Genomic DNA, 51930 nt, shown 5'->3' on the forward strand with positions numbered 1-51930 from the left:
AACGCGCTCGTCCACACGCCGCCCGGCACTCCGGTCGACGTACGCGTGGGTACGGCCCGCGCGGGGGCCGCGACAGGAGGTACCGACCGCCCCGGCCGGGCCGGTGGCTCACCGCCGCTGAGCCCGGGCACGCCGATCTGCGTGATCGAAGTCGCCGACCAGGGGCCGGGACTGCCACCGGGGGAGGCCGAGCGGGTCTTCGAGCGCTTCTACCGCGTCGACCCCTCCCGCTCCCGAGACCACGGCGGCAGCGGCCTCGGCCTCGCCATCGCCACGGCGATCGCCCAGGGCCACGGCGGCCGCCTCGAACTCGACACCGGAGCGGGTCCCGGGTGCACGTTCCGCCTGGTGCTCGCCTCCCGCGTGTAGCGTTCCGCGGGCTCGCACTGCAGTCAGCAGCGAAGGCAAGCTCTGCGCGTCCACCACGGCCGCGGTGGGCTCCGCACGGGGGCCGTGAGCCCGGCGGGCCTGTCGGGCAACAGGCCGTGGAGCTGCCGGGTGATGCCGTCCGCTTCCTTGGCGTAGCAGTCGTAGCCGGTCTTGTACGGCGGGAAGTCTGCCGGCGATCCTCGCAGGTGGACTCCGACCGGACGCGTCGAGTGATCACCACTCCGGGACCCCACCATGTGCTGCCCGGTCTCTCGGTACCTGTGCACTCGCGTATCCGGAGGGAGCGACCTCGAATCTGATCAACCCTCGGTCGCGTAGATCGCTCCAGAGTTCCTCGGGACGGGCTGACGGTGGAGTCGCACGTTCCTCGTGACCTGCTCGGGATCCGCCATGCCCAGGGTGACGTTGACGACCGCCGGGTGCGCGAACGGGAAGGCGATCGCTGCGGCGGAAAGACTCGTGCCGTGCCGTCGGGAGATCCCGGCGATGGCCTCGCCCTGGCGACCAGCTCGCGAGGGCGTCCTGGTAGTGGTATGGCACCCCCCGGTCGGCCGATCGTGGGCCGGCAGGCCCGAGTTGAACACACCGACGGCCACGATGCCCTTACCGGTCACCACCGCGGCGGCCAGTGCGTCGTCCAGGGCTGACCGGTCGAGGAGGGTGTAGCGCCCGGCCGGCATCACCACGTCGGCAGCTGTCTCGCGGAGAAACCTGGCGAGCATGGCGCACTGGTCGAGGACTGGTCGATGCTCAGGGAGGAGATTCCCGGCAGCTCCTCGGGCAGGGCCAGGGCGAAACCGTGCAGGAGGGCCTGGGCGGGGGAGGGCTGAGACGTCACCGCAGCCCGTGCTGTACGCGTTCTCCGTGACCAACAGCAAGCGGGTGGGGACCCTGTCGAGCACCGGTAGCACCTCGCGCAGAGCGCGGACGGCGGCGCCGGTGTCCGGCTCCGGCCCCGTGGCGTCACCGGCGAACCACAGCACGGCCTCCGGAGCGGCCGTCTTCTGCCGCACAACGGACCGACCAGAGGGAAAGGCCACGTGGAGGTAGGCAGTGCTCGGGCGTACTCATGTTGAACTGAGTACGTTCCCTCATGTCCGGCGCACCCTCGTCACGCGAGTATCGGTGCATGCAGCGGCGCAGACCACAAGCGCCGGTCCGATCCAGCTGAGACAGTTGCGGAGAATCTCATGTCCCGTCGTTTCGCCCTGTGCGTGGCCGCCGGTGTCGTCGTGCTCGGAGGTGCTGGTGCCTACGCTCTGGCCTACGCCGGGGAGCAGCCTCCGGCGCTGACGCAGAGCACCGCCCGCTACATCGCTCCTGACGGCGGCCGCGCCGGCTCGTTGACCTTTGCCACGTACGTCACGGCATCCTCCGGAGTCAAGAGTGTGAAGGTGCTGGCATGGCCGCAGAACTCGTCCTTCGCCAAGAACCGGCTGACCGCCGAGGACCTGGCCACCGCGGAGCCGGCCGTTTGCAAGCCCTACAGGAAGCACACTGTGAGCTGCACCTACACCACCAAGGCCACCGCTTCGGACATCGAGTCCTCGCCGCGAGGCGTCTGGCACATCGCCGTCCTGGCCACCGCGCAGAACGGCACCACGACCCTGAACACCGAGGCGGCCGACTACACCGTCGGGTGACCCGAACGCCCCCGCCTTCGCCGCCTGGATGACGAGGTATCGGGAGATCGAGTCGCCGGTGTGTCGGCATGGAGACGCCGAGCTGTGCGATGCGCGGCCCCGGCCTGCCGCCGCCCCGGCCCGTGCGCCGGAGGGTGAGCCGGTCCGGTGCCCCTGCCCCGAAGCGCGATCGTCCAGCAGCCCGCGGGCGCCGGAACGCCCCGGAGGTGGGCCATGGCCAGAACCGGCTGACCGCAAGCCTCCGCCTACCGCCCGCGGGTGTCCGTCCAGGGGGCGGTTCCATGTCCCCTGACGACGCCCCAGGGCCCGGACACAGTGAACGTGGACAGCGGTTGGGAGCGCTCCCGAGACAGAACACCTACCGCGCCGGTGCCGCCCGCACGGCAGCCTGCGCTCAGGCGCTCAGGCGCTCAGGCAGTAGGTCATCGGCGGGCGGTCACTTCGGGCCTCGTCAGGCCGATTCTCGGACCGCCAGCTCCGTCCGGAGGATGACGTGGCGGTAGGCCACTGACGGCTCCTCCATGTCCTCCAGCAGGAGTCGGATCATGGCCCGGCCCATCTCCTCCAGCGGCTGACGCACTGTGGTCAGGCGTGGCTCGGTGCGCTGAGCCAGCGGAAAGTCGTCGAAACCGATCACGGCCACGTCCTTGGGCACATGCCGTCCTGCGGCACGCAGCGCTTCCAGAGCCCCCGCTGCCGTGGTGTCCGACGCGGCGAGGACGCCGTCGATCTCCGGGTGCCGCTCGAGCAGTTCCGTCATGGCGCGGCGCCCGCTGTCCTGCGTGAAGTCGCTTTCGGCGACCAGGGACGGCTCGCCATCGAGGCCCGCCAGCGCCAGAGCGTCCTGGTAGCCGCGCAGCCTGCACTGCGCGACGTGCATGTCCAGCGGTCCGGTGATGGTGGCGATCGCAGTGCGGCCTCGGGACAGCAGGTGGGAGACGGCGCTGCGCGCGCCGCCGACGTTGTCGGCGTCCACGTAGCTGACGTACTCGTCGCCCGAGCGGCGCCCCAGCATCACGGTCGGTACGCGCGCCTCGGCGAGCATGTCCGGCAGCCGGTCCGCCGCGTGCACGGACATCAGCAGGACCCCGTCGACCCGGCCGCCGCGCGCGTACTCCAGGAAGCGCCGGCGCTCGGCGTCCGAGCGGACCAGGGTGAGCATCAGCTGCATCCCGGTATCCGTCAGCACGTCGCCGAGCGTGCCGACGATCTCGGAGAAGAACGGCTCCGCGAACACTCTCCAGTCGGGCTCCGTCAGCACGAGAGCGACGGCATCGGTGCGCCGCCCGGCCAGGGAGCGGGCCGCGAGATTGGGCACGTACCCCAGTTCCTCGATGGCTCGCTGCACGGCTCGGCGCGTCGAGTCCTTCACGCCGGCCGCGTTGTTGATGACGCGGGAGACCGTGCCCCGCCCCACCCCGGCGTGAGCGGCCACCTCTTCCAGCGTAGGCGTGCCGGGGCGTCGACTGCCCATGACCACCTCCCCCAAGAGATCACCGATCTTACGGGCCGACGGAACCGGGCACACGGCTTCCGCATGTGCCCCGCGCATTGTCGGCCAAGAGGGCGTCTGGTTCGCGTGGTTCATGAGCGATTGCGCATTACGCTCGTCGCCGGGTTCGGGCCTTGGGCCGTTCGACCTCCAACGTCTGCTGTCCGGCGTCCAGAGGAAAGACGGCGGGACCCGCCCTGTCGGCACTGAGGCCGGTGGGCGGGTCCCTGGTGGGCGGACACGCTACGACTTGAGTCCGTGGTGTGCTCGGCGATTGACCGGCAGCCGGCGTCTCGGGTCGGGCGAGCCGTGGCGAACGCGTCAGGCGGTGGTGCAGGAAGTGCCGTTCAGGCTGAAAGCGGATGGTTTGGAGAAACTGCCGCCGTAGGAGGCCTGGAACCCGAAGGTGACCTGGCCGCCCGGCGCGATGTACGCGTTGTGCGCCGCGTTGGCCGCCGTCACCGCACCCGACGTCGGCGAGATGCCGGCGTTCCACGCGTTGTCGATCCGTTGCCCGGAGGGCAGCGTGAAGGCGAGGTTCCAGCCGTTGACCGGGGAGGAACCCGTATTGGTCACGGTGACGTCGGCCGTGAAACCGCCCTGCCACACACTCGTGCCGTAGGCCACCTTGCACGCCGCGGGACCACTGGGTCCGCTGGGACCGCCGGGGGTGCTGCCGCCGAGGTCAACGGTGGAGGAGAACGAGGTCACCGCCAGTCCCGCGCCGTTCTGCCACGGCTCGAAGCCCGCCTGAACGCTCGTCAGGTACCAGTCGTTCTGAGCGAGTCCGCGGGAGACGGCGTTCCGGGCGAAGTCCATCACGTCGAAGCTCCAGCTGTCGATCGCCGACGGCGCCACGAAGGACAGGACGTCGTTGGAGCCGTTGTTGCCGGACCACACCTGCCACTGGCGTCCGGCGACGGTGGCGGAGCCGACCGGCGAGCCCACCGGCTGCACAGCCCCCACGCGGTTGAACCAGATCATGATCTCGGTGCGGTTCACGCCGTCGGTGCGGGGCGTCGGGTCCAGCCAGATGTCGTAGGCGGCGTCGTAGGCCGCACCGCTCACGTAGCTGTAGGAGATGCTCGTGGGGGCGTCGGAGACGGTGTTGAGCCGGGCGGGGAGGTTCGTGCCGGGTGAACAGTTGGTGTAGTGGCAGCCGTTGTACACGGACGGGTAGGACTTCGGGGCGCCGTTCGTGGGGACCGAGCCGTCGGCCTGGGCGATCCTGAAGCCCGAGTCCGTGACGGTGATGCACTGGGGCGCACTGGTGCCCCAGCGGTTGTTCTGCACGACGTAACGGCCCTTGATCGTGGTGGAGCCGAACTCCTGGCAGATCGTCGTGTCGGCGTGCGACGTCGAAGCGCCGGTGAGAAGTGCCGCCAGCGCGACGAGTGAGGTGAGCAGCGCACCGAACAGGGCACGCACCCTGCGGGCTCGGGGATGTGACGGTTGCATGCGGGTCCTCCGCGATGGTGTGGGGGGCCAGGAGAGCACCACCTATGGATGGGAGCGCTCCCATTCCGTTCTCCGCTGGGACTGTAGGAGAAGATCATGCCCCTGACAAGATGAGGGTCGTCAGTGTCTCGGGCGACGGGACAAGGGTGTTCACCGGGCGGCCCCCCTGGGGGAGCCGCCCGGTGGGGTGACCCCGTCTCCCTGCGACGGGATCGCGCACACGGAGCCTCAGCGGGGGACTACTCGAGGAGTTCCGCGTACGAGCCCATGGCCAGGGCGATGTCCGCCTGGGCCCAGAACCGGTGGTAGGTGAAGACGGGCGCGGCGCCGCCCTTGAGGTAGGTCTCGATCTTCGACCAGGCCGGGTCGTTCTTGTAGAAGGACCGGATGGAGTCGAACGTCGACGACGAGTTGATCGCGTCACCGTTGGGCATCTTGCCGCTGAAGCCGCTCGGGACGTACACGCTGTCTGCGAACCGGTTGTAGTCGCTTCGGGTCTCCGGGACCGCGATGCCCAGGCTGTCCTGGTAGTTGTTCCACATGCCGTCCAGGAGCGCCTTCGCGGTGGACGCGGCCTGGGCGTCACCGGACTTGGCGGCGTAGTACGTCAGGGTCTTGGCGTATGCGGCGGCCACGCCGACGTCGTTGGTGTAGTCGGCGACGGTGACGTGAAGTCCGTTGTTGGCGCCTGGACTTGATGCGTTCCAGGTGTCGGGCCGGCCCGACCACTGGAGCGTGGAGGGGATCCGGTAGGTGCCGTCCGGGTTGATGGTGGTCTTGGACAGCGCCCAGGTGACCCACTTGTCGAGGACCGCCTTGGCCTGCGTGTTCCCCGTCTGCTGGTACAGCTCGGCGACCCGCTCCATCGACCACGCCTGGAAGCCGAACCACTGGTTGGACGGCGGGTCGTGGTAGACGGGCTGCTGGTCGTAGTACATGCCGTAGAAGGTCGACGTGCCGGCCGGGGGAGTCGCGTAGCGGCCCGCCCAGCTGTTCGTCGCCCCGCCCGCGATGGCGCCCTCGCTGGACTGCAGCCAGCGGTAGAACTCGAGCTGCCGACCGAGGGATTTGGCCCAGTCCGCCTGTCCGGTCGCCGACTTGGGCTTCAGGTCGGCGTAACTGCTCAGCGCGTAGGCGGCCAGGGGGTTCTGGTAGCCGCCGTGGGTGTGGCTGGATCCGATGCGCCAGGCCCAGCCGGCGCTGGTGTCCGTGGCGCCGCCCCAGGCGTAGTACCAGGACAGCAGGTAGTGCGAGGCGTCCTTGCCGGTGCCGGCCGGGCAGGCGGTCGGTCCGACGCAGTTGCCGATCTTCTTGAAGTACTTGTCGTACATCGCGTAGCGCAGGTAGTCGCCCATCTTGGCGGCCTTGCCGACCGTCGTGGAGACGTCGCTGCCCTTGCCCTGCTGCTTGGCCCAGATGTCCGCCCAGTACGCGGCCTGCACGGCCCGCGCGTCGGCGTCCGGGGCGTCGGTGAACTTCCACTGCTTGGCGTAGGAGGAGTCACCCGTGAACAGGTCCAGGTAACCGTTCTTCCCGCCGTACTTGAAGGCGTCGCAGGTCGGCTGCGGCACCGTCTCCCACACCGACTCCTGCACGCCGCGCTGGAAGGTGTTGATGTACGACGGACCGGTGGCCGACGGGCCCGCCTCGCACGTGCCGGGCGAGTTGCCGAAGCCGTAGACGTTGTCGACGTCCTGCAGCCAGTGCATGCCGTAGATGTCATCTGTGCCGTAGGCGCTCTTCAGCTCACCGGCGATCGGGTCCGAACCGGCCGCGGCCGAGGGATCCAGCTTCGCCGGATACTCGTTCGGGGTGTCCAGCTCGGGCGCGTACGTCGCCGGCTTCGACGCGTTGTAGAACGAGTTCGTCGGCTGGTCGGCGTGGGTGGGGATCATGTACTTCTCCATGATCCCCCAGGCCCCGTTGAACTTCGACCAGTCACCCGTGACCTTGCCGTACATGGCCTGCAGCCAGAGTAGGTAGCTGTAGGCCTCGGACGTCGTCTCGTGCCCCTGGTCCGGAGCCTCGACGATGAGCGTCTCGACCGAGTGGTACGGGATGCCCTCGGGGGAGAAGTAGCCGTTCGCCGGGTTGGTGATCTTGCCGTAGAGGTCGAGGAACCGGGCGTCGTACGCCTTCGTCGCTCCCAGCTCCGTCACGGTGACCGCGGCCTTGGCGTGACCCGGGGCCGTCGACTCGAAGACGGCGGGACCGGTGCCGGAGGCGTTGGCGGTGACGGTCACCTTCTGGGCGGTGCTCCAGTTCGACGGCGTGAAGGTGAGGCTCGCGCCGCCTGTGACCGACAGGCCCGAGTTGCCGCTCGCGCGAGCCGTTGTCACCGTGACGTCAGCGCTCGGCTGCTTCGACAGCTTCACCTCGTAGGTGCCCGTCCTGCCCTGCTGGACGCCCAGTTGGGTGGGTGTGCTGACCACGCTGGGGCCCGACGCGACGGTGACGCCGACGGGAGTGGACTCCGCGGAGGCGCCCAGACTGTCGTACGCCTTCGCGATCAGCGAATGACTGCCCACGGACAACCCGGAGGAGGGCAGGGAGTACGGCGCACTCGTATCCGTGCCCAGCAGCTTGGTGTCGTCGTAGAACTCCACCTTGCTGATCGTCGCGTTGTCCGCGGCCACCGCCGTGGCCGCCAGCGGCACGGCTTCGCCCTGCGTGTAGACGGCGCCCGCGGTCGGGCTGGTCAGCACGGTGATCGGCGGCTGGTGGGCGCCGTTGCAGGGGGCGCCGTTGACCGAGAAGGAGGCGGGTGCGGCATTGGTGCCGCTGTAGGTGAACTGCGCGCCCGCGGTGACCGCCGCGCCGGCGGCGATGGTCCCGTTGTACGAGGCGTTGTTCACCGTGATCTGCTGACCTGACTGTGCCCAGCTGCCGTTCCAGCCGTTCGTCAGCTTCTGGTTGCCGGCGTAGGAGTACGTCAGCCTCCAGCCGTCGATGGCGTCCGTGCCGCGGTTGGTGAGGGTCAGGTCCGCGGTGAAGCCGGAGCCCCAGTCGTTCGTCCTGTAGTCGACGCTGCACTGAACGCCCGCCGCACGCGCGGTCGTCGCGCCGGTGGCCAGCATCGACAGGGGCAGGGCTAACGCGGCTGCGGCGGCGGTCCACACCCGCCGAACGGTTCTGGTTTTACGTCCGGGATCCATGAACTGGTTCCTCCTAGCGGCTTGCGGCTCGGGGAAGGACAAGTCTTGGCCAGTGGGAGCGCTCCCATAATGGGGATGCCGGTGGTGGCGGTCAAGAAGCTTGAAGAGTCGAAAGCTCAGAGCGGTTCGGTTCGGGGAAAGTTGAGCGCCCCCTCTGTGCAACCGCGGCACTTGGCGCTAACTTCCTTCGCACCAGTGGGAGCGGTTCCAACCAGTCGACGCACCGGTCACGGCGCGCCAAGCTGCAAGGAGACGCTCATGCGACACCCCCCACCCTCACACCACTCAGCCGCCGCAGGCGCAGACGCGCTCGTCGCCACGTCGGCCGTCCCGATGGTCCCGCCGCAGGGAGCGACCCGCCCCTGCGCGGTGGAGCACACCGTCGCCGGCCGGTGGGACAACGGCTTCCAAAGATCGGTGAGAATCACCAACCACCCTGCGCAACCGGGCAGTCGGAAGCCCGCTTCCGGGTCTCGCCGGCGGCCGGAAGGCCACCCGGGACGGGGACGCGGACCGTCCCGTCTCTGAGAGGGCGCCGGCCGCCCTTTGAGAGAGCCGTACCCGGACCCGGGACCTCACGCGCCGTGGAACCGCGCACCTGCCGGCGGGACAGCGGCGCGTGCACGGGGATCCCGACGAGGCCAGCCGTCTCACGGACGTCCGGGTCGCGGCCGGGACGTGCCGCTGACGGTCGGCGGGATTCGGCGAGAACACCCGTTCGCGACGCTGTGCGGATCAGGTCGTGAAGTGGTCCGACGACCGCGAGCGCCCCCGCACGGGCCGTCCCTGGAACGCCGGACTGCTCCCGTGAGCCGTTCCCGGTCTCCGACCACGACGCTGCACCGGCGTCGAGGGGCACCGGGCTGCGCGATCACTTGCGCGTGCTCAACCAGTGGACAAATCCCCGAAGCAGAAGGAACCCATTCTCATGAGTCGCACCAACATCTCGTTGCTCGCAGCGCTGGCGTTGCTGACCGGAGCCTCAGGGGCCGCGCTCCTCACGGCGCCGGCCGGGGCCGCCGCCTCCATGCCCTGCACGGTGGACTACAAGGTGCAGAACCAGTGGGACACCGGCTTCACCGCCGCCGTGACGATCACCAACAACAGCGCGGCCAAGTCGGGTTGGTCGGTGAAGTGGTCGTACGCCGGCAACCAGAGGATCGCCAACGGCTGGAACGCGAAGGTCACCCAGAGCGGGGCCGCCGTCACGGCCGCCAACGAGAGCTACAACGGCACGCTCGCCACCGGCGGTTCCGTCAGCTTCGGCTTCCAGGCCGCCTACAGCGGCACCAACACCACCCCGGCCACCTTCAGCCTCGACGGCGTGACCTGCAACGTCGACGACGGAAGCGGATCGGGCGGCGGCACGGGCGGAGGTACCGGCGGTGGCACGGGCGGTGGCACGGGCGGTGGCACCGGCGGAGGCACGGACGGCCGGGTCGCCAACCCCTACGTCGGAGCCAAGGGCTATGTGAACCCCGAGTGGTCGGCCAAGGCCGCCGCCGAGCCGGGCGGCAGCCGCATCGCCGACCAGCCCACCGCAGTCTGGCTCGACCGGATGGCCGCCATCAACGGTGTCGCCGGCGGCATGGGCCTGCGCGCCCACCTGGACGAGGCACTGAAGCAGAAGGGCTCCGCCGAGCTCGTCGTCCAGCTGGTCATCTACGACCTGCCGGGCCGTGACTGTGCCGCCCTGGCCTCCAACGGCGAACTCGGTCCGAACGATCTCGACAAGTACAAGTCCCAGTACATCGACCCGATCGCCTCGATCCTGTCCGACCCGAAGTACGCGGGCCTGCGGATCGCCACGGTCATCGAGCCCGACTCACTGCCCAACCTGGTCACCAACGCCGGCGGCACCAACACCACCACCGACGCGTGTGTGGCCATGAAGAGCAACGGCAACTACGAGAAGGGCGTCTCCTACGCCCTCGACAAGCTCGGCGCCCTCACAAACGTCTACAACTACATCGACGCCGGCCACCACGGGTGGCTCGGCTGGGACAGCAACCTCGCCCCGGCAGTGCAGGAGTTCGCCAAGGTGGCCACGACCAACGGCGCGAGCGTGAACGACGTGGCCGGGTTCATCGTCAACACCGCCAACTACAGCCCCGTCAAGGAGCCCAACCTCAAGGTCACCGACACGGTGAACGGCCAGACCGTGCGCCAGTCGAAATGGGTCGACTGGAACCAGTACGTGGACGAGCAGTCGTTCGCGCTCGGGCTGCGGGACAAGCTCGTCGCCGCCGGGTTCGACTCCGGCCTCGGCATGCTGATCGACACCTCCCGCAACGGCTGGGGCGGCTCCGCCCGGCCCACCGGCCCCGGCCCGATGACCTCCGTCGACGACTACGTCAACGGCAGCCGAATCGACCGGCGCACCCACGCCGGCAACTGGTGCAACCAGAGCGGCGCCGGACTCGGTCAGCGGCCCACCGCGGCCCCGGCCGCCGGCGTCGACGCCTACGTGTGGGTGAAGCCGCCGGGGGAGTCGGACGGCAACAGCGCCGCCGTCCCCAACGACGAGGGCAAGGGCTTCGACCGCATGTGCGACCCCACCTACGGCGGCAACGCCCGCAACGGCAACAACCCCACGGGCGCACTGCCGAACTCGCCGCTCGCCGGACACTGGTTCTCCGCCCAGTTCCAGCAGCTGATGCAGAACGCCTATCCGCCGCTGCCGTAAACCCCTGACGCGGCGAGCGTCCGCCGGAGCCGGCCCTCCCTGAGAGGCAGGCCCCGGCGGAATCGCGTCCTGTGACCGGTCGACGGAAAGGCGTCGGGCAGAACACGGCACAACGCTGGACCGGCGCGGCCAGGCCGATCCGCAGGTCAAGGACACATGTGGTGGGACACCATAGTTCGCGTACGGAAGTGCGGGCGACCACCATGACGGAGTCGCCGGGGTCGCTGCGTCCTGGTCGGCCGGCGCACCCATGCATGTGCCATGGGGGTGCCGGCCTCTCACCTGGAGCGGTTGTGCTGCCTTACTTGAGTGGCCGCGCCGTATCGCCGGATCCGGCCGAGCCGTCGTCCGGTGGTGTGGCCGGTGCCTTGCGGGCCACGTAGACGGTGTTGGTCGAGGTACCGCCTTGCAGGGGGTTGTCGAAGTCGACGACCTGGGCCGCCGTCTGTGCGAAGACCTCGGTGAGCGCGGAGGTGAACTGCTCGTCGGGCGGGTCGTTCGACCACAGGGCGAATACCCCGCCGGGGTGGAGGTGTTCGGCGAGGGCACGCAGCCCGGCGGGTCGGTAGAGGGCCGCGTGGCGTGGGTGGAGCACATGGCGTGGTGAGTGGTCGACGTCCAGCAGGACGGCGTGGAAGCGACGGCCCGGGGCCTCGGGGTCCAGGCCGCGCGGGTCGGCGGCCAGCGCGAAGAAGTCGCCGTGCGCCAGGCGGCAGCGGACGTCCGAGGTCAGCTGGGCTCCGAGGGGCACCAGGTGCCGCTCGTGCCAGTCGATGACTTCGGCGAGCGCTTCGATCACGGTCAGGGAGCGCACCCGGGGGTCGTCCAGGGCTGTCCGGGCGGTGTAGCCGAGCCCGAGTCCGCCGACGACCACGTCCAGTTCGGGCCGTTCGGCGTGCGGCAGCTCGGCCAGTCCGAGTTCCGTGAGCGCGATCTCGCCGGCGGTGAAGAGGCTGGACATCAGGAACTCGTCGCCGAGCTTCACCTCGTACACGTCGTCTCCCGAGACCGGGTGGCGGCGCCGCCGCAGACTGATCTCGCCGATGGGTGTCGGCTGCCAGTCGATCTCCTCGAAGCGCAGGCCCATCCGTTCACCTTTCCTACGTTCGTGGATGCGGGGGCGCCGTTGCCGGCGTGGGGGCGGGGAGCCGGGGCGGCGAGCCCGGTCAGGCGTCGATGATGACGGGGATGATCAGCGGCCTGCGGCGGTGCGTGCGGAAGGCCCAGTTGGCCACGGCGCGGGCGATGAGCTGTTCGAGCTGATGGGCGTCGCCGACGCCTTCCTGTGCGGCGTTGGCCAGCGTTTTCTCGATGACGGGGATGACCGTGTCGAAGGTGGCGTCGTCGTGGACGAAGCCGCGGGCCAGGAAGTCGGGGGCCTCGGCGAGGGCGCCGGTGTCGGAGTCGACGATGGCCACGACCGTGATGACTCCCTCCTGGGCGAGGGTGACCCGGTCCTTGAGGGACGCCTCTGTCGCGCCGCCGACTTCCATGCCGTCCACGTAGACGTTCCCGGCGGGCACCTTGCCGGTGATGGAGGCGCGGCCGTCGACGAGGTCGACGACGACACCGTCCTCCGCGATGACGACCCGGTCGGGGTCGACGCCGGTGCGGATGGCGAGGTCGGCGTTGGCCCGCAGGTGGCGGAACTCGCCGTGGACCGGCATGACGTTGCGGGGTCGGACGATGTTGTAGCAGTAGACGAGTTCACCGGCGCTGGCGTGGCCGGAGACGTGCACCTTGGCGTTGCCCTTGTGGACGACGTTGGCACCCCACCGGGTCAGGCCGTTGATCACCCGGTAGATGGCGTTCTCGTTGCCGGGGATGAGCGAGCTGGCGAGCAGGACGGTGTCACCCTTGCCGATGCGGATGGCGTGGTCGCGGTTGGCCATCCGTGACAGGGCGGCCATCGGCTCTCCCTGGGAGCCCGTACACACCAGGGTGATCCGGTGGTCCGGCAGCTTCTCCAGTTCCTTGGCGTTCACGACCAGGCCGGACGGGACCTTGAGGTAGCCGAGGTCGCGGGCGATGCCCATGTTGCGGACCATCGAGCGGCCCACGAAGGCCACCTTGCGGCCGTGCTGGTGGGCGGCGTCCAGGACCTGCTGGATGCGGTGCACATGGCTGGCGAAGCTGGAGACGATGACCCGGCGTGGCGCGGTGCGCAGGACCTGTTCGATCGCGGGGTTCAGTTCGCGTTCGGAGGTGGTGAAGCCGGGGACCTCGGCGTTGGTGGAGTCGGTGAGGAACAGGTCCACGCCCTCCTCGCCGAGGCGGGCGAAGGCGCGCAGGTCGGTGATCCGGTCGTCCAGGGGGAACTGGTCCATCTTGAAGTCGCCGGTGTGCAGCACCAGGCCGGCCGCGGTCCGCAAGGCCACGGCGAGCCCGTCCGGGATGGAGTGGTTGACGGCCACGAACTCACACTCGAACGGGCCGAAGCTGCGCCGATCGCCCTCGCGCACGCGCACCGTGCGGGGGCGGATCCCGTGCTCCTTGAGCTTGGCCTCCAGGAACGCAAGGGTGAGCTTCGAGCCGACGACCGGGATGTCCGCCCGCTCCCGCAGCAGGTAGGGCACGCCCCCGATGTGGTCTTCGTGGCCGTGGGTGAGGACGACGGCCACGATGTCGTCCAGGCGGTCCCGGATCGAGGTGAAGTCGGGCAGGATCACGTCCACCCCGGGCTGGTTCTCCTCTGGGAACAGCACACCGCAGTCCACGATCAACAGCTTGCCGGCGTGCTCGAAGACGGTCATATTGCGACCGATTTCGCCCAAGCCGCCCAAGGCGGTCACCCTCAGCCCGCCTTCGGGCAACGGCGGGGCGGCTTTGAGTTCTGGGTGCGGATGGCTCATGACCTCCACGGTACCGAAGAGTCTGCCGGTGTGATCCACCACCTGCACGTTCGATGCGGGGCGCGGCGCGATGTCCGGGCGCCACGGCCACTGCCGGGGGAGGGGCGGGGAGTGGTGAAGGCGTACCCCTCGCCCCTCCGCCGGCATCACCGGCGCCGCCCGTTTACAGACCTGCAGCAGGTCGCGGCAGGTCGGTAAACGGGCGATGCCGACGAGCCCGTCTTCTTCGTCGACCACCTGCCGTCGCTCGATGCCGTGTCGCGCCATCGGCCGTGCGGCCTCCGGCGGGGTGCCACCGGGGGACCGTCACTGTGGGCGCCGACGTCGGCCCGCCAGTGGTGCGCCCCCGGACCCGGCGACTCTAGTGCTGACGGTTGGTCAGGTACGGCCTCTGGAACCGCTCCGAGCGGGACTGTGGCAGCGGTGTGTGCCGTATCACGTCCTCCAGGGTCGCCCAAGTTGTGTGTGTCACAGCGGAAATGTCCCTTTGGCGTCCATGCTCGACGAAGGCGGCGACTCCCGAAGCGGAGCCCATCGGTGTGGGCGTGAAGTCCGAAGTGCCCCATGACGCAGCCCTCGTGACGTTCCTCCTCGTTCCCCTGGAAAGGTGCCCATCATGGCCGCTTACCTCTGTCCTCCTGCCGTGATACACGGTGAGCACGCCGTGGAGACCAGCCAGATCGTGGCGGAGGTGCGCGACCGGCACCCGCACGCGGCTTGGGCGCCGCGGATCGAAGGCATCGCGGCGAGTACGGGCATCGAGACCCGCGGGTGGATGCTGCCGCTGGAGACCGCCCTCGCGCCCGGCAACGGAGGCGGCCTGCGGGCAGTCGGCACCGGGCCCGCCCAAGAGGCGCTGGCACGCGACGGGTTCACCGAGCAGGACGTGGACCGCGTGATCGCCGCCCTCGAGGCGATACCCGCGCCGCAGACCGTCCAGGAGCGCACCGCCCCGGCCTGGGAGGCCGTGCAGTCCTACGGGGAGCGTGCGGCGCGCGGAGCTCTGCAGATCGCCGGGCTGGACGCCGCGGACGTCGACTGCCTGATCACCAGTCACTCCACCACCCCGGCGCTGCCCGGTCTGGACATCGCCCTGGCCAACAGGCTCTCGCTCCGCGACGACGTAATGCTGCTGCCGGCCACGCAGTGGGCCTGTGTCGCGGGGACCCGCTCCCTGGCCCTGGCGGCGGATCTCGTGGCCGCGGACCCCGACCGGGTGGTCCTGGTCGTGATCGCGGAGGCGCTGAGCACGACCTACCAGCCCGCTGACGACACCCTCGAGTCCCTGATCGTCCGGTTGCTGTTCGCGGACACCGCGGTCGCCGCGGTGGTCACGGGCCGCCCGAGGCCCGAGTCGGTGCTGCGGCTGGACGCCGCCTGGCACCACACCCTGCCCGGCACCCAGGACCTGCACCGCCTGGACACCCGGGCGGACGGCACCCACTTCGTGATGGACCGGCGCGGGCCGCGCGCCGTACAGGAGACGGTCACCGCGATGTGGGAGTGGCTGCGCCTCCGTTACCAGGACGACCCCGACTCCTGGCACCCCGACGTGCTGCTCGCGCACCCCGGCGGGACCCGGGTGCTGGAGTACATGGAGCAGACGATGCCCGACGCGTGGCCGTCGGGGCTGCTGGACCACAGCCGGGACAGCTACACCAGCGGCAACCGTGGAGGCGCCGCCGTGTTCGACATCCTGAGGCGGGCGCACGACGCCGGGCAGAAGTCGGGCGATCGCGCCGTCCTGTACGCGGCGGCACCGGGCCTCACCGCCACCGCCCTGGAAGGGGAGTGGCTCTAGCCGGAAGGGGAGTGGCCGTAGCCGGAAGGGGGGTGGCCGCAGCACGAGCCCGCGCCACCCGTGCCTGCAAACGGGCCGCCCGCATCACCGGGTCACGCCACCGGTACCGCTGAGGGCGTCGTCCGTACCGTCGGTGGCGCCGGTTGACGCGCACGCCGTCCCGGCCCTCGCTGCGCTGCTGTACGCCTGCCGCCCCGCCCGGCAGCCGCACGTCACCTTGCGACTTCCGCCCAGACCACCTTGCCGGTGTCCGTCCACCGCACCCCCCACCGGGTGGTCAGTCTGTGCACGATGTGCAGGCCGCGCCCGCCGTCGTCGAGGAGGCCGCCCCGGCCCAGCCGCGGTCTGCCGTTGCCGGTGTCGCCCACCTCGCACAGCAGGCCGTGACCGGCCCTGATCAGTCGTATCGTGATGGGACCGGTGGCGAAGCGCACCGCGTTCGTGACCAGCTCGCTGACCAGCAGCGGCACGTCGTCCCGGGTGTCGCCCCTGGTGTGCCACTGCCGCAGCAGCGCGGAGACGTGCGCGCGGGCACGGGCCGGCGCGTCGTCGCGGGCGGGCAGCCGCCAGGTCGCGGTGTCCCCCTTGCGGTAGCCGATCATGCGCACGAGCAGCAGGGTCACGTCGTCGCGTTGGCGCACGGGCGCAAGCGCGGCGACGACGTGCCGCGCGGCCTGCTGCAGGGCGTCCCAGGGGTGCACCGTGGACAGGACATCCGCCAGCCTGCTGATTCCCTCGTCGATCGACAGGGCCGGATCCTCCACCAGGCCGTCGGTGTAGAGGGCGAGCAGGGAGCCCGGGGGCGCGCCGAACGTGTACACCTCGAACGGCTCCCGCAGCGCGAACTCGGCGCCCAGACCGGGGTGGGGGCTGACCGCGAGCGGGCCCGCGCGGCCGTTCGGAAGCACCAGGACGGGGGGAAGGTGGCCGGCGCTGGAGAGCGTCACGTGGTGGCTGACCGGGTCGTAGAGGGCGATGCAGCAGGTCGAGCCGAGGGCGCTGTAGCCGGCCGCCAGCCCCGACTCCGCGTCGTCGAGCAGCGTCACGGTCTCGTCCAGGTGCTCCAGCACCTCGTCGGGTGCCAGCCCCGCGGACAGCAGCGCGCGGGCCTCCATGCTCAGCTGGCCCATGGTCGCCGCGGCTCCCAGGCCGTGCCCGACGACGTCACCGACGACCAGTGCGGTACGGCCGTCCGGCAGCGGAAAGCTGTTCACCCAGTCGCCGCCGACGCCCGCGCTGTCGGGGGTGGCGGGCTGGTAGACGCTGGCGATCTCGATGGTGCCGCCGCCCGTCCGGGGCAGCAGCCTGCGCTGCAACGCCAGCACCTGAGTGTGCTCGCGCTGGTGCTGACGGGCCAGGTCGACGTGATGGGCGGTCCTGGCCACCAGTTCCTGCAGGTCGAACAACTCGCTGTCGTGGAAGGAGCAGTCCGCCCGCCGCCAGACCTCCGCCACGCCCAGCACGACGGACGGCGCGCCGTCCAGGACCAGCGGTATGCACGCCACACTCGCCGACCGGTCCCCGGGCACCAGGGCACGGATCACTCGTGGACTGCCGAGGAGCCGCTCGACCGCCTCCCGGTCCGGTATGACGATGGCCTGCGGGGCATCGTCGCGCCGTACCGCCTGCGCCAGCAGGCGACTCGCGTCGCTCGGAAGATCGTCGCCCGGAGTCACGTAACCCTCGGGCCACACCCGGTCCGGCACCAGGGCTGCCCGCCGTAGCCGGATGCGCCCCTGCGCCTGCTCGGTGACTCCCTCGCCCGTCCACACGGCGAAGTCGAGGTCGACGGCGGCCACGTCTCCCCAGGCCAGCAGGGACTCCGCCAGCGACTGCGCGGTCTCGCCGATGTCCAGTGAGGTGCCGATCGCGGTCTCGGCGGCATACAGGTGCAGTCTCCTGGCCATGGCGATCAGGGAGACGGTCAAGCCCTCCTGAGGCGCCGCGGCGGGCAGGATGCTCATCGAGACCACCAGCTCCGACCCGTCGCCGCGCCGCAGGCGCTGAATCCGGGCGACGTGAGCCTCACCGATCTCCAGGACGTGCCGCAACCGCCGGGTGACCGTCGGCACGTCCCCGGGGGGCAGGAAATCGGCGAAAGGACTCCCGGTCACGGCGTCCAGACCCGCGAATACGGCGGCGTCCAGATTGCAGCGGGTGATTCTCAGGTCCCTGTCCAGGTTGACCACGCCGAGAATCTGATCGTGACGGTCGGCTGCCGGGTTGTCGGGTACGCGTTGGCGGGTGGCGCGGTCGCCCTGCGCGTTGGCAGGACCGGCGGCCGCTGGCGATCCGCCGCGCGGGATGTAACGCCCCAGGGCGCTGCTGACCAGGTCGAACGGCGATGAGGACGAGGGGGAGGGCGTGGAGTCCATGCGGCTCTCTCAGCAATCCCCGGCGCAGCGCCGGGGTCGTTACTCGGACCCGTGCGACCGGGCCCCGAGATCCCTGACCGCACACCTCATTGAATAACACCGGGGGTCGCTTCGCCCACACCAGCGGAGCAGCATGATCAGGCCGCCCTCGAGCGCGTCGCCGCGCAGCCGGACGGCCCTGGCTTCCCGGGATCTCCCGGAGGGCTTGCGGGATGCGGCCACTCTTGATCAGGGCGTGGCCCCGTGACTACGCGCGTTCGCCTGGTGCGGTCCGGCCGGCGACCGGTCGGTTTCCGCGTCGAGCGGCGGCGCGTCGTCCAGGTGCGGCGCAGCCGGAGCGGGGCGCGAATGCCGGGTCGAGGTCCGTTTGCGGCCGCGCCCGACGCTCACGCCCTTCCGCCATCACCCACATCCAGTTACATCCGGTGGAAGTGGCGGCCGACCGACGGGAAGAAATAGAAAATGGCGACGAACGCTTACCGTAACTGTACATTCGTACCTCCTTGCGATTATGTCGGGTTGGCCGCTCTTACGGATCATGCGTCGCCCCGTATTCGCGCCCCGCCGAGGCTTTCAGGGTGGGGCAGAAGACACTTCTGGTGATCGAGATTCGCTCGGGAAACCATTCGTAGAAATATTCCGGAATCGCGAGCAGGAACTCTTTACGGTGAAGGCGGAAAGCGGTACACCGAGAGCTCAGAAAAAGGATTTAGCCGGGCGGTCGACCGCGATACCGGCATGGGGGGAGGGGGCCATGGACGGTTTCCCCACCGCGGGTCCTGGTATGGAGCGGACGGTCACAGAACGCCCCGACGTCGGGATGCGGGGGCCCGTTGTGCCTGGTCGCGCGGCGCGCGTCGCCCTGGTCGAACCGAACGACGACCTGCCCTGACCATCGCAGTCCGCCTGGAGGTGCCCAGACCATGGCATTCGAGAACCTCACACCCGCGGAGCAGATCCGGTACTGCCGGAACAAACTCGCGCGCCTGGACGAGCTGGAATCACAGGTGCGCGGCATGCCGAGCACCTCCCAGAACCTGGAGACCCTGCGCGACCTGGCAACCGCCCGACGCGAGTACACCAAGGCACTGAAGCGGCTCGAGAATCCTTCGCTGTGGCAGCGAACCAACCGGTGGGTCAACGACTGGGCGGCCGAAGACAGGGCCAAGGAGGCGGAGAGGAAACGCCGGCGAGGATGTGTGAGCTGCGATGGCACAGGCCGAGTCGCGGGCGCCGGCAACTGGCCCGAGAACTGCCGTTCCTGCGGTGGCACCGGCGCGTACCGGGAGTACGGCTGATCGGCCCCAGTTCCAGCCAGGGTGCTTCGCGGCGGCCGGGGAGATGGGCTGGAGAAGCAGGGGCATCAGTTGTCCGGATCCAGTCGCCGACGCAGACAGTCGGTTCGGCCACGTCGGAGCGTGGCGGGGTCTGCGGCCGGGCCGTCCCGCACCGCCGGACGGCCCTTGCCGCCGTCAGAGCCCGGCTCACCAGGGTTCACCACGGTACGGATCCCTCGTCGTCGAACAGCCGGCCGGTGGGGCCGTCGTCAGGCAGAGCCGCCAACCGGACGGCGATCGCCGCGCCCTGCTCAGGGGTGTGCGTACCGCCGAACCCGTTGAGGTCGGTGGCCACGTGGCCGGGGCAGGCGCCACTGATCAGGATGCCGGTGCCGCTCAACTCCTTGGCGTACTGGATGGTGACGGCGTTGAGGTAGGTCTTCGTCGGCGCGTACGCCCCGCTGATGCCTCCGAGGTCGACACCGGGCGTGGTCTGCAGGGTCAGGGAGCCGACATGGCTGGACTGGTCGACGATCCGCGGGTGCGCCGAGTGGCGCAGCAGCGGCAGCATCGCGTTGGTGACCCGGATGACGCCGATGACGTTGGTCTCCACCAGCCGCCGCACGGTCTCGAGGTCGATGGTGGTCGGCGCCTCCGGCCAACCGCCCGCGATGCCCGCGTTGTGGACCAGTACGTCAAGGCGTCCCGCCCGTTCCTCGATCAGCTGGGCCGCGGCGGCCACGCTCTCGTCGCCGGTCCTGGACGCTCCGCCCGTGACCACGGTGATCGCCTGGCCGTCGCAGAGCCGGCTTCGCCCGGTCGCCGACCTGATCCGCGTGGCGACACGTCTCTGACCGGCTGCTCGCCGTCGGTTCGCGTGGGTGCCGTGCCCGCCGCCGGTTACGTCCTGCGTCGCGACGGCACGCCATGGTCCCGGGAGCGGTGCACGAGCGGCGAGGCCCGGCGCGCCCGGATCACCGCGTCCCCGTCACGGGTCACAGGCCGGCCACCTTGGCGCTTGCCGTCAGTTCATAGACCAGGGTGACCGTGCGCCGGCCGCCGGGAGGGAGGGCGAGGTTCCAGCGGGCGATGCCGTCGGCGTCGACCGTGTCGGGGGCGGGAGCGCAGAGTTCCTTACGCAGGCGCACGTCCACCGCCGAGACCTCGGAGACCGGGATCCGTTCGCGGAGGACGATCACCCGTTCGTCGTGTTCGCCGGGGGTGGAGAACCGGGACAGATGGAGGTGGACGGTGCGGGTGAGCACGGTCCGCTGGGTGAGGGCGGCGGTGTCGCGGGTCTCCTCGGTGCGCCGGGTGACCCGGTGGTCGTCGCGGCTGCCGTAGGCGAGTTCGACGGGGGCGTGGGGAGCGGTGAACTCCAGGGTGCCGCGGCCGGTGAATCCGCTGCCCCGGACGAGGTCGACGGGGCCGGCGAGCAGCGCGTGGCCGGACAGGTTGTCGAACCGCACCACCTGGGTGACCAGCGGGGACAGCTCGGGTGCGCAGGCGTACTCGACGCTCGCGGTCGTGGTGAAGGAGGAGAGCGGCACGCGGTGGGCGCGGCCGTCGGCCGGCACCCGCACCGGCGCGGGGGCGTGCAGGACCCGTACCTCGCCCGCGTCGTCCACTCCCGGCAGACCCTGCACCGGGGCCGGACCGAGATCCGCGATCTCCTCCTCGCGCAGCTCGACGTCGACGGTACGACGCTCCGCGGGGGAGCGATCCTGGAGCGTCAGCCGGTCCTCACCCAGCCGGGGTGGCTCGGTGGACAGCGCCGAGCGCGCCGTCGACAGGGTCAGCCGGATGTCGGACCAGTCCTCGCCGGTCCGCTGCCAGACGATCGCGTCCGTCTCCAGCGTGAGGGAGTCGCCGTCGAGTACGGCCCGGTAGGCGGGCCGCCACAGCGCACACGGAGTGAGGTGGCCGAGGCGCAGCCCGGCCGGCCCGGCGGCCGTGGCATCGAGGGTCAGTTCGATGTGGCCGACCAGCTCGGCGGGCTCCTCCCCGGCGAGCTCCATGAGCTGCCGGGACTCGCCGAGTTCGGCGGTGAGGGCGGCCGACCGGGCCTGCACGGCGCGCAGTTGCTCACCGTGGGCGTCGCGCTCGGCGTCCACCCGGTCCAGTTCGCGGGTCCAGCGAGGTCCCTCGGTCTCTCCTGAGCCCGCGCCTTCGCCGATCTCCCGCAGCAGATCGGCGGCGAGACGGCCGAGCAGGTCGAGGCGGGTGTGCAGCCGCTCGCGCCGTTGCTCCAGGTCGAGCAGCTCCTCCTCGAGTCTGTGCACACGGTGCCGCAGGGCGGAGTCGTCGTCGGTGGGCTGCGGCCCGCGCGGTGTCCAGGTGCGGACGATCCGCACGTCGAGCACGGTCGCCGGGTGTTCGGCGGTCAGCTCGGCGTGGAGCGTACGGTCCACGGCCAGCGCGCTGACGGGCCCGAGACGCAGCCGCTGGACTCCTGCCGTGAGGTCGAGCACGGCGGTGCGCTCGACGTGGGCGCGGTCCTCCAGGCAGGTGACGGCGGTGACGGGGAGGGGGATCGGCTCCGGTGCCGTGGGCATGGGGTGTGTCAGCTCCTGCGGTTGCCGCCGGCCAGGGTCTTGGCGGACGCGATACGGATCTCGTAGCCGCCGTCGAGGGCGGTCGTGGCGCCGGCGGGCAGGTCCACCCGCCAGATACGGGTGCCGGGTGCGTGCTGTTCCACGCCCTCGCCGTCCCGGGGCGGTGTCGTCCAGTCGGCCCGCTCCTCGATCCGGATGTCCGTGTCGGAGGTGACCGGGACCCGCTCGCGGACCTCGACGGTGACGGGTCCGGCGAGCAGGTTGGCCAGCTCCACGTGGACGCGGTGGTCGAGCACGGTGGTGGTGTTGCGCAGCCCGGAGGTCGACTCGTGCAGATTCGTGCGGCGGGTGACCCGAACGCCCTGGGCCGGGCCGAGCCCGACCCGGGACACACCGCCCGGGGCGAGCGTGGGCAGTGCGGTGGTCAGCTGGAAGTCGTCACCGGCGGTGACCTCCACCGGGCCGGCCAGCAGCGCCTGGTCGGTGGAGTTGGAGAGCACCAGCGTCGCGTACACGGTCTGCTCCACGGACGGCACGCACAGGTACTCGGTGTGCAGACCGACCGGGATCTCGCCGACGGCGACGGTGTGCCAGGTGCCGTCCGAGGGAATGTCGGCGCGGGCGACGGCGTCGAAGCGATGGTCGAAGGAACCGGCCGACTCGCGGGGCCGCACGGCGTGTCCGGGCAACGGCAGCGCGGTCACCGCCTCGGCGCGGCGGCGGTGCTCGGTCGCCACGGGGTCGAAGGGAGAGTCCGGGAACAGCCGGCCTCGGCGACCGCCCGGCTCGTCGGGGCCGCACAGGACGAGGCCGGTGTAGTCGAGTTCGGCGCCGCTCGGCTGTGGCGGACCGGCCACGGGCACCGCTGCCGACCGCGGCACCGCTGCGCCAGGGGCGGCGGGCGCGGGGGGTGGCGCCGCCGCCAGGCCCGCGGTCGGGGGTACCAGGGCGGCCGGGGCGGGGGGCATGCTGCGGGCGAACGGCGCGCTGCCCGGTCGTGAGGGGACGGGCTGCGCGCGATCCCCGCCCGCGCCGCCGAAGGCCTCCGGATACGCGCCCTCGGCGCTGCCCGGCCATGGTGCAGGGGGCGGTGCGCCGTAACCGGGCGGCGCAGCAGCGGGCGAGCCGCCGTAAGCCGGCATCTTCGGCTGCATCGGCGGCACGGGACCGGGGGCGGAGCCGGCCGCCGCGGCCACGGGCATGCCCCCGGGTGCCGTCGGCGTGGCGGTCCTGGTCCTGTTCGGCCCGCGGCCTGCCGCCTCGTAACCGGTGAAGAGGTCGGCCAGGCCCGTCGGCGGCTCGCGCCAGCCGGACGGCATGGGGGCGGGCTGACGGCGTCCGATCCGCATCGAGCGGAGCCTGGGCAGATCGGTACGGCGTCGTAGGTCGGCGGTGGCCAGGGCGAGGCGCACACCGGTCCAGTCCTCGCCGGTCCGCTGGGCGACCGAGGCACGCAGCACCAGCCGGCCGCTGCTGTCGCCCTGACGGTGGGTGAGCCGGTAGGCCGGCACCCAGACCGCGCCCGGCACGCCGTACTCGAGCTCCACTTCCGCGTCACCCGCGCCGTCGAGGGTCAGCACCGCCGAGACCGTGGTCTGCACGTGCGCCTGCGGTGCGTCGGTGGAGGCGCGGGCGAGCCGGTCGGCGGCGAGCGACAGCGCGTGCTCGGCGCGGTCCACCGCCTCCTCCAGCTCGACGAGACGGGAGTGCAGCCCGGTCAGCCGCTCGTCGACGAACTCGGCGAGTTCCAGCCACGCGTCGACCGGGGTGCGGCGGTGCGGGTCGTCCCGTCTGCGGGCGGGTGGGACCGGGCGCAGCGCCCTGACCTCCTCGATCAGACCCAGTTGCCGGTCGCGGCGTCCCTGCGCCGCCGCGCACTCCGCACGCAGCCGCTCCACCTCGTGCCGTACCGCGTCGGGGACGGCCTCGACGATCGGCTCGGCCTCGATCTCCACCCGTGCCTCGGTGACGCGCACACCGACGGCGTCCGTGACACGGGCCCGCAGGGACCCCGGGTCCAGCGAACGGGGCAGTCCCGTCACCCGTACCCGGCCGTCCGGCGGCACACTGCCCCTGGCCAGGCGGCGGCAGACCGCGCCCTGCGCGTACACCACCACCGCATCGAGGGTCGATCCCCACCTCTGTGCCGTTCGAGCCGTCATCCGCTCCGCCCCCCCGCCGCGCCCGTGCTGAGCGAAGCCTACGCCGGGGCGGTCCGCGCGGCCCGAAGAACCTGTGGTCCGGGCTCGGTCCGCGAGGGCCTAGTCGATGTCCACCGGCCCGTCGCTCGCCTTCTTGTCCTTGCCCGCGTTGCCCGAGCGCAGCTGGAGCAGGCCGTTGGCCCCGGCACCGGCGCCCTCCTCGGGGCGGCGGGCGTCGGAGGAGCCGTTGCCGTTGAGGTTCTGCCGGACCGAGTCGAGGATCGTCAGGCCCTGGGACACCAGACCGGCGGCGATCTCGCCGAGGCCGTCCGCGCCGTTCAGTACGTTGACATTGGCTCCGGCGAGGCCGCCCGCGGCCTCCTTCACGATCTGGGGCAGCTGGTCGATCAGCATCCGGTCGAGCGCGACCCGGTCGTAGGACGCGGCCGCCTCGGCCTGGATCTTCATGCGCTGCGCGTCGGCGGCGGCGAGCACCCTGATCCGCTCGGCCTCGGCCTCCGCCGGCTTCACGACCTCGGCCACCAGCTGCTGCTGGCGCAGCTTGGCCTGGCGCAGGGCCAGTTCGGTCTGGGCGGCGAGCACCTCCTGCTGGGCGTGGGCCTGGGCGAGCGGCCCGGCCTGCGCGGCCTGCGCCTCGGCACGGTTCACCTCGGCCGAGTACTCCGCCTTGACGACGGCGGTCTGCCGGGCGTACTCGGCCTGCTTGCGGGCCGCCGCCTGCTCCGCCTCGGCCGAGGCCTGGGTGGCCTGGGCCTGCGCGATCAGGGCCTGCCGCTGGATGGCCGCCTTGTGCGGCGCGGACATCGCGTCGATGTAGCCGGTGTCGCCGTCGTCGATCGACTGGATCTGCAGCGAGTCCACGATCAGGCCGATCTTGGCCATCTCGGTCTTCGAGGTGTCCAGGACCTCGGCGGCGAGCTTCTGCCGCTCGGTGACGATCTCCTCGACCGTCATGGAGCCGATGATCGCCCGAAGGTGACCGGCGAAGATCCGGCCGGTCAGCACCGACATCTGGTCCTGGTCGGAGAGGAAGCGCTGGCCCGCGTTGATGATGCTCTCGTGGTCGTTGCCGACCTTGAACGCGATGACCGCGCGGACGTGCAGCGCGATGCCCTGCCGGGTCACACAGGTCTCGGTGACCTCGGCCTCGCACATCGACAGGGTGAGGAAGCGGGTCTTACGGAAGACCGGAAGCACGAACTTTCCGTGCCCCGTCACCACTCGGAACGGCGCGCCCCCCAGTCCCCGCCGGCCCCCCGAGATCAACATCGCCTCGTCGGGAGCGGGAACGCGATATCCGAACATTTTTTTTCTACTCCTCAGTCGGCGTCGGCGAGATCGCCGAGCGCGTCCAACGGATCCACCCACTCGACGACGCCGACCTCACGACATCCGCGCGACTCGATCACGAGCACCGTCGCCCCCGTCGGCAGCGGATCCTCCGACCAGGCGAGAAAGGTCTCGGAGCCGCCTCTGACCCGCACCAGGATCTCGCCGGGGCCCGCGGAACCGCGGGTTCCGATGAGTATTTTCCCCGTACAGCCGATCACGGCCTCGTCCTGCGGCATCACCGGCCGCCCTCCATCGCTCTGGCCCACGATTCAGACGATAGACCTACCCGGGACGGGGGCCAACGGGAAGGTCGGGTTCATGGACCGGGACCGACCGGACGGGGCCTGGTCAGCCGCGCTCCTGGGCTAGCGCGGGATCCCCAGCGCCTTCTCCGCGAGGATGTTCCGCTGCACCTGCGAGGTCCCCGCGTAGATCGTGCCCGGGCGGGCGATCAGATACGTGGTCGCCCACGAGGCCGAGGAGTTCGCGGCGCCGGGATCGTCGGCGAGGTACGTGCGCAGCGCTGGGCGGCCGACCGGTACCTGCCCGCGCAGGCCCGTGATGTCCTCCGCCGGCTCGGTGACCTCGATGGGTACTCGCTCCACTACGGCTTGGCGATCGATCGACCGGGAGGCCTTCGCCTCCGCCGAGACCCCGGCCCGGGCCCGCGGGCCGCCGAGGCGGGCGCCACGTTCTTCAACCGGCAGGCGTGCGTGGCCGGCCGCTTCCAAGTCGTCGGGGGGTCCTGGGCCGAGGCCGACCGCTGTGCCGCGTCGCCGTGCGAACGCCTGGGAGTGGTACGGGAGTTCAGCTCGGCCGACGGCCCGAAGGTCGCAGCGGAGCTCCGCGAGGAGATCGACGTACTGCGGTCCCCGGCGCCCGAGTACCGGGTGTGGGGCGGCTACGACGGGCGGGGCCTGGTCATCCGCTCACCGGAACCCGTGGACTTCCGTCCCGTCGGGAAGACCGTCAACCTCGTCCCGGTCGGCGCCCTGTCCGATGCCGTCGAGCACGCCGGGGTCGCCACCCAGAGGGTGGGCGTGTATCCCGACGTCCGCACGGCGGAACTGCGCGACGCCCTCGCCTGCGCCGGCGGGCAGCGCGTGGTCTCCCTGGGCGGGGCGGGCGGAACGCCACCAGGCCTCTTCTCGCACCGACGGCGGCTACCCGCTGCAACGGCTCATGCGCTGGGTGAACGACGAGTGATCCCGCGGGCGCCGGGCCCCGCGATGTGTGGCTCCCGTCAGCCGGCGGTGGTCGTGCGAATGGCGGCGATGTCGAATTGCAGACGCACCTTCTCACTCACCATGGCGCCGCCCTCGGCCAGTCGCGCGTTGTACGTCAGGCCCCATTCCGAACGATCGATGGTGGTGGTGCCGTCGAAACCGGCCCGCTCATAGCCGAACGGGTCGGTGACATGTCCTATGTAGGTGAGTTCGAGGACCACGGGACGAGTGGCGTCCCTGATGGTGAGGTCGCCGGTCATGCGGTAGACGTCGGGAGCGGCGAGTTGTACGGCGGTACTGATGAAACGCAGCTGGGGATAGGCCGCGGCGTTCAGGAAGTCGCGGCCGACCAGATGGGCGTCGCGCTGCTCCACGCCGGTGTCGACGCTGGCGGTGGACAGCACGATCTCGGCCCTTGAGCGGGCCGGGTCGCGGCCGTCGAAGTAGAGCCGGCTCCGGTACGCGGTGAAGGCCCCGCGCACGGTGGTCACCAGCGCGTGCCGGACGGAGAACCCTATGCGGCTGTGCGCCGGGTCGATCATCCAGTCGCCGGTCAGCGCGGCCAGGGCCGGATCCGGCAGATCGGCGGAGGGAAAAGCGGTCGGGTCGACGGGACGCCGCGGAGCTGTGGGGGGTGCCGAGCGCCGGGGGGATGCGCCACGGGTGAACAGGTTCATGTTCCACGTAGTTACTCCACCGCGGATATCGCCGCAAGCCTTCCTCAGGAGCGGTGGCGGACCGAATCCGTACCGACAGGCTTATACACCGCCACCGAATGTCCGGCGGATGCAATATCCACACACCCCCGTCACTTCATGGCCAAGTGAATCCCCGTACTCCGGCGACCCGGTTCCGAATCGACCGGCCTGATGGAATACGGGGTATCGCCGTTGCCTGTCGCCCCGGTACACCGAAGAGCCGATCGGTCGCCGCGCCCCTTCGCGACGCCCCCTCGTGACCTGTTGCCGGGCGCGAGGGCCTCGACTCCTCAGCCGGCCGGGATCCGCTCGACGAAGTGCGCCAGATCCTCGGCCGTGGGCCTCAGCAGACCGTCCCGCAGGGCGAGCGCGGTGGCCTCGGCGCGGGAGGCGCTGCCGGTCTTGCGGAGCATGTGCTCGACGTGGCTGTGCACGGTCCGCGGGGACAGGAACAGGGCCTGGGCGATGGCCTGGTTGGTCTGGCCGCGGGCGGCACGAGCACCTCCAGTTCGCGTGGGCTCAGACCGTACGGCAGCTCGGTGGGCGTCCCGGTCACCAGGACCGCCTGCCGTGCGATCGCCGACCCCGTCGTGCACCGGCGCAGCACCACGCGGTGCCAGTCCCGCCCCACCGGCCACAGGGCCCGCAGCCGCAGGCCGCCCGAAGCGGTGAACTCCCCTCGCCAGGCTGGCCGCCCACGGCTACGGCGTCAACACGAACCCGGCCATCAAGTGGACCATCTCCGACCTGATGGACGAGGTCGTAGGCCCCCGAATGCTCCGCCTACCAGTGGCCCGTACGGTCCGCGATCGAGGCCGGGGTGAGGGTGTGCGCCAGCTCGGACGCGCCGATCACGGAGCCCGACTGGTGTCAGGGCGTGACCGCGATGCTGCTGCGGGAGTCCAAGGCCGGCGGCCGGCGCAGCGGCCCCGAGCAGTGCGTACCGCTGGCGGAGGCGCTGCGCTCCTGCACGGTCAACCCGGCCCGGCAGGACTTCGCCGAGGACTGGAAGGGATCCATCGAGGTCGGCAAGGTCGCGGACCTGTGCGTCCTGGACCGCCCCCTGCTGCTGCTCGTCCTCAGCGAGAACTGGACGCTCACCGGCGGCCGGGCCGACCTGCCCGCCGCGATCCGGTGGGCGCGCGAGGCCGAGGACGCCGGCTTCGACTCCGTGATGGTCAGCGAGCACATCGTGCTGGGCCCGGACGCCGCCGCCGACGGCATCATGGGCAACCCCCGCGCCTACGCCCTGCCGGGCAACCAGGACCCGTTCACCCCGTGGCCGAATTCGCTGCTCCTGCTCGCCGCCATCGCCTCCGTCACCGAGCGCCTGCGGCTGGCCGCCGCGGCGGTCCTCGCGCCCCTTCGCCACCCGCTGCTGATGGCACGGGAACTGGGCACCCTGGACCTGATCAGCGAAGGCCGGCTGCTGGTCCAGCCCACGGTGAGCTGGAGCCGGGACGAGTACGACGCGCTCGGCGTCCCGTTCGGACAGCGCGGACGGCTGCTCGACGAACACCTCGACGTCTGGGCGAAGGCCTGGGGAGCGTCGCCGATCTCGCACGAGAGCGAGCACTACCCGTTCAGGGACGTCTACTTCGAGCCCAAGGCGTTCCGCCCCGGAGGTCCGCGGCTCTGGTTCGGCGGTCAACGCCTCGGCGGGCGGCGTCCACCAGGGCGTCGAACAGTCCCTGTTGGGCCGGGTCCCCGTGGGCGGTGTCCTCCGGGTGCCACTGGGGGAGCATCATTTGATGCCAAACGATATGCGTTCCCGAGTCTCCTCACAAGGCTCGGAAGCCTCCCCGCTTCCCGCGGGGCGGTGCGCCAGGTCTTGACGTGTACTTGGCATAGTGGCTTCATGGGAGCGCTCCCACATATCGGCCGTCCCCCACACCTTCTGCCGCCTGAGTTTCCCGGCCTCACTCCTGGAGTCGCAGTGAGAAGAGCAAGGAGCACAACAGGAAGCGCCACAAGCAGCACGAAGAACAGCCCGCCTAGCAGCACGACGAACAGCCCGCCGAGCAGCACGACGAACAGTCCGGCCAGTAGCGCCAGGAGCCGCACGGCGAGCGGCGCAACGAGCAGCACGGTTCGGAGTGCCCCCGGAAGCACGTCACGAGCGCACCACCCTCTGGGCAGGTTGCTGGCAGGACTCGCGGCACTCCTCGGCCTGGTCCTGGCCGGTGCCCTCTGCCCGGCCGCCGCCCAGGCCCGGACCCGGGCGCCCGGCGCCGTCGCCACCGGTCTGCACATCAGCGACGGCCGTCTGGTCGAGGGCAACGGGAACGACTTCGTCATGCGCGGCGTGAACCACGCCCACACCTGGTACCCGGGCAGGACGCAGCAGTCCCTCGCCGACATCAAGGCGATGGGCGCCAACGCGGTGCGCGTCGTTCTCGCCGACGGCCACCGCTGGAGCGCGAACAGCGCGTCGGACGTGGCGACCGTCGTCGCCCAGTGCAAGGCCAACCGGCTCATCTGTGTGCTCGAGGTGCACGACACCACGGGCTACGGCGAGGACACCGCCGCAGGCACGCTGGACCAGGCGGCCGACTACTGGATCGGCCTGAAGGACGTGCTGGCCGGCCAGGAGAGCTACATCATCGTCAACATCGGCAACGAGCCCTGGGGCAACACCGATCCGGCGGGCTGGACGGCTCCCACCATCGCCGCGGTCAAGAAACTGCGCAACGCCGGTTTCCAGCACACGATCATGGTGGACGCGCCCAACTGGGGGCAGGACTGGCAGGGCGTGATGCGCGCCAACGCCCAGGCCGTCTACGCGGCCGACCCCACCGGCAATCTGATCTTCTCGATCCACATGTACAGCGTCTTCGACACCGCGGCGGAGGTCACCGACTATCTCAACGCCTTCGTCGCCGCCAAACTGCCCCTCCTCATCGGCGAGTTCGGCGGCCCCGCGGACCAGTGGGGCGACCCCGACGAGGACACCATGATGGCCGCGGCCCAGCAGCTCGACCTCGGTTACCTCGCCTGGTCCTGGAGCGGTAACACCGACCCGATTCTCGACCTCACACTGAACTTCGATCCCGCCCAGCTGACTTCCTGGGGCCGGCGCATCTTCAACGGCGTCAACGGCATCGCGCAGACCGCCAGGGAAGCCACGGTCTTCGGCGGCGGCACCCCGGGGGACACGCAGGCCCCGACCGCTCCGGGCACCCCGACCGCCTCCGGCGTGACGGCCACCTCCGCGACCCTCACCTGGACGGCGGCCACGGACAACGTCGGCGTCGCCGGCTATGACGTCGTACGGCTCAGCGGCACCACCGAGACCGGTGTCGCCGCCTCGACCACCAGCACCGCCACCGTGACCGGCCTCACCGCGAACACCGCGTACAGCTTCGCCGTCTATGCCCGCGACGCCGCCGGGAACCGCTCCGCCCGTTCCGCCACGGTGAACGTCACCACCGGCAGCGCACCCGCCGTGGCCTGCTCCGTCGGCTACCGCGTGGTGGGGGAGTGGCCCGGTGGCTTCCAGGGCGACATCACCCTCCGCAACACCGGCACCTCCGCCATCAGCGGTTGGAAACTCGGTTTCGCCTTCGCCGACGGGCAGACCGTCACCAACATGTGGGGCGGGACCGCCACCCAGAGCGGTGGCTCGGTGAGCGTCGTCCCCGCCTCGTACACCTCCACCATCCCCGCCGGCGGTTCGGTCACGGTCGGGTTCATCGGCAGCAAGGGAGCGACCAACACGGTACCGACCGCGTTCACGCTCAACGGCGGTGCCTGCACCACCACTTGACAGCCCGCGCCGCCGGCCGGGCGAGGGGAGCCCGTACCCCCGCCCGGCCGGGGTTCCGTACGCTCCGAACCGGGGCAGAACGCCGGGGTCACCGGTCACTCGGACCGAAAGCGGGGGTCACCGGTCACCGGGACCGAAAGCGGGGGTCACCGGGCGCCGGGACCGGACGCCGGGGTCACCCGCCCCCGGGACTGGACGCCGAGGCCACCGGTCAGCGGGCCCGTCCGCCCCGTCGACGACTTGTCCACGGCGCCCCCCAGCTCCTCGGCCACCGTGCGGGATACCCCCGTAGGGTGTGCCACATGTCCACGACGCCCCGCTGGCTCAACGCCGACGAACGACGAGCCTGGCTGGCCTACGTCGACTTCTCCACCCTGCTCGCCGACCACCTCAACCGGCAGCTGCGACGCGACGCGGGCATGACACATGCCGACTACAGCCTGCTGGCCTACCTCTCCATGGTCCCCGAGGGCACCCTCGGCATGTCCGAGCTCGCGCAGCGTCTGAAGATCACGCGCAGTCGGCTCACCCACGCGGTGAGCCGACTGCGCGAGGTCGGCCTGGTGGACCGCCGGGAGGACCCCGCCGACGGCCGGGGTCAGCTCGCCTTCCTCACCGACCAGGGCAGGTCCCTGCTGGAAGAGGTCGCCCCAGGGCACGTGGAGGCCGTACGCCGGGCGGTGTTCGACGTCCTCACCCCGGAGCAGGTGCGTCAGTTCGCGGACATCGGCGAGGCCATCAGTGCGGCCCTGGTCCGGGCCGAGAGCACCGAGGCGGACCCTGCGGCGCTGCCCTGGCGACGCCGGTAGCGGGTCGGGCGACTCGGGCGGTCCGGCCGGACAGGCCGGTTCGGCCGGTCCGATCGGCTCAGGGCCCGGCCGGCACATGGAGTCGAGCAGTCGCTGATCAGCTCAGGGAACGGGCGGCGCTTCGAGTCGCGTCGCCGCTCCTCGGCTTACGGAACCGATGGCGAGTCGACGGCGAGTCGACGGCGAACCGATGGCAAGCCGACCGTGAATCGACGGCAAATCGATGGTGAATCGCCTGGCGGATCGAGAAGAACCGGCCGACGGTCCGTACCTGGGGGTACCGGGGGGCCGCCCGCCCCTCCGACCACGCCAACGATCCTAGGGACGTACCTCGTGAACGCAACCGCCGCCATCGGCGTCACCGGCCTCGGCGTGATGGGCCGCAACCTCGCGCGCAACTTCGCCCGCAACGGTTACACCGTCGCCGTCCACAACCGTTCCGCCGGCCGCACCCGCGCGCTCGTCGAGGAGTTCGGCCACGAGGGCGCGTTCGTCCCCGCCGAGTCGGCCGCGGACTTCGTGGCCGCGCTCGAACGTCCCCGCCGGCTGATGATCATGGTGCAGGCGGGCGCGGTCACCGACGCCGTCATCGACGAGTTCGCCCCGCTGCTGGAGCCCGGCGACATGATCATCGACGGTGGCAACGCCCACTACGCCGACACCCGCCGCCGCGAGGAGTCCCTGCGCGAGCGCGGTCTCCACTTCGTCGGCGCCGGCGTCTCCGGCGGCGAGGAGGGCGCGCTGAACGGGCCGGCCGTCATGGTCGGCGGCTCGACCGAGTCGTACGACGTCCTCGGCCCCATGTTCGAGTCCATCAGCGCGAAGGTCGGCGGCGAGCCCTGCGCCACGCACATCGGCACCGACGGCGCCGGGCACTTCGTCAAGATGGTGCACAACGGCATCGAGTACGCCGACATGCAGCTCATCGCCGAGGCGTACGACCTGCTGCGCCAGGTCGCCGGCTACACCCCGGCGGAGATCGCCGGCATCTTCCGCACCTGGAACGAGGGCCGGCTCGGCTCCTACCTCATCGAGATCACCGCCGAGGTCCTCGCCCACACCGACGCCACCACCGGCCTGGCGTTCGTCGACATCGTCGCCGACGCCGCCGGTCAGAAGGGCACCGGCCGCTGGACCGTGCAGACCGCCCTCGACCTGGGCTCCCCGGTCACCGCCATCGCCCAGGCCACCTTCGCGCGCGCCGCATCCGGCCAGAGCGCGCTGCGCGCCGCCTACGCCGGACTCCCCGGCGGCACCACGCCCCCGCTCAGCCGCACCGAGGCCACCCGCTTCACCTCGCAGGTCGAGCACGCCCTGTACGCCTCGAAGGTCATCGCCTACGACCAGGGCTGGAAGATGATCCAGGACGCGGCCGGCGAGTTCGGCTGGAAGATCGACCTCGGCGCGGTCGCCCGGATCTGGCGCGGCGGCTGCATCATCCGCGCCACGTTCCTCGACCGCATCCGTGCCGCGTACGCCGCTGACCCGGACCTGGTCAGCCTGCTCGGCGAGATGGAGTTCGCCATGGAGATCACGGACGCGCAGGTGCCCTGGCGGGAGACCGTGGCCTCGGCCGCCCGGCGTGGCATTCCGGTGCCCGCCTTCTCGGCAGCGCTGGCCCACTACGACACCCTGCGCGCCGGCCGGCTGCCCGCCGCGCTCCTGCAGGGGCAGCGCGACTACTTCGGCGCCCACACGTACCAGCGCACCGACCGCCCCGGAGCCTTCCACACCCACTGGTCCGAGGCCGGGCGCCCGGAGACGTCGGCCTGACGCCGCCGCGCGTACGCAGGGGAGCGGGGCGCTCGGTGAGTGCCCCGCTCCCCTGCCGACCACCGGTGAGACCGGTTCGCGGTCTGTGGGGTGCGGGACTTTGTGCGCAATGCCAGAGCTCTGACCTGCAGCTCCGGCAGACGTGCGCAGCGAATCCGGGCCGGTTGTCCGGGGAAACGCGCAAACGCTTGAAGGGCTGGATTTCGGACTGCAACCCTGCGTGATATCCGCCGCCTGCAGTGCCGGAAGCTGGCTAGCCCAGAGACCACGTAAGCCGTAAGCAACGCGCGCATGCCCTTACGGGAGCTGGGAGCCTGCCCGTGCCCTCGTTGAAGTCCACGGTGACGTCCGGGTGTAGCGCGGAGAACTCCTGGAGCGGTGCTGGCAGGGGTCCCAGAAGGAACGGAACAGAGAACCGTTGTAGCTGTCAGAACTTTTGACAGGCGTGAGCGGGGTCGCCAGGGTGGGGCGGGGGAGTGACGACCCGACGATCGGTGTCCTGAAGGCGGACGTGGCGCGGTTCTGCGCCGGTCTGGAAGATCTGGCCCCGGCGATCCGGCTGGGGCTGGTCGTCCGGCTGCGGGCCGCGTTCAACGAGGTGACGGACGCGGCCCTGGATGAGGGGATGGCCGTGGCGAAGGCGGAGGGCCGGGGGCTGCGGCAGATCGGTGGCCAGGTGGGGCTGTCGCGCGAGAAGGTCCGCTACCGGCTCGCCCGGCGCGCGGGCAGGGACGAGCCGGCCGGGGAGACCTCCTGGTGCCGCCCCGCGTTGACCCTACGGGGGGTCGCTGGGCGGACCAAGGCGTGTATCGCAACCGCCCATCGCAACCGCCGAGGGTCACTTGCTGTCCAGCCGCCCCAGCGCGTGGGCGTCGGTGAGGACGGACCGGGCCGTCTGCCAGTCGGTGTGGTCGATGCCGGTGATGTGGCGTAGGTAGGCGAGGGTGACCTGCTGGACGAGGGCGACGCGGCTGGGGTCCTCGTCGGTGGTCTCTGCTGCCCGGTAGCCGGAGATGCCGCCGAGGAAGTGCTCGCCGCCGTAGACGGTGAGCAGGCTCTTGTTGCCGCGGCTGAGGGTGTAGGGGTCGCTTGTCCAGGCGGGTCCTCGGGTGGTGAGCGGGAGGTCGTCCTTGTCGCCGGCGACCACGAGTCCGGGGGCGGTGATGTGGGAGAAGTTCTGGTCGCGGAGCCAGGGAAGGTTCTCGTGGGCGAAGGGGGTCAGTTCGTCGCCGCCCTTGCCGGCCGTGGCCAACTGGATGCTGGCCATGACCCGGGAGTCGGACAGGTCGTCGGCGGTGCCGGTCTGGGGGTCGGTGACGCGCAGACCTACCAGAATGCCCGCGGTCTGGCCTCCGAAGGAGTGGCCCGCTGCGACGATGCGGCTGTGGTCGACCCGGCCGGACAGGCCGGGCACGGATGCCTCCAGCGGCTTGAGCTCATCCAGGATGCGCTTCATGTCCTGCACGCGGTAGCGCCACAGGTGGGGTTTGCGGGGGTCGTCCGCGGCGATGGCGACCCGCTCGGAGTCGAGATGCGTGGCTTGGATCACCACGAAGCCGTGAGAGGCCCAGTGGTCGACCAGCGGTGCGTAGCCGTCCAGGTCGGAGCCGAATCCGTGTGCGAAGAGCACGATCGGCAGGCGTGTGCCAGTGAGCGGTGCGGAAACGCGTACGTGCAGGTCCTGGCCGCGCTGGGGTGCGGGCAGCACGATCGGCTTGACCGTTACGGTCGGGGTGGGAGCGGGGCCGGTGAGGCCGGTCGTCTGGTGGGTGGTCATGCGCGTGCTTCCTTCCGGTGTGGTGCGGGTGGCGGGTCAGGTGGTCTTGAGGGTGAGGACGCGTTCGGCGTTGAGGTGACCGAGCTTCGCCCTGCCGTGCTCGTCGAGGGGGGCGGTGTCGACGAAGGCGCGGGCGCCGCCGGCGAATGAGCCGCGGGAGCCGACGCCTCGCAGGCCGGGGGCGCCGGAGTTGCTCTCAGCGGTGGGGGCACCGTAGGGGGGTCGGCTCCGAACATGACGCGGTCGGGCCCCAGTACGTCCACGGCTGTTCGAGCAGTCGCCGGCTGACCTCGCCCCGGCTGCTCATCTTGCTGACGGTCTGGTCGCCGCCCCACTTCAGCAGGGCCTTACGCAGTTCGGGTGTCCAGGCGTGTTCTTCGACGCCGATCACTCGCCGGGCCTGGACGATGTCCTCACTCATGGCAAGCTCCATTTCGCACACGCGGTCCGGGACGTACCGGGCGAAAACCCCGGGGGGCATGTCAACTACGCTAAAACTTGACGTTGACGTCAAAGGCAAGTCGTTATGGCGTAGATCACATGGAGCTCGGAATGCGCATTGGGGAACTCGCCCGCCGCACAGGCGTCAGCACCCGGGCCCTGCGGTACTACGAGGAGCAGAACCTGCTCACCGCCGAGCGCAGCAACACCGGCCAGCGTCACTACCCGGAAACTGCGGTCGACCGGATCCTCCTGATCCGGGAGCTGTTCACCGCCGGCCTGTCGAGCAAGATCATCGCCGAGCTCACGCCCTGCGTCATCGACGGCAAGGCCACACCCGAACTCCTGGACCGCCTGGCTGTGGAGCGCGGTCACATCGACCAGCACATCGCCGATCTCACGCACACCCGAGACCGGCTCGACTCGGTCATCGCCAGCGCCTCCGCATCCATGGACACCGGGACCCCCTGCCGGCCCGGCCCGGCATCGACCGCTTCGGCGCCGGTCAGCGGCGTTACCCTCCGTGGTGATCAAGAAGCTCGGGAAGGTGGGGGATGACGTCGTCCAGTCCGTTCGCGGTGCCCTGGAACAGCGATCAGCTCGCGCTGCTACAAGAACTGGCGAGCTCCTCCGCGGCCCCGGTGCCGAGCAGAGGGGAACGTCTCCTCGAACGGTTCGCGGTCAAGCGCTGAGATTTTCTTTATGGTCTGACCTCGTCACATTCAGTGATGATCTCGGGCCGCCAGACCGTTTTGCCCACGTCGTGGCGGATGGCGGGTCGTCGGTTCTTCGAGCCGGGTGGCGTGCCGGGCCCTGGTCGGCGGGGCGGCGGCGATCTGCGGCCAGTGGCCGGGCGAGGCGGAGCCAGAAGACCAGTCACGAGACGCCCGCTCAGTGCAGCACCCGCCCGAGGAAGCCGCGCAGGTAACCCGCGACGACGTCCAGGTGGCTCTCCAGCAGGAAGTGACCGCCGTTGATCAGGTGCACCTCCTCGTCCTTTGCGTCGCGGGCGAAGGCCAGGGCGCCGGCCGGGCCGAAGATCTCGTCATTGCGGCCCCAGACGGCGAGCACCGGGACCTCGCTGGTGCGCAGGAATTCGTGCAGCAGCGGGTAGAGCGGGCGGTTGTTCTGGTAGTCGCGGAACAGCGCCAGCTGGACCTCGTCGTTGCCCTCGCGGGAGACGAGGGCGAAGTCGTGCTCCCAGGTGTCCGGGCTGACCAGGCTCGGGTCGGGCACGCCGTGCACGTACTGCCAACGGATGGCGTCGACGCTCAGTGCGGCGCGCACGGCGGGTTCGGTGTCGGGGCCGGGGTTCGCCCCGTAGGCCCAGACATCGGTCCAGAACGACTCGACGAAACCGTCCTCGTAGCCGTTGCCGTTCTGGGTGACGAGGGCGGAGATCCGTTCGGGGTGCTTCAGCGCGAGGCGCCATCCGATGGGGGCGCCGTAGTCCTGGACGTAGAGGGCGTAGCGATTCAGGCCCAGTTGGTCGAGCAGTCCGGAGGTGAGTTCGGCGAGGGCGTCGAAGGTGTAGGCGAACTCCTCGACGAGGGGGGCGTCGGAGTGGCCGAAGCCGAGGTGGTCCGGCGCGATGACGTGGTAGCCGTCGGCCAGCAGCGGGATGAGTTCGCGGAACATGAACGAGCTGGTTGGGTAGCCGTGCAGCAGGACGATCGCGGGGGCGTCAGCGGGGCCGGCTTCGCGGTAGAAGATCTCGTGGCCGTCGACGGTGGCGGTCCGGTGATGCACCGAGCTCATTTCTAACCCCTTCGAATGGTTTATCTGGTTAGTTTTCGTCATGCAAGCACGGAATGAGCTAACCTGTCAAACGGCTCAATCCGGTTAGAGAGGGAGCGGTAACCGATGGACACGCTGCTGGACCTGCTCAACAGCAGGCCACTGGTCAACGGCGAGGAACGGGACGCGCTCGGCGACTCGGCCGGAGGTAGACGCTGGGCGCGGGAGCACGGCGGCGAAGGCAGCCTCGCGGAACTGGCGCTGCTGCGCGAGACGCGGGACATCCTGCGGGACGTGGTGCGTGGAGAAATCTCGCCCGCCGCGTTGAGCCCGCTGCTCGAAGGGGTCCACCAGATCCCGGAGATCACTTCGGACGGTCTTCAGTGGACAGTCAAGACTTCCCAGCACGCCAGGCTGGCCGTCGAGGTGGTTCTCGCCTGGGCCGCCACCGAGGAGCAACTGCCCGGCCGGCTACGCCCCTGCGCCAACGACGAGTGCCAGTTGTTCCTGCTCGACCGCAGCCGCGCCAACCGCGCCCGCTGGTGCTCGATGGCTGTCTGCGGCAACCGCGAAAAAGCACGCCGCCACTACAAACGCACCCGCTGAGCTTGCTCTTGCTCTGACCTCGAACGATGCCCCGACACGACCGCTCGTCCGAGGATTCCGGGGACGCGAACACGGCCTCCGCCTGATCCTGTGCTCCGGCCGAGGAGGCACCAACCGACGGTGGTAGCGGCGCGGGCGACGCGTGTTGCCGCTGACGCGGCCAGAGTCCCGCGGCACCGGTGAGAGGCCGGCGAAGGACGCCAGGCGGTCGGCCGTGCCGAAGGCTTCAAGGTCTCCGCCGGTGGCGGCGATCTCCTCGGCGCCGAGGAGGGTGCCCATGCCAGCCGGGTTCCGATGCGCCTGGCCCCGCCGCGGCGGAACGGGCGCGGTTCCCGGCGTGCCGAGGTCTTCACCCCGGCGAGCGGTACCTGGGCCGGGTTCCGCTGCCGATCTTCGCCCGGCCTGTCGACCCTCCCACGGGTACCGGCTGGTGTTCCCGGTAGCGTCCGTTCCATGGTCGCCCTCGATGCGCTCGTCCGCCTCTGCCCGCCGCCCGCCAATCCGCCACCCGCGGTGGACTGGGCGCAAGCCGAGCGCACCCTCGGTCTGGCTCTGCCCGCCGACTACAAGCAGCTCGTCGAGACATACGGCGACGGCATCTTCGACGGGACGATCTGGCTGCTCGTCCCCGACTCCGCCTACGACGACTGCGACCTGCACACGCAGACGACGGAACGGCACGAGATCCTGGCCGACCTGTGGGAGTTCGAGGACAAGCCCACTGGCCTGCAGGAGGCGGGGGCGAGGGTCCTGCCGTGGGCATTCGAGGAGGGCACGGGAGCGTTCCTGTACTGGCTCGCGCGGCCCGGCCAGCACCCCGACGACTGGACCGTGCTCTACAACGAGGGGCGTGGCCCCCTATGGGAGCACCACGACATGGGGTGCGTCGCCTTCCTGCTGGCGGTGCTCACTGGAACGGCGGAAACGGAGTACTTCGGCTACCTCTACGAAGTGCTGAAGCCGACGGAGCACCGCTTCGCAACGGCCGACCAGACCCTTGGAACGACCGGGCAGTGACCCCGTCGGCCGCTCCCGACGGCCTGGCTCGCTGCTGACGCGACTCACTGAGCGCCTACTTGGCCAGACCGGCCGAGTACGGCGCTCAGTCACAACGGCCGCCTCCGGCCACTGCCTGGTAGCAGGGGTCAGTGGCGAGATGGACCAAGTCAACGCTCCGGTCCTCCGGGCACGGTTCAAGGGCACTGATTCTCCTGCAGGGCAGGCGTTTCCTCGTGCTGGACGCGGAGGTGCCGTCGGCTCGGCGGTCTGGCCGGGGGCAGTTGCGGGATCCGAGCGCTTATCGAAGGACGTAGCTCTCGATGTGGTCGATGACCGCCGATACGGCATGCCGGTATGCGGTGCTCGACCGGCGGACCTGGGACAGCAGCATGCCGCCTTGGACGGCGGCCAGCAGGGCGGTGGCCAGTACGGTGACGTCGGCGCACTCGCTCAGCTCGCCCCGAGCCTGCATACGGGCGAGCCCTGACCTGATGGGTGCTTCCCACCGCTCGAAGGAGACGGCGAGGTCGGTGCGGGCCAGGGGGTCGGTCTCGGCGAGTTCGCTGGCGAGCGAGCCGATCTCGCAGCCGCCTACCCATCCGATGGTGTCCTGTCGGTCCGCTGCCCCGTCGCACCAGGCTCGCAGCGCGTCGATGACGAAGGCGCCCACCCGCGCGTCTCGCCGGCCCGCTCCGACGACCTGGCCGGGCTTCCTCCCGCCGTCATCGTCACCGCCGAACACGATCCGCTGCGGGACCAGGGTGACCGGTACGCGCAGAAGCTCGCCGACGCCGACGTGCCGGTCAAGCACCTCCCGATCAAGGGTGCCACCCACGCGTTCTTCTCGTTCACCGGGTCGGTGCAGCTCTCACGGGACGTCTTGATCCAGCTCGCAGACGCCGTGGCCACAGCGTTCAACGACTGACCCGCCCAGCCTTCTCAGCCCTTCCCTCAGTAAGAACTGCACCCAAGGGAGAAACCCCCAGCAACCTTCAGCGCCAGAGCGGTTGCCAGGGCTCTGTCGTCTTCCGGGCCCATGGGGAAACGTTCCGGAAGACGTTCAGGGGAGGCCGTACGTCCCTCAATGGCGGCTGGGGCGTCATAAAGCCGTTCCAGCCGATCGCGCAGGGCGCGCAGCACGCGGGCCTGGTCCTGCACGTACGAGTCTGGCCCCGCCGCTCACACGGCGAGGCCAGAACCCAACATCTTCATCAGTCTTCCAGTGCGCATCTCGCACCTGCATTGCGCACTGATCCGCGGATCCTGCAAGGTCCTGTCAGGCGCCCGTCGCCGGATACGTCGGGTACTCCACCCCGGAGACGTGCTGGACGACGCGGACGACCTGGCAGGAGTAGCCGAACTCGTTGTCGTACCAGAGGTAGAGGATCGCGTTGTCGCCGTCGACCTTGGTGGCGCCGGCGTCGATGATCGACGAGTGGCGCGAGCCGATGAAGTCCATGGAGACCGCGTCCGGCGCCGTGGTGAAGTCGATCTGGCGTTTGAGCGGCGAGGTCAGTGAGACCTCGCGCAGGTACTCGAGGACCTCCTCGCGGCTCGTCTCGCGGCCGAGCCGCAGGCTGAGGATCGCGATCGAGACGTCCGGCACCGGCACCCGGATCGAGCTGCCGGTGATCGGCGCCTTGAGGTCGGGCAGCGCCTTGGCGACGGCGGAGGCGGCGCCGGTCTCGGTGATGACCATGTTCAGCGGCGCCGAGCGGCCGCGCCGGTCGGCCTTGTGGTAGTTGTCCAGCAGGTTCTGGTCGTTGGTGAACGAGTGAACGGTCTCCACGTGGCCGCGCAGCACGCCGTACTCGTCGGCCATCGCCTTCAGCGGCGGGACGATCGCGTTGGTGGTGCAGGACGCGCAGGACAGGATCTGCTCGTCCGGCTTGATCGTGTCGTGGTTGACGCCGTGCACGATGTTCGGCACGTCGCCCTTGCCGGGCGCGGTCAGCACGACCTTGTCGATGCCCGGCCGCAGATGGTTGGCGAGGCCCTCGCGGTCGCGCCACTTGCCGGTGTTGTCGATGAGGATGGCGTTGCGGACGCCGTACTCGGTGTAGTCGACCTGGCTCGGGTCGTCGGCGTAGATCACCGTGATCTCGTTGCCGTTGGCGATGATCCTGTTGTTGGCCTCGTCGACGGTGATCGTGCCCTGGAACTGTCCGTGCACGGAGTCGCGGCGCAGCAGGGACGCCCGCTTGACCAGGTCGTCGGCGGGCCGGCTGCCGCCGCGCACCACGATGGCGCGCAGTCGCAGACCGTTGCCGGAGCCGGACTTCTCGATGAGCAGGCGGGCGACGAGGCGGCCGATGCGGCCGAAGCCGTACAGGACGACGTCGCGCGGCTCACGCCGGTCGATCTTGTTGGCGCCCGTGGCGCCGGCCACGGCCTCGGCGGTGAACTCCGCCACCGACAGGCCCCGTCCGTCGGCCCGGTAGGTCGCGGCGAGCATGCCGATGTCGATCTGGGACGGGCCGAGGTCGAGTGCGGCGAGGGCCTCGAGGAACGGCAGCGTCTCGGTGACCGAGAGCTCCTCGCCCGCGATCTGGCGGGCGAACCGGTGGGTCTTGAGGATGCTGACCACCGACTTGTTCACCAGGGAGCGGCTGTGCAGCAGGACGGTCACGTCCCGTTCGCGGTGCAGCTTCCCGATCATCGGGATCATCGACTCCGCGATCTCCTCGCGGTTCTTCCAGTTGGTGAACGAATCGTCGTTGAGCGTCACGGGCCTATCTTTCGAGCTAGGTGGCGCTCATATGCTAACCCTGCGGTCATTCGATCATTCAAGCGGGCCCGCGCTCACCTGTGCGGGTTCGTCACCCGAGAGGGCCGTCCACCTTCAACCCGCAGGCGTGCGGAAGGTGTTCGGCTCGGAATGGCATCACTGAGACCGGTGCGGGGGCGCCGGCCGTCCCCGGCGCGTGTGCGGGCGCGGATGCCCAGGGCCGGGATCAGGACGGGGTACGCCACGGCGACGACTCCCACTCTCTGCGGCCCCGCACGTCGGGACCCTGCATGTCATCGCCCGCGCCGGCTCCTCGCCCACGGCACGACCCTCGCTGAGATGCTGCGGAGGTGGCGGACGTGCCCCTCGGCGCCTCACCCCCCCGCCGGGGGATTGAGCGCTCCGCGGTCGGGTACGCGAGCCGGACCGCCGCAACCAGGGAGTTCGCCATGGAGACACCCGCGCACGACCGCACCAACAACCCCGCCGCGCTGGCGCTGGACGCGCTGGCCCGGGACACCGAGGACACCGCCGCACTGGACACGCTCGCGCAGTGCGACGTACTCGTGCCCGTGCCCGACGACGCCCTCGACGAGGACGTCACCAACCCGACCACGGTCGCGCTGCCCGTCCTGGAGCAGCCCGGGGGCACGCCGGTGGTGCCGGTCTTCACCTCGGAACCGGAGATGGCGGACCTGCTGCCGGAGGTCGACCGCTACCGTCTGGTGCCCCTCGGCGCGCTCGCCGCGCAGTGGCCGACCGGCGAACTGTCCCTCGCCATCGACCCGGCCGGCGACCATCCGCTGACCCTCACCTCGGAAGGCGTTCGCACCCTGCTCGCCCGCTGAGACGCAGAAGTCCGACGTCGACGCCGACCGGGTGGGGGCGGCCGCGCGCGGTGTGTGGGGTCGTGAATACGGGCCCGGTCGGAAGGACCGGGCCCAGACTCGCAGGACCAGGCTGCCCTGGACTCGCAGGACTCGCAGGGTCGGGCTGCCTAGGACTCGGTCAGCATCCGTTCCAGCACCGCCCGCTGGAGCGGCAGTACGCCGGTGTGCAGGTCGCGGCCCTTGTGGGTGAGGGCGACCCACACCCCGCGCCGGTCCTCCATGCAGACGGAGCGCTCCACCAGGCCTTCCTTCTCCAGACGGCCGATGAGGCGGGACAGTGCGCTCTGGCTGAGGTGCACCCGTCCGACGAGGTTCTGCACCCTGCACTGGTCGCCCGCCCGGGGGGCCTCCGAGGCGAGGATGTCGAGCACTTCGAAGTCGCTCGCTCCGAGGCCGTGCGGGTGCAGCGCGCGATCGATCTCGCACATCGTGCGCGCGTGCACCGACAGGATGTCCCGCCACCGCTCCTCGAGGCCCGAACCGGCCGTTTTCGCTGCCATACCTGCACGGTAACACCGGAACGGCGGTTCATTGACTGTGCAACTAGTGCGAGTGCAAGCGGTTGGGGAGGTGCCTCAGGCGGCCGGATCCTGGAGCAGCCCCACCAGGTTGCCGTCCGCGTCCTTCACGAACGCGATCAGCCTGCCGCCGCCGACGTCCTGTGCGTCCTGGAGCAGCTCCGCCCCGGCCGCCACCAGCGCGGCGAGCCGCTCGCGCAGGTCCGTGACATGCCAGTACGGAACCGGTCCGGTCATGCCCTTGGCGTGTCCGTTCGGGTCGAGTCCGACGTCCTGACCGGCGGCCTTGAAACCGACGTAGTAGGGCTCATCGGCGTACGGCTCGACCTCCAGCAGTGCGCTGAACAGGGCCTTGGCCCGGGCGAGGTCCTTGACGGGGTAGATGATCGTCTGCAGGCCGGCGGCCATGGCGTCCTCCTCGGTGACGTGCGGTGCGCGAGAACATCTCCGTTCTCCCGCACTTCTCACGCTAGGCGGGAGAGCCGCGGACGGCTTCTTCGATCCTGACCGGTTCGGCGCGGGCGCCGCCCCTCCTCATCGCGCACCCGCTGACCGCCCCCGTCGGCTTCCCACCCGCTATGTGGACTCCCGCTTCACCAGCTCCGTCGGCAGGATCACCGCCGCCGGATCCTCGCCCCCTATCTGGGCGAGCAGCACCCGGACCATCTCGTTGCTGATCCGGTCCCAGGGCTGCCGGATGGTGGTGAGGGAGGGACTGACCGCGGTCGCCGCCGGGGAGTCGTCGAAGCCGCCGACCGCGACGTCCTCCGGCACCCGCCGGCCCGCCCGGTGCAGTGCCGTCAGCACGCCCTGAGCCATCAGGTCGGACGCGACGAACACCGCGTCGAGGTCCGGCGCCTGCGCCAGCAGCCGCTCGGCGCCCGCCTCACCGCTGGCCCGGCTGTAGTCACCGGAGACGACGATCCGCTCGTCGTAGTCGACGCCCGCCTCGGCGAGCACCTCCCGGTAGCCGGCGAGCCGCTCCACACCGCCCGGGGTGTCCAGCGGACCGGTGACCACGCCGATCCGCCGACGGCCCTGCGCCAGCAGGTGGCGCACCATGTCGCGGGCGCCGTCCCGGTCGTCGGCGGCCACATAGCTCACCTTGGACCCGATGCCGATCGGCTTGCCGCACGCGACCAGCGGTACGCCCGCCTCGCGCAGCTCGGTGGCGATCGGGTCCCCGGAGTGGCTGGAGACCAGCAGCACCCCGTCGACGTGCCCGGCGGTGATGTACCGCGTGATGCGCCGTCGCTCGTCCTCGGTCCCGGCCAGCATCAGCAGGAGGGGTATGTCGTGCGCGGCCAGCGCCTGCGTACAACCGCGCAGCAGGACATTGAAGTTGGGGTCCTCGAAGAACCGTTCCTGAGGCTCCGTCAGCAGAAAGCCCACCGAGTCGGAACGGCCGGTGATCAGGGAACGGGCGTGCCGGTTCACGACGTAACCCGTCCTGCGGATGGCGGCGTCGACCGCCTCGGCCGCGGCAGGGCTGACGTAGTGGCCACCGTTGAGCACGCGCGAGACGGTGCCCCGTGAGACTCCCGCCTCCCGGGCCACGTCGTGGATGGTCGGCGGTCTGCGCCGGCCCCCCGCACCATTGTTCATGGTCATGACTTTACGGCTCCGGACAGCAGATCCAGGCTCCAGAACCGCTGAATGACCAGGAACAGCGCCACCAGCGGGATCACCGCGAGGAACGCGCCGGTGATCACCAGCGTGTAGAGCGCCGGGGTGTTGGCGCCCTGTTCGAGGAGGGTGAACAGGCCGAGGGTGATCGGGAACTTCTCGTCGTCGCTGAGCATGATGTACGGCAGCAGGAAGTTGTTCCAGATCGCCACGAACTGGAACAGGAACACCGTCACCATGCCGGGCACCATCATCGGCAGCGCGATCCTGGTGAAGATCCGCCACTCGCTCGCCCCGTCCATCCGGCCGGCCTCCACCACGTCGCCCGGCACGGCCGCGGCAGCGTAGATGCGCGAGAGGTAGACGCCGTACGGCGAGAGGATCTGCGGCAGCAGCACGGACCAGTAGGAGTCCGTCAGGTCCGCCTTCGCCATCAGCAGGTACTGGGGGATGGCGAGGATGATCGGCGGCATCAGCACGCCCGCGAGCAGGACGTTGAACATCGTCTCGCGGCCCCGGAAGCGGTAGGTCGCCAGCGCGTAGCCGCTGAACGCCGACACACACGTCGACAGCAGCGCGCCGAGAATCGCGTACAGGGCCGAGTTGCCCATCCACTGCCAGTAGATGCCGTCGCGGTAGGCGTTGAGGTCGTGGACGTTGGCCGTGAAACCGCTGCCCGGCAGGAACGTGAACGTGGAGAACAGCTCACTGCCGGACTTGGTGGACGCGATCACCACCCACGCCACCGGCAGCAGGCAGTAGATCGCACCCAGCAGCAGCGTGATCGTCGGCACCAGCGCGATGCGGCCGCGCAGCGGAGGGCGGCCCCGGGTGGTGCCCGCGGCCCCGGCGGCCGAGGGCGCCTTCTGGACGGCAAGAGAACTCATCGCGCTGCCTCCTGCTTGTTGCGACGGTTCGCGGCCCGCAGGAAGCCGAAGGACAGCACCAGCGTGACGAAAGCGATGATCACGGCCTCGGCGGCCGCCTGGTAGATGTCACCGGTGCCGAACGCGTCCCGGTACACCTTCATCAGCGGACTCCAGGTCGTGGAAACGGAGTTGGTGAGCGGCTTGAGGGTGGTCGGCTCGTTGAACACCTGGAGCGTGGCGATGATCGAGAAGAAGAAGGTCAGCACCAGCGAGGGCGCCACCATCGGGATCTTGATCCTCAGCGCGATCTGTGCCGGGGTGGCGCCGTCGAGCTTCGCCGCCTCGTACACCTCGGCAGGGATGGCCTGCAGGGAGGTGTAGATGACGATCATGTTGAAGCCGGTCCCGCCCCAGACCGCGATGTTCGACAGGGCGAGGTACAGCGGACCGCCGTCCAGCAGGTCCGGCTGCGGCATGCCCAGCTTCTCGAGCACGTAGTAGAAGGGGCTGACGTCCGGCAGGTACAGAAAGCCCCACAGCAGTGCCGCCACCACGCCGGGGATGGCGTACGGCAGGAAGATCGCGAGCCGGGTGAACGGCGTGAGCCGCACCTTCTCGGAGTCGAGCATCAGCGCGAACAGCAGCGCCAGACCCAGCATCACCGGGACGACGATGCAGCCGTAGCCGAGGACGCGCAGCGCGCCGTCGAGCAGCTCGCTGTCGGTGAAGGCGTCGGTGTAGTTCTCGACGCCGGCCCAGACCTCCTTGCGTGCGCCCGAGCCCAGGCCGAGGCCCGAGACATGCACCTTGCGGAAGCTGAGCCACACCGCGTACCCGATGGGCAGCGCGAAGAACAGGGTGAAGAGGATCGTCGCGGGGACGAGGAAGAGATAGGGGGCGCTTCGGGCTCGTTTGAGGGTGGTGGCGGGAGACGGGTGGGCGTACGGGGCCCCCTTGACCCCGTACGACCTCCCGCGGTGTGCGGTCGTCACTCGGAGACCTCGAAGCCCTGCTTCTTCATGTCGGCGACGGTGTCCGCCTGCATCTTGGCCAGGGCGGCGGAGAAGTCCGACTTGTCCTTCGCGGCGGCGCCGAACGCGTCCTTGAAGGTCGTGTAGGCGACGTTCACGTTCGGGCCCCAGGCCGACGGCGCCGTGGTCTTCGCGATCTTGGCGGCCGTGGTGTAGAAGTCGGCCTGGTTCGAGAAGTAGTCCGGCGGGGTGGTGAAGGCCCCGCTGAGCTGGGCCGACGTGGAGGCCGGGTAGATGCCGCTCTCCTTGGCCAGCGCGTTGAGGGCGTCGCCGTCGGTGTTCAGCCAGGCGGCGAACTTGGCGGCGGCCTCCTTGTGCTTGGAGTCCGTCGTCACGGCCGTGGAGGATCCGCCCCAGCTGCCGGTGACGTTCTCACTGTTGGACCACTGGGGGAGCGGGGCCATGGCCCACTTGCCCTTGGTGTCGGGCGCGGCGGTGGTCAGGGTGCCAGGGGCCCACACGGCGGAGACCCAGGCGATCTGCTTGCCGGTGTTGAGCGCCTTGTTCCAGGCCGGCGTGTACATCGGCTGGTTGTCGATGGCGCCCTCCTTGACGAGGCCGCCCCAGAAGTCGGCGACCTTCTTGGTGGCCGCGTCGTCGATGCCGACCTTCCACTTGTCGCCGGAGGTGGTCCACCACTTGGCACCGGCCTGCTGGGCGAGGCCGGCGAAGAGGCCGGAGTCGTTGGCGGAGAAGGTGGTCAGGTCCGTGTCCGGGGCCTTCTTCTTCAGCGCGCGGGCGGTCTGCGCGAACTGCTCCCAGGTCCCCGGGACCGTCAGGCCGTACTTCTTGAAGAGGTCCGCGCGGTAGTAGAACATCATCGGGCCGATGTCCTGCGGCACCGCGTAGACGGCGTCCGTGCCCAGCGTCGTCTGCTGCCAGACACCGTCGGCGAACTTGTCCTTCGCGTCGCCGACGTTCTTCGCTATGTCCGCGAGCGCGTCATTGCTGACCAGCGTCGGCAGTGCCTGGTACTCGGCCTGGACCAGGTCGGGGGCCTTGCCGGCCTTGTGCGCGGTGAGGATCTTGGTGACCAGCGTGTCGCCGGACGCCTGCTTCTTCACCGTGACGGTGATCTGGTCCTTCTTGCCCTGGCCCTTGTTCCACAGGTCCACGACCTTGTCCATGCCGGGCGTCCACGTCCAGTACGTGAGCGATACCGGACCGGACTCGGCGCCGCTGTCCTCGTCGGACGAGCCGCATGCGGCGAGTGCGGTGGCGCCGAGGGCGACGGCGATGGTGGAAGCTGCACCTCTGACAAAGAGCCGCCGACGCTTCGTGTTGGGCATGGATCTCTCCCCTGACCTGGGTTCTCGCCCGGTGCGAAAACCTGCCATGCGATCACATGAGCCGGATCCCCGCCCGTCGCGAGAACCAGCCATGGTGTCTGTGAGCGTTCACAGTAGAGAAACATCCCGGACACTTGTCAATGGTTGTTGCTGTGCGGTTATGTTGGGATCCGAACGGCGTCGCCGTGTGTGCACGTTCCCAAATGATCGATTAAACGGGAGACATCCAATGCCGGAGACCAGCCCCAGGGGCCTCGCCAGGCTCGCCTTCGGTGGGGACTACAACCCCGAGCAGTGGCCGGAAAGCGTCTGGCAGGACGACGTCCGGCTGATGCGGGAGGCCGGCGTCACCATGATGAGCGTCGGGATCTTCTCCTGGGCCCTGCTGGAGCCCTCACCCGGGGAGTACGACTTCGGCTGGCTGGACCGCGTCATCGGACTGCTGCACGACAACGGCATCCGCGTCGACCTGGGCACACCGACCGTGGCACCGCCGGTCTGGTTCTACCGCGACCACCCCGAGGCGCTGCCCGTGACCCCCGAGGGCGTGCGCTACGAGTTCGGCTCCCGCGCCGCGATATGCCACAGCAACGCGGACTACCGCGCGGCCGCGGCGAACATCACCACGCGTCTCGCCGAGCGCTACGGCGACCACCCGGCGCTGGCGATGTGGCACGTGCACAACGAGTACGGCGTCCCTGTCTCCGCCTGCTACTGCGACTCCTGCGCCGCCCACTTCCGCCGCTGGCTGGAGACGACGTACGGCACGGTCGACGCGGTCAACGAAGCCTGGGGCACCGCCTTCTGGGGCCAGCGCTACGCGGGCTTCGAGGACGTCAACCCGCCGCGCGCCACCCCGACCGTCGGCAACCCGGGGCAGGCGCTGGACTACAAGCGGTTCGCCGACGCCACCATGCGCGAGAACTTCCGTGCGGAGCGGGACATCCTGCACCGGCTCGCGCCCGGCGTCCCGGTGACGACCAACTTCATGACCGCCCTCAGCCAGTGCGACTCGGTCGACTACTGGGCCTGGGGCCGTGAGGTCGACATCGTCACCAACGACCACTACCTGATCACCGACGGCCGCCGCACCCACGTCAACCTCGCGATGGCCGCCGACCTCACCCGCTCCGTCGCCGGCGGCGCCCCCTGGATCCTGCTGGAGCACTCCACCTCGGGCGTCAACTGGCAGCCTCGCAACCCCGCCAAGGCGCCCGGCCAGATGGCCCGCAACTCGCTCGGCCATGTGGCCCGCGGCTCCGAGGGCGCCATGTTCTTCCAGTGGCGGCAGTCCCGGCGCGGCGCCGAGAAGTTCCACTCGGCGATGGTCCCGCACGGCGGCACCGACACGCGCGTGTGGCGCGAGGTCGTCGAACTCGGCGCCTCCCTCGACTCGCTCGCCCCGATCCGCGGCACCCGCACCGAGGCCGACGTGGCGGTCCTGTGGGACTGGCACTCCTGGTGGGCGCAGAACCTCGCCTGGCGGCCCAGCGAGGACACCGACCCGCGCGAGCGCGCCGACGCCTTCTACGAGGCCCTCTACGACCGCCACCTCACCGTCGACTTCGCCCACCCCGAGGCCGACCTGTCCGCGTACCCCCTGGTCGTGGTGCCCGCCCTGTACCTGATGACGGAGGCGGCCGGGAACAACCTCAGGGAGTACGTCGCGAACGGCGGCACCCTGGTCGTGTCCTACTTCTCCGGCATCGTCGACGAGCACGACGCCGTCCACGAGGGCGCCTACCCCGGTGTGCTCCGCGACGTACTGGGCCTGACCGTCGAGGAGTTCTCACCGCTGCTCCAGGGCGAGAACGTGCGTGTCACCGGCCCCGACGGCTCCGAGCTCACCGGCGACGTGTGGACGGAGTTCGTGGTGCCGCGCGGAGCCGAGACCGTCTGGACCTACGCCGAAGGACTCACGGCGGGCCGCCCCGCCGTCACCCGGCACCGGCTCGGCGAGGGCACCGCCTGGTACGTCTCCACCCGCCTCGGCCCCGAGGACCTGGACACACTGCTCGGCCGGGCCGCCGAGGACGCGGCGATCACCCCGCGCGCCGACCTGCCCCGCGACGTCGAGGTCGTGCGCCGCTCCGGCGGGACGGGCAGCTACCTCTTCGCGATCAACCACACCGCCACCGACGCCAAGGTGCCGCTGGAGACCTCCGGCACCGAACTGCTGACGGGCGAACGCGCCGCCGGCCGCCTCGCGGTCCCGGCGGGAGCCGTCCGGGTCGTACGACTCGACGGCTGAGCCGACTCCCCCTTCGCCCGTGGAGCCGCGAGCCGCGGGCGGAGGGGGTCCCTCACCCCACGAGGGAACCCCACCCCACCACGTCGAAGGGACGACGGACGACGATGTTCCATCCCAGACGCACCCTCAGAACCCTGCTGCTGCCGCTGGCCGCCGGGCTCGCCCTCATCACCCTGCCCGCGCAGACCGCGCAGGCGGCCACCACCCTCACCAACGGCGGCTTCGAGACCGACGGAGCCGGTACCGCTACACCGGCCGGCTGGTCGACGTACTCGGCGGCCGGGCAGAACTCCGCCTCCTTCACCGAGTCCGGTGGCCACGGCGGCAGTTACCGCCTCTCGCACTACTCGGCCTCTGCCTACAAGGTCGAGACGTACCAGTACCTGTCAGGTCTCACCAACGGCGCCTACAAGCTCACCGCCTGGGTGCGCTCCGGCGGCGGCCAGAACTCCGCGTATCTGGCCCTGAAGAACTGCGGCAGTGCGGAGCAGCGCACCGACCTGCCGGTGTCGTCCAGCAGCTGGGTACGGATCGTCACGTCGGTCAGCGTGACGAACAACCAGTGCACGATCAGCATCAACAGTGACGCGAACGCGGGCAACTGGATCAATGTCGACGACCTGACCTTCACGTCGGGCTCGACCGGTCTGTCCGTCAAGGGCGCCGACATCTCGTCGCTCGCCAAGAGCGAGGCACTCGGCGGTGTGTACAGGACCAGCTCGGGGACCACCGGCGACGCGGTCACCATCCTGAAGAACGCCGGGATGAACTACGCGCGCCTGAAGGTGTGGGTGAACCCCGCCGACGGCTACAACAACAAGACGCGCGTGCTGGCCATGGCCAAGCGGATCAAGGCCGCCGGCATGAAGCTGCTGGTCGACTTCCACTACTCCGACACCTGGGCCGACCCGGGCAAGCAGACCAAGCCCGCCGCCTGGTCGAGCCACTCCTACAGCCAGTTGAAGACGGACGTCTACAACCACACGTACGACGTGCTCAACGCGCTGAAGGCCCAGGGCACCACCGCCGACATGGTCCAGGTCGGCAACGAGATCAACGGCGGCATGCTGTGGTCCGAGGGCTCGACGGACAACTGGTCGCAGCTCGCGGGCCTCATCAACTCCGGCTACAGCGCGGTGAAGGCGGTCTCCTCCGGCACCCAGGTCGCGCTGCACCTGGCCAACGCCGGCGACGACGCCACGGTCCGGTGGTGGTTCGACAACGCGAAGACGTACGGGATCAACTACGACGTGATCGGCTTGTCGTACTACGGCTACTGGCACGGCTCACTGGCCGCCGCCCAGACCACCCTCGACGACGTCGCCTCCCGGTACGGCAAGCCGGTCTTCATCGCGGAGACGGCCTACCCCTTCCGTCTCGACAGCGACGACTCGCTCGTCAACCAGATCGACACCACCGGTGAGCTGGTCACCGGCTACCCGGCGACCGCCGCGGGGCAGCTCGCCTGGATGAACGCCGTCGCGAACATCGTGGAAGCCGTCCCGAACGGCCGTGGTCTCGGCGTCTTCTACTGGGAGGCGACCTGGACCGCCGTCACCGGCAACGGCTGGGACCCGGCCGACGCCGGCTCCGGCAACGGCTGGGAGAACCAGGCCCTGTTCGGCTTCGACGACAAGGCCCTGTCCTCCATGTCGTGGTTCAGCCACCGCTGATCCGCCGCCTTCTGTGACAGGGGCCCGGCCGCACCACGCGGCCTG

General features: G+C 70.3%; 42 protein-coding genes and 6 pseudogenes (1 of these 48 cut by a window edge). 19 read left to right on the forward strand and 29 right to left on the reverse strand.

Annotated elements, in window-relative coordinates; genetic code table 11:
* Window positions 1-369: the final stretch of a sensor histidine kinase gene (locus tag ACFWBB_RS11920; protein ID WP_385269746.1), read on the forward strand. Its footprint begins 1134 nt before the window's first position; only the last 369 of its 1503 coding nucleotides appear in the window; the start codon falls outside the window, past its left edge; the stop codon is at window positions 367-369.
* 320 nt (window positions 370-689) lie between these two features.
* On the opposite strand, the gene ACFWBB_RS11925 is transcribed toward ACFWBB_RS11920, so the two are convergent.
* Window positions 690-1112, reverse strand: coding sequence for a hypothetical protein (locus ACFWBB_RS11925; protein ID WP_385269748.1), 423 nt, complete (start codon window positions 1110-1112; stop codon window positions 690-692).
* A gap of 468 nt (window positions 1113-1580) precedes the next feature.
* Between ACFWBB_RS11925 and ACFWBB_RS11930 the strand changes: the two genes are divergently transcribed.
* A complete protein-coding gene (locus tag ACFWBB_RS11930) occupies window positions 1581-2033 on the forward strand; it encodes a DUF5707 domain-containing protein (protein ID WP_385269750.1) in 453 nt (150 codons plus the stop codon).
* Between the two features lie 451 nt (window positions 2034-2484).
* Here ACFWBB_RS11930 and ACFWBB_RS11935 read toward each other — a convergent pair whose 3' ends face one another.
* The 3 genes from ACFWBB_RS11935 to ACFWBB_RS11945 all read right to left on the reverse strand — a co-directional run bounded on the left by ACFWBB_RS11935 (window position 2485) and on the right by ACFWBB_RS11945 (window position 8138).
* A complete protein-coding gene (locus ACFWBB_RS11935; protein WP_385269752.1) occupies window positions 2485-3507 on the reverse strand; it encodes a LacI family DNA-binding transcriptional regulator in 1023 nt (340 codons plus the stop codon).
* 339 nt (window positions 3508-3846) lie between these two features.
* On the reverse strand, window positions 3847-4983 hold the full coding sequence (locus ACFWBB_RS11940) for a cellulose binding domain-containing protein (protein WP_385269754.1): 1137 nt from the start codon (window positions 4981-4983) through the stop codon (window positions 3847-3849).
* Between the two features lie 239 nt (window positions 4984-5222).
* Window positions 5223-8138: a glycoside hydrolase family 48 protein gene (locus tag ACFWBB_RS11945; protein WP_385269756.1), complete on the reverse strand. Its 2916-nt coding sequence runs from the start codon at window positions 8136-8138 to the stop codon at window positions 5223-5225.
* A 928-nt stretch (window positions 8139-9066) separates the two neighbouring features.
* On the opposite strand from ACFWBB_RS11945, the gene ACFWBB_RS11950 reads away from it, so the two are divergent.
* Complete coding sequence (locus ACFWBB_RS11950) at window positions 9067-10824, forward strand: glycoside hydrolase family 6 protein (RefSeq protein WP_385269758.1); 1758 nt, start codon at window positions 9067-9069, stop codon at window positions 10822-10824.
* Between the two features lie 301 nt (window positions 10825-11125).
* On the opposite strand, the gene ACFWBB_RS11955 is transcribed toward ACFWBB_RS11950, so the two are convergent.
* Complete coding sequence (locus ACFWBB_RS11955; RefSeq protein WP_385269760.1) at window positions 11126-11911, reverse strand: spermidine synthase; 786 nt, start codon at window positions 11909-11911, stop codon at window positions 11126-11128.
* Window positions 11912-11990: 79 nt separating this feature from the next.
* Window positions 11991-13676: a ribonuclease J gene (locus tag ACFWBB_RS11960; protein ID WP_385269762.1), complete on the reverse strand. Its 1686-nt coding sequence runs from the start codon at window positions 13674-13676 to the stop codon at window positions 11991-11993.
* A 616-nt stretch (window positions 13677-14292) separates the two neighbouring features.
* On the opposite strand from ACFWBB_RS11960, the gene ACFWBB_RS11965 reads away from it, so the two are divergent.
* Window positions 14293-15477, forward strand: a complete 1185-nt coding sequence (locus ACFWBB_RS11965) for a type III polyketide synthase (protein WP_385269764.1) — start codon at window positions 14293-14295, stop codon at window positions 15475-15477.
* A gap of 212 nt (window positions 15478-15689) precedes the next feature.
* Here ACFWBB_RS11965 and ACFWBB_RS11970 read toward each other — a convergent pair whose 3' ends face one another.
* Complete coding sequence (locus ACFWBB_RS11970) at window positions 15690-17852, reverse strand: SpoIIE family protein phosphatase (protein ID WP_385269766.1); 2163 nt, start codon at window positions 17850-17852, stop codon at window positions 15690-15692.
* A gap of 923 nt (window positions 17853-18775) precedes the next feature.
* On the opposite strand from ACFWBB_RS11970, the gene ACFWBB_RS11975 reads away from it, so the two are divergent.
* The gene (locus ACFWBB_RS11975; RefSeq protein ID WP_385269768.1) at window positions 18776-19150 is read left to right on the forward strand and encodes a hypothetical protein; all 375 of its coding nucleotides are present in this window, start codon (window positions 18776-18778) and stop codon (window positions 19148-19150) included.
* Between the two features lie 196 nt (window positions 19151-19346).
* On the opposite strand, the pseudogene ACFWBB_RS11980 reads toward ACFWBB_RS11975, so the two are convergent.
* Window positions 19347-19886: pseudogene (locus ACFWBB_RS11980) on the reverse strand (SDR family NAD(P)-dependent oxidoreductase); the annotation flags it as partial.
* Here ACFWBB_RS11980 and ACFWBB_RS11985 point away from each other — a divergent pair.
* A pseudogene (locus tag ACFWBB_RS11985) lies at window positions 19882-19983 on the forward strand (LysR family transcriptional regulator); the annotation flags it as partial. The pseudogenes ACFWBB_RS11980 and ACFWBB_RS11985 sit on opposite strands and share 5 nt — an antisense overlap.
* Before the next feature lie 141 nt (window positions 19984-20124).
* Here the strand turns inward: ACFWBB_RS11985 and ACFWBB_RS11990 are convergent.
* From ACFWBB_RS11990 to ACFWBB_RS12030, 9 genes and pseudogenes are all read right to left on the reverse strand, one after another.
* Window positions 20125-21684 carry a mucoidy inhibitor MuiA family protein gene (locus ACFWBB_RS11990; protein WP_385269770.1) on the reverse strand — a complete coding sequence of 520 codons (1560 nt, stop codon included), beginning with the start codon at window positions 21682-21684 and terminating at the stop codon, window positions 20125-20127.
* Window positions 21685-21692: 8 nt separating this feature from the next.
* A complete protein-coding gene (locus ACFWBB_RS11995; protein ID WP_385269772.1) occupies window positions 21693-23846 on the reverse strand; it encodes a DUF4139 domain-containing protein in 2154 nt (717 codons plus the stop codon).
* Window positions 23847-23945: 99 nt separating this feature from the next.
* Window positions 23946-25151 (reverse strand): flotillin family protein, encoded by a 1206-nt coding sequence (locus ACFWBB_RS12000; RefSeq protein ID WP_385269773.1) that lies wholly within the window; start codon window positions 25149-25151, stop codon window positions 23946-23948.
* A gap of 14 nt (window positions 25152-25165) precedes the next feature.
* Window positions 25166-25414 (reverse strand): hypothetical protein, encoded by a 249-nt coding sequence (locus ACFWBB_RS12005; RefSeq protein WP_385269820.1) that lies wholly within the window; start codon window positions 25412-25414, stop codon window positions 25166-25168.
* 129 nt (window positions 25415-25543) lie between these two features.
* Complete coding sequence (locus ACFWBB_RS12010) at window positions 25544-25783, reverse strand: hypothetical protein (protein WP_385269775.1); 240 nt, start codon at window positions 25781-25783, stop codon at window positions 25544-25546.
* Between the two features lie 324 nt (window positions 25784-26107).
* Window positions 26108-26332 (reverse strand): hypothetical protein, encoded by a 225-nt coding sequence (locus tag ACFWBB_RS12015; protein ID WP_385269777.1) that lies wholly within the window; start codon window positions 26330-26332, stop codon window positions 26108-26110.
* 89 nt (window positions 26333-26421) lie between these two features.
* Entirely contained in the window at window positions 26422-27081 is a 660-nt protein-coding gene (locus ACFWBB_RS12020) for a YceI family protein (protein ID WP_385269779.1), read from the reverse strand.
* Between the two features lie 311 nt (window positions 27082-27392).
* Window positions 27393-27515 carry a hypothetical protein gene (locus ACFWBB_RS12025; RefSeq protein ID WP_385269828.1) on the reverse strand — a complete coding sequence of 41 codons (123 nt, stop codon included), beginning with the start codon at window positions 27513-27515 and terminating at the stop codon, window positions 27393-27395.
* Between the two features lie 9 nt (window positions 27516-27524).
* Window positions 27525-27740: pseudogene (locus tag ACFWBB_RS12030) on the reverse strand (LuxR C-terminal-related transcriptional regulator); the annotation flags it as partial.
* Between the two features lie 40 nt (window positions 27741-27780).
* On the opposite strand from ACFWBB_RS12030, the pseudogene ACFWBB_RS12035 reads away from it, so the two are divergent.
* From ACFWBB_RS12035 to gndA, 5 genes and pseudogenes are all read left to right on the forward strand, one after another.
* A pseudogene (locus ACFWBB_RS12035) lies at window positions 27781-28171 on the forward strand (amidohydrolase family protein); the annotation flags it as partial.
* Window positions 28172-28699: pseudogene (locus ACFWBB_RS12040) on the forward strand (LLM class flavin-dependent oxidoreductase); the annotation flags it as partial. It abuts the pseudogene before it with no gap.
* A 546-nt stretch (window positions 28700-29245) separates the two neighbouring features.
* Window positions 29246-30868, forward strand: a complete 1623-nt coding sequence (locus ACFWBB_RS12045; RefSeq protein ID WP_385269822.1) for a cellulase family glycosylhydrolase — start codon at window positions 29246-29248, stop codon at window positions 30866-30868.
* 302 nt (window positions 30869-31170) lie between these two features.
* Entirely contained in the window at window positions 31171-31677 is a 507-nt protein-coding gene (locus tag ACFWBB_RS12050) for a MarR family winged helix-turn-helix transcriptional regulator (protein WP_385269781.1), read from the forward strand.
* 333 nt (window positions 31678-32010) lie between these two features.
* The gene (gene gndA / locus ACFWBB_RS12055; RefSeq protein ID WP_385269783.1) at window positions 32011-33450 is read left to right on the forward strand and encodes an NADP-dependent phosphogluconate dehydrogenase; all 1440 of its coding nucleotides are present in this window, start codon (window positions 32011-32013) and stop codon (window positions 33448-33450) included.
* Window positions 33451-34288: 838 nt separating this feature from the next.
* Here the strand turns inward: gndA and ACFWBB_RS12060 are convergent.
* Together ACFWBB_RS12060 and ACFWBB_RS12065 are read right to left on the reverse strand one after the other, a co-directional pair.
* A complete protein-coding gene (locus tag ACFWBB_RS12060; RefSeq protein ID WP_385269785.1) occupies window positions 34289-35227 on the reverse strand; it encodes an alpha/beta hydrolase family protein in 939 nt (312 codons plus the stop codon).
* Window positions 35228-35423: 196 nt separating this feature from the next.
* The gene (locus tag ACFWBB_RS12065; protein WP_385269787.1) at window positions 35424-35648 is read right to left on the reverse strand and encodes a hypothetical protein; all 225 of its coding nucleotides are present in this window, start codon (window positions 35646-35648) and stop codon (window positions 35424-35426) included.
* A gap of 131 nt (window positions 35649-35779) precedes the next feature.
* Here ACFWBB_RS12065 and ACFWBB_RS12070 point away from each other — a divergent pair, with 131 nt between their 5' ends.
* Together ACFWBB_RS12070 and ACFWBB_RS12075 are read left to right on the forward strand one after the other, a co-directional pair.
* The gene (locus ACFWBB_RS12070) at window positions 35780-36226 is read left to right on the forward strand and encodes a MerR family transcriptional regulator (protein WP_385269789.1); all 447 of its coding nucleotides are present in this window, start codon (window positions 35780-35782) and stop codon (window positions 36224-36226) included.
* A complete protein-coding gene (locus tag ACFWBB_RS12075) occupies window positions 36223-36360 on the forward strand; it encodes a hypothetical protein (protein WP_385269791.1) in 138 nt (45 codons plus the stop codon). Before ACFWBB_RS12070 ends, ACFWBB_RS12075 begins: the two co-directional genes overlap by 4 nt.
* A gap of 199 nt (window positions 36361-36559) precedes the next feature.
* Here the strand turns inward: ACFWBB_RS12075 and ACFWBB_RS12080 are convergent, their stop codons facing one another.
* Window positions 36560-37426 (reverse strand): alpha/beta fold hydrolase, encoded by an 867-nt coding sequence (locus ACFWBB_RS12080; RefSeq protein ID WP_385269793.1) that lies wholly within the window; start codon window positions 37424-37426, stop codon window positions 36560-36562.
* A 105-nt stretch (window positions 37427-37531) separates the two neighbouring features.
* Here ACFWBB_RS12080 and ACFWBB_RS12085 point away from each other — a divergent pair, with 105 nt between their 5' ends.
* Window positions 37532-38011 carry a CGNR zinc finger domain-containing protein gene (locus ACFWBB_RS12085; RefSeq protein WP_385269795.1) on the forward strand — a complete coding sequence of 160 codons (480 nt, stop codon included), beginning with the start codon at window positions 37532-37534 and terminating at the stop codon, window positions 38009-38011.
* A 111-nt stretch (window positions 38012-38122) separates the two neighbouring features.
* Here the strand turns inward: ACFWBB_RS12085 and ACFWBB_RS12090 are convergent.
* Window positions 38123-38293 (reverse strand): annotated as a pseudogene (locus tag ACFWBB_RS12090) (transposase); the annotation flags it as partial.
* A gap of 171 nt (window positions 38294-38464) precedes the next feature.
* On the opposite strand from ACFWBB_RS12090, the gene ACFWBB_RS12095 reads away from it, so the two are divergent.
* A complete protein-coding gene (locus ACFWBB_RS12095) occupies window positions 38465-39028 on the forward strand; it encodes a hypothetical protein (RefSeq protein ID WP_385269797.1) in 564 nt (187 codons plus the stop codon).
* A gap of 280 nt (window positions 39029-39308) precedes the next feature.
* Here the strand turns inward: ACFWBB_RS12095 and ACFWBB_RS12100 are convergent, their stop codons facing one another.
* Window positions 39309-39788, reverse strand: coding sequence for a TetR family transcriptional regulator C-terminal domain-containing protein (locus tag ACFWBB_RS12100; protein WP_385269824.1), 480 nt, complete (start codon window positions 39786-39788; stop codon window positions 39309-39311).
* On the opposite strand from ACFWBB_RS12100, the gene ACFWBB_RS12105 reads away from it, so the two are divergent.
* The gene (locus ACFWBB_RS12105) at window positions 39711-39935 is read left to right on the forward strand and encodes an alpha/beta hydrolase fold domain-containing protein (protein WP_385269826.1); all 225 of its coding nucleotides are present in this window, start codon (window positions 39711-39713) and stop codon (window positions 39933-39935) included. The genes ACFWBB_RS12100 and ACFWBB_RS12105 overlap by 78 nt on opposite strands.
* Before the next feature lie 351 nt (window positions 39936-40286).
* Here the strand turns inward: ACFWBB_RS12105 and ACFWBB_RS12110 are convergent, their stop codons facing one another.
* On the reverse strand, window positions 40287-41738 hold the full coding sequence (locus ACFWBB_RS12110) for a glyceraldehyde-3-phosphate dehydrogenase (protein WP_385269799.1): 1452 nt from the start codon (window positions 41736-41738) through the stop codon (window positions 40287-40289).
* A 449-nt stretch (window positions 41739-42187) separates the two neighbouring features.
* Here ACFWBB_RS12110 and ACFWBB_RS12115 point away from each other — a divergent pair, with 449 nt between their 5' ends.
* Window positions 42188-42586, forward strand: coding sequence for an SseB family protein (locus ACFWBB_RS12115; protein ID WP_385269801.1), 399 nt, complete (start codon window positions 42188-42190; stop codon window positions 42584-42586).
* 149 nt (window positions 42587-42735) lie between these two features.
* Here the strand turns inward: ACFWBB_RS12115 and ACFWBB_RS12120 are convergent, their stop codons facing one another.
* From ACFWBB_RS12120 to ACFWBB_RS12145, 6 genes are all read right to left on the reverse strand, one after another.
* On the reverse strand, window positions 42736-43128 hold the full coding sequence (locus ACFWBB_RS12120; protein ID WP_385269803.1) for a MarR family winged helix-turn-helix transcriptional regulator: 393 nt from the start codon (window positions 43126-43128) through the stop codon (window positions 42736-42738).
* 75 nt (window positions 43129-43203) lie between these two features.
* Complete coding sequence (locus ACFWBB_RS12125) at window positions 43204-43554, reverse strand: VOC family protein (RefSeq protein WP_385269805.1); 351 nt, start codon at window positions 43552-43554, stop codon at window positions 43204-43206.
* Window positions 43555-43722: 168 nt separating this feature from the next.
* Entirely contained in the window at window positions 43723-44757 is a 1035-nt protein-coding gene (locus ACFWBB_RS12130; RefSeq protein WP_385269807.1) for a LacI family DNA-binding transcriptional regulator, read from the reverse strand.
* The gene (locus tag ACFWBB_RS12135; protein ID WP_385269809.1) at window positions 44754-45659 is read right to left on the reverse strand and encodes a carbohydrate ABC transporter permease; all 906 of its coding nucleotides are present in this window, start codon (window positions 45657-45659) and stop codon (window positions 44754-44756) included. Before ACFWBB_RS12135 ends, ACFWBB_RS12130 begins: the two co-directional genes overlap by 4 nt.
* Complete coding sequence (locus tag ACFWBB_RS12140; RefSeq protein ID WP_385269811.1) at window positions 45656-46633, reverse strand: carbohydrate ABC transporter permease; 978 nt, start codon at window positions 46631-46633, stop codon at window positions 45656-45658. The genes ACFWBB_RS12135 and ACFWBB_RS12140 overlap by 4 nt, the downstream gene beginning before the upstream one ends.
* Window positions 46630-47961: an ABC transporter substrate-binding protein gene (locus ACFWBB_RS12145; RefSeq protein ID WP_385269813.1), complete on the reverse strand. Its 1332-nt coding sequence runs from the start codon at window positions 47959-47961 to the stop codon at window positions 46630-46632. The genes ACFWBB_RS12140 and ACFWBB_RS12145 overlap by 4 nt, the downstream gene beginning before the upstream one ends.
* 229 nt (window positions 47962-48190) lie before the next feature.
* On the opposite strand from ACFWBB_RS12145, the gene ACFWBB_RS12150 reads away from it, so the two are divergent.
* Window positions 48191-50212, forward strand: coding sequence for a beta-galactosidase (locus ACFWBB_RS12150; RefSeq protein ID WP_385269814.1), 2022 nt, complete (start codon window positions 48191-48193; stop codon window positions 50210-50212).
* 104 nt (window positions 50213-50316) lie between these two features.
* Window positions 50317-51885, forward strand: coding sequence for an arabinogalactan endo-beta-1,4-galactanase (locus ACFWBB_RS12155; RefSeq protein ID WP_385269816.1), 1569 nt, complete (start codon window positions 50317-50319; stop codon window positions 51883-51885).
* The last annotated feature ends 45 nt before the right edge of the window (window positions 51886-51930 follow it).

Origin of the sequence: Streptomyces sp. NPDC060000 (assembly GCF_042737375.1) — a bacterium.
GTDB lineage: Bacteria > Actinomycetota > Actinomycetes > Streptomycetales > Streptomycetaceae > Streptomyces.

Coding starts and splice junctions, on each gene's coding strand:
- ACFWBB_RS11925 (WP_385269748.1), bottom strand. CDS start 1,112: ATGCTCGCCAGGTTTCTCCGCGAGACAGCTGCCGACGTGGTGATGCCG.
- ACFWBB_RS11930 (WP_385269750.1), top strand. CDS start 1,581: ATGTCCCGTCGTTTCGCCCTGTGCGTGGCCGCCGGTGTCGTCGTGCTC.
- ACFWBB_RS11935 (WP_385269752.1), bottom strand. CDS start 3,507: ATGGGCAGTCGACGCCCCGGCACGCCTACGCTGGAAGAGGTGGCCGCT.
- ACFWBB_RS11940 (WP_385269754.1), bottom strand. CDS start 4,983: ATGCAACCGTCACATCCCCGAGCCCGCAGGGTGCGTGCCCTGTTCGGT.
- ACFWBB_RS11945 (WP_385269756.1), bottom strand. CDS start 8,138: ATGGATCCCGGACGTAAAACCAGAACCGTTCGGCGGGTGTGGACCGCC.
- ACFWBB_RS11950 (WP_385269758.1), top strand. CDS start 9,067: ATGAGTCGCACCAACATCTCGTTGCTCGCAGCGCTGGCGTTGCTGACC.
- ACFWBB_RS11955 (WP_385269760.1), bottom strand. CDS start 11,911: ATGGGCCTGCGCTTCGAGGAGATCGACTGGCAGCCGACACCCATCGGC.
- ACFWBB_RS11960 (WP_385269762.1), bottom strand. CDS start 13,676: ATGAGCCATCCGCACCCAGAACTCAAAGCCGCCCCGCCGTTGCCCGAA.
- ACFWBB_RS11965 (WP_385269764.1), top strand. CDS start 14,293: ATGGCCGCTTACCTCTGTCCTCCTGCCGTGATACACGGTGAGCACGCC.
- ACFWBB_RS11970 (WP_385269766.1), bottom strand. CDS start 17,852: ATGGACTCCACGCCCTCCCCCTCGTCCTCATCGCCGTTCGACCTGGTC.
- ACFWBB_RS11975 (WP_385269768.1), top strand. CDS start 18,776: ATGGCATTCGAGAACCTCACACCCGCGGAGCAGATCCGGTACTGCCGG.
- ACFWBB_RS11990 (WP_385269770.1), bottom strand. CDS start 21,684: ATGCCCACGGCACCGGAGCCGATCCCCCTCCCCGTCACCGCCGTCACC.
- ACFWBB_RS11995 (WP_385269772.1), bottom strand. CDS start 23,846: ATGACGGCTCGAACGGCACAGAGGTGGGGATCGACCCTCGATGCGGTG.
- ACFWBB_RS12000 (WP_385269773.1), bottom strand. CDS start 25,151: ATGTTCGGATATCGCGTTCCCGCTCCCGACGAGGCGATGTTGATCTCG.
- ACFWBB_RS12005 (WP_385269820.1), bottom strand. CDS start 25,414: ATGCCGCAGGACGAGGCCGTGATCGGCTGTACGGGGAAAATACTCATC.
- ACFWBB_RS12020 (WP_385269779.1), bottom strand. CDS start 27,081: ATGAACCTGTTCACCCGTGGCGCATCCCCCCGGCGCTCGGCACCCCCC.
- ACFWBB_RS12025 (WP_385269828.1), bottom strand. CDS start 27,515: ATGCTCCGCAAGACCGGCAGCGCCTCCCGCGCCGAGGCCACCGCGCTC.
- ACFWBB_RS12050 (WP_385269781.1), top strand. CDS start 31,171: ATGTCCACGACGCCCCGCTGGCTCAACGCCGACGAACGACGAGCCTGG.
- ACFWBB_RS12060 (WP_385269785.1), bottom strand. CDS start 35,227: ATGACCACCCACCAGACGACCGGCCTCACCGGCCCCGCTCCCACCCCG.
- ACFWBB_RS12065 (WP_385269787.1), bottom strand. CDS start 35,648: ATGAGTGAGGACATCGTCCAGGCCCGGCGAGTGATCGGCGTCGAAGAA.
- ACFWBB_RS12070 (WP_385269789.1), top strand. CDS start 35,780: ATGCGCATTGGGGAACTCGCCCGCCGCACAGGCGTCAGCACCCGGGCC.
- ACFWBB_RS12075 (WP_385269791.1), top strand. CDS start 36,223: ATGACGTCGTCCAGTCCGTTCGCGGTGCCCTGGAACAGCGATCAGCTC.
- ACFWBB_RS12080 (WP_385269793.1), bottom strand. CDS start 37,426: ATGAGCTCGGTGCATCACCGGACCGCCACCGTCGACGGCCACGAGATC.
- ACFWBB_RS12085 (WP_385269795.1), top strand. CDS start 37,532: ATGGACACGCTGCTGGACCTGCTCAACAGCAGGCCACTGGTCAACGGC.
- ACFWBB_RS12095 (WP_385269797.1), top strand. CDS start 38,465: ATGGTCGCCCTCGATGCGCTCGTCCGCCTCTGCCCGCCGCCCGCCAAT.
- ACFWBB_RS12115 (WP_385269801.1), top strand. CDS start 42,188: ATGGAGACACCCGCGCACGACCGCACCAACAACCCCGCCGCGCTGGCG.
- ACFWBB_RS12120 (WP_385269803.1), bottom strand. CDS start 43,128: ATGGCAGCGAAAACGGCCGGTTCGGGCCTCGAGGAGCGGTGGCGGGAC.
- ACFWBB_RS12125 (WP_385269805.1), bottom strand. CDS start 43,554: ATGGCCGCCGGCCTGCAGACGATCATCTACCCCGTCAAGGACCTCGCC.
- ACFWBB_RS12130 (WP_385269807.1), bottom strand. CDS start 44,757: ATGACCATGAACAATGGTGCGGGGGGCCGGCGCAGACCGCCGACCATC.
- ACFWBB_RS12135 (WP_385269809.1), bottom strand. CDS start 45,659: ATGAGTTCTCTTGCCGTCCAGAAGGCGCCCTCGGCCGCCGGGGCCGCG.
- ACFWBB_RS12145 (WP_385269813.1), bottom strand. CDS start 47,961: ATGCCCAACACGAAGCGTCGGCGGCTCTTTGTCAGAGGTGCAGCTTCC.
- ACFWBB_RS12150 (WP_385269814.1), top strand. CDS start 48,191: ATGCCGGAGACCAGCCCCAGGGGCCTCGCCAGGCTCGCCTTCGGTGGG.
- ACFWBB_RS12155 (WP_385269816.1), top strand. CDS start 50,317: ATGTTCCATCCCAGACGCACCCTCAGAACCCTGCTGCTGCCGCTGGCC.